This window comes from Amycolatopsis sp. WAC 04182 (genome assembly GCF_003947465.1).
Classification (GTDB): Bacteria; Actinomycetota; Actinomycetes; order Mycobacteriales; family Pseudonocardiaceae; genus Amycolatopsis.
Genome location: NZ_QHJJ01000003.1, coordinates 628048 through 684854 on the forward strand (window position 1 = coordinate 628048; position 56807 = coordinate 684854).

The 56807-nt window shown below is 68.6% G+C and carries 49 protein-coding genes and 3 pseudogenes (2 of these 52 only partly in view); 18 read left to right on the forward strand and 34 right to left on the reverse strand.

Going from position 1 to position 56807, the window contains the following annotated elements:
- The 3 genes from DMH01_RS16680 to DMH01_RS16690 all read left to right on the forward strand — a co-directional run.
- A protein-coding gene (locus tag DMH01_RS16680; protein WP_125677758.1) for an MFS transporter crosses the window boundary here: on the forward strand, window positions 1-863 show its 3' portion. It extends 538 nt beyond the left edge of the window; the window shows 863 of its 1401 coding nt (coding positions 539-1401); the start codon falls outside the window, past its left edge; the stop codon is at window positions 861-863.
- Window positions 864-893: 30 nt separating this feature from the next.
- Entirely contained in the window at window positions 894-1652 is a 759-nt protein-coding gene (locus DMH01_RS16685) for a thymidine kinase (protein ID WP_125677760.1), read from the forward strand.
- 226 nt (window positions 1653-1878) lie between these two features.
- A complete protein-coding gene (locus DMH01_RS16690) occupies window positions 1879-2226 on the forward strand; it encodes an RNA polymerase-binding protein RbpA (protein WP_005151365.1) in 348 nt (115 codons plus the stop codon).
- 484 nt (window positions 2227-2710) lie between these two features.
- Here the strand turns inward: DMH01_RS16690 and dapA are convergent, their stop codons facing one another.
- Window positions 2711-3622, reverse strand: coding sequence for a 4-hydroxy-tetrahydrodipicolinate synthase (gene dapA, locus DMH01_RS16695; RefSeq protein ID WP_125677762.1), 912 nt, complete (start codon window positions 3620-3622; stop codon window positions 2711-2713).
- Between the two features lie 73 nt (window positions 3623-3695).
- Here dapA and DMH01_RS16700 point away from each other — a divergent pair, with 73 nt between their 5' ends.
- Window positions 3696-4688: a LysR family transcriptional regulator gene (locus tag DMH01_RS16700; protein ID WP_125677764.1), complete on the forward strand. Its 993-nt coding sequence runs from the start codon at window positions 3696-3698 to the stop codon at window positions 4686-4688.
- Here DMH01_RS16700 and DMH01_RS16705 read toward each other — a convergent pair.
- The 3 genes from DMH01_RS16705 to DMH01_RS16715 all read right to left on the reverse strand — a co-directional run bounded on the left by DMH01_RS16705 (window position 4581) and on the right by DMH01_RS16715 (window position 7123).
- Complete coding sequence (locus DMH01_RS16705) at window positions 4581-5366, reverse strand: SDR family NAD(P)-dependent oxidoreductase (RefSeq protein ID WP_125677766.1); 786 nt, start codon at window positions 5364-5366, stop codon at window positions 4581-4583. The two genes, DMH01_RS16700 and DMH01_RS16705, sit on opposite strands and share 108 nt — an antisense overlap.
- Before the next feature lie 69 nt (window positions 5367-5435).
- Window positions 5436-6704 (reverse strand): sigma-70 family RNA polymerase sigma factor, encoded by a 1269-nt coding sequence (locus tag DMH01_RS16710; RefSeq protein WP_125677768.1) that lies wholly within the window; start codon window positions 6702-6704, stop codon window positions 5436-5438.
- Between the two features lie 44 nt (window positions 6705-6748).
- A complete protein-coding gene (locus DMH01_RS16715) occupies window positions 6749-7123 on the reverse strand; it encodes a DUF4406 domain-containing protein (protein WP_233621557.1) in 375 nt (124 codons plus the stop codon).
- 51 nt (window positions 7124-7174) lie between these two features.
- Here DMH01_RS16715 and DMH01_RS16720 point away from each other — a divergent pair, with 51 nt between their 5' ends.
- Window positions 7175-7972 carry a DeoR/GlpR family DNA-binding transcription regulator gene (locus DMH01_RS16720; RefSeq protein ID WP_125678788.1) on the forward strand — a complete coding sequence of 266 codons (798 nt, stop codon included), beginning with the start codon at window positions 7175-7177 and terminating at the stop codon, window positions 7970-7972.
- Here the strand turns inward: DMH01_RS16720 and DMH01_RS16725 are convergent.
- The 3 genes from DMH01_RS16725 to DMH01_RS16735 are packed head-to-tail and all read right to left on the reverse strand — an operon-like array spanning window position 7926 to window position 11932.
- A complete protein-coding gene (locus DMH01_RS16725) occupies window positions 7926-8693 on the reverse strand; it encodes a polyprenol monophosphomannose synthase (RefSeq protein ID WP_125677770.1) in 768 nt (255 codons plus the stop codon). The genes DMH01_RS16720 and DMH01_RS16725 overlap by 47 nt on opposite strands.
- Before the next feature lie 26 nt (window positions 8694-8719).
- The gene (gene lnt / locus DMH01_RS16730) at window positions 8720-10312 is read right to left on the reverse strand and encodes an apolipoprotein N-acyltransferase (RefSeq protein ID WP_125677772.1); all 1593 of its coding nucleotides are present in this window, start codon (window positions 10310-10312) and stop codon (window positions 8720-8722) included.
- Between the two features lie 9 nt (window positions 10313-10321).
- Window positions 10322-11932, reverse strand: coding sequence for an amidohydrolase (locus tag DMH01_RS16735; protein WP_125677774.1), 1611 nt, complete (start codon window positions 11930-11932; stop codon window positions 10322-10324).
- A 142-nt stretch (window positions 11933-12074) separates the two neighbouring features.
- Between DMH01_RS16735 and DMH01_RS16740 the strand changes: the two genes are divergently transcribed.
- Complete coding sequence (locus tag DMH01_RS16740; RefSeq protein ID WP_125677777.1) at window positions 12075-13463, forward strand: KamA family radical SAM protein; 1389 nt, start codon at window positions 12075-12077, stop codon at window positions 13461-13463.
- A 512-nt stretch (window positions 13464-13975) separates the two neighbouring features.
- On the opposite strand, the pseudogene DMH01_RS16745 reads toward DMH01_RS16740, so the two are convergent.
- Window positions 13976-15152: pseudogene (locus tag DMH01_RS16745) on the reverse strand (globin domain-containing protein).
- A gap of 249 nt (window positions 15153-15401) precedes the next feature.
- Between DMH01_RS16745 and DMH01_RS16750 the strand changes: the two are divergent.
- From DMH01_RS16750 to DMH01_RS16765, 4 genes are all read left to right on the forward strand, one after another.
- Window positions 15402-16286 (forward strand): universal stress protein, encoded by an 885-nt coding sequence (locus tag DMH01_RS16750; protein WP_125677779.1) that lies wholly within the window; start codon window positions 15402-15404, stop codon window positions 16284-16286.
- An 11-nt stretch (window positions 16287-16297) separates the two neighbouring features.
- Window positions 16298-19048: a cation-transporting P-type ATPase gene (locus DMH01_RS16755; RefSeq protein WP_233621558.1), complete on the forward strand. Its 2751-nt coding sequence runs from the start codon at window positions 16298-16300 to the stop codon at window positions 19046-19048.
- A gap of 120 nt (window positions 19049-19168) precedes the next feature.
- Window positions 19169-19648 (forward strand): DUF6069 family protein, encoded by a 480-nt coding sequence (locus DMH01_RS16760; RefSeq protein ID WP_125677781.1) that lies wholly within the window; start codon window positions 19169-19171, stop codon window positions 19646-19648.
- A 69-nt stretch (window positions 19649-19717) separates the two neighbouring features.
- Window positions 19718-20071, forward strand: a complete 354-nt coding sequence (locus DMH01_RS16765; protein ID WP_370323380.1) for a hypothetical protein — start codon at window positions 19718-19720, stop codon at window positions 20069-20071.
- 8 nt (window positions 20072-20079) lie between these two features.
- Here the strand turns inward: DMH01_RS16765 and DMH01_RS16770 are convergent, their stop codons facing one another.
- The 5 genes from DMH01_RS16770 to DMH01_RS16790 form a co-directional block, all read right to left on the reverse strand.
- Window positions 20080-20502 carry a pyridoxamine 5'-phosphate oxidase family protein gene (locus tag DMH01_RS16770; protein ID WP_233621559.1) on the reverse strand — a complete coding sequence of 141 codons (423 nt, stop codon included), beginning with the start codon at window positions 20500-20502 and terminating at the stop codon, window positions 20080-20082.
- Window positions 20503-20645: 143 nt separating this feature from the next.
- A complete protein-coding gene (locus DMH01_RS16775) occupies window positions 20646-21803 on the reverse strand; it encodes an ABC transporter permease (RefSeq protein WP_125677786.1) in 1158 nt (385 codons plus the stop codon).
- On the reverse strand, window positions 21800-22951 hold the full coding sequence (locus DMH01_RS16780; protein WP_125677788.1) for an ABC transporter permease: 1152 nt from the start codon (window positions 22949-22951) through the stop codon (window positions 21800-21802). The genes DMH01_RS16775 and DMH01_RS16780 overlap by 4 nt, the downstream gene beginning before the upstream one ends.
- Window positions 22952-22961: 10 nt before the next feature.
- Window positions 22962-23921 (reverse strand): ABC transporter ATP-binding protein, encoded by a 960-nt coding sequence (locus DMH01_RS16785; protein WP_125677790.1) that lies wholly within the window; start codon window positions 23919-23921, stop codon window positions 22962-22964.
- Window positions 23922-23933: 12 nt separating this feature from the next.
- Window positions 23934-24737 carry an HPF/RaiA family ribosome-associated protein gene (locus DMH01_RS16790; protein ID WP_125677792.1) on the reverse strand — a complete coding sequence of 268 codons (804 nt, stop codon included), beginning with the start codon at window positions 24735-24737 and terminating at the stop codon, window positions 23934-23936.
- A 130-nt stretch (window positions 24738-24867) separates the two neighbouring features.
- Between DMH01_RS16790 and DMH01_RS16795 the strand changes: the two genes are divergently transcribed.
- Complete coding sequence (locus DMH01_RS16795) at window positions 24868-25341, forward strand: GyrI-like domain-containing protein (protein WP_125677794.1); 474 nt, start codon at window positions 24868-24870, stop codon at window positions 25339-25341.
- Here DMH01_RS16795 and DMH01_RS16800 read toward each other — a convergent pair.
- Window positions 25327-26217, reverse strand: a complete 891-nt coding sequence (locus DMH01_RS16800; RefSeq protein WP_125677796.1) for a universal stress protein — start codon at window positions 26215-26217, stop codon at window positions 25327-25329. The two genes, DMH01_RS16795 and DMH01_RS16800, sit on opposite strands and share 15 nt — an antisense overlap.
- A gap of 172 nt (window positions 26218-26389) precedes the next feature.
- Here DMH01_RS16800 and DMH01_RS16805 point away from each other — a divergent pair, with 172 nt between their 5' ends.
- Window positions 26390-27430 carry a zinc-dependent alcohol dehydrogenase family protein gene (locus DMH01_RS16805; RefSeq protein ID WP_125677798.1) on the forward strand — a complete coding sequence of 347 codons (1041 nt, stop codon included), beginning with the start codon at window positions 26390-26392 and terminating at the stop codon, window positions 27428-27430.
- Between the two features lie 54 nt (window positions 27431-27484).
- Here the strand turns inward: DMH01_RS16805 and DMH01_RS16810 are convergent, their stop codons facing one another.
- The 10 genes from DMH01_RS16810 to DMH01_RS16855 form a co-directional block, all read right to left on the reverse strand.
- Complete coding sequence (locus DMH01_RS16810; RefSeq protein ID WP_125677800.1) at window positions 27485-28180, reverse strand: CBS domain-containing protein; 696 nt, start codon at window positions 28178-28180, stop codon at window positions 27485-27487.
- A gap of 22 nt (window positions 28181-28202) precedes the next feature.
- A complete protein-coding gene (locus DMH01_RS16815; RefSeq protein WP_233621560.1) occupies window positions 28203-29327 on the reverse strand; it encodes an ABC transporter permease in 1125 nt (374 codons plus the stop codon).
- 336 nt (window positions 29328-29663) lie between these two features.
- On the reverse strand, window positions 29664-30560 hold the full coding sequence (locus tag DMH01_RS16820; protein WP_125677802.1) for an ABC transporter ATP-binding protein: 897 nt from the start codon (window positions 30558-30560) through the stop codon (window positions 29664-29666).
- A complete protein-coding gene (ppsA, locus tag DMH01_RS16825; RefSeq protein WP_125677804.1) occupies window positions 30557-32797 on the reverse strand; it encodes a phosphoenolpyruvate synthase in 2241 nt (746 codons plus the stop codon). Before ppsA ends, DMH01_RS16820 begins: the two co-directional genes overlap by 4 nt.
- A gap of 120 nt (window positions 32798-32917) precedes the next feature.
- Window positions 32918-33184, reverse strand: coding sequence for a DUF1876 domain-containing protein (locus tag DMH01_RS16830; RefSeq protein WP_125677806.1), 267 nt, complete (start codon window positions 33182-33184; stop codon window positions 32918-32920).
- A 169-nt stretch (window positions 33185-33353) separates the two neighbouring features.
- Window positions 33354-35555, reverse strand: coding sequence for a heavy metal translocating P-type ATPase (locus DMH01_RS16835; protein WP_199745553.1), 2202 nt, complete (start codon window positions 35553-35555; stop codon window positions 33354-33356).
- Window positions 35556-35611: 56 nt separating this feature from the next.
- Complete coding sequence (locus tag DMH01_RS16840) at window positions 35612-36268, reverse strand: CBS domain-containing protein (RefSeq protein WP_125677810.1); 657 nt, start codon at window positions 36266-36268, stop codon at window positions 35612-35614.
- The gene (locus DMH01_RS16845) at window positions 36265-37374 is read right to left on the reverse strand and encodes a universal stress protein (RefSeq protein ID WP_233621561.1); all 1110 of its coding nucleotides are present in this window, start codon (window positions 37372-37374) and stop codon (window positions 36265-36267) included. The genes DMH01_RS16840 and DMH01_RS16845 overlap by 4 nt, the downstream gene beginning before the upstream one ends.
- A gap of 259 nt (window positions 37375-37633) precedes the next feature.
- Window positions 37634-37906 carry a DUF1918 domain-containing protein gene (locus DMH01_RS16850; protein WP_125677812.1) on the reverse strand — a complete coding sequence of 91 codons (273 nt, stop codon included), beginning with the start codon at window positions 37904-37906 and terminating at the stop codon, window positions 37634-37636.
- A gap of 219 nt (window positions 37907-38125) precedes the next feature.
- A complete protein-coding gene (locus DMH01_RS16855; protein WP_125677814.1) occupies window positions 38126-39553 on the reverse strand; it encodes a hypothetical protein in 1428 nt (475 codons plus the stop codon).
- A gap of 35 nt (window positions 39554-39588) precedes the next feature.
- Between DMH01_RS16855 and DMH01_RS16860 the strand changes: the two genes are divergently transcribed.
- Window positions 39589-40209 carry a MarR family transcriptional regulator gene (locus tag DMH01_RS16860; RefSeq protein ID WP_233621562.1) on the forward strand — a complete coding sequence of 207 codons (621 nt, stop codon included), beginning with the start codon at window positions 39589-39591 and terminating at the stop codon, window positions 40207-40209.
- Between the two features lie 199 nt (window positions 40210-40408).
- Here the strand turns inward: DMH01_RS16860 and DMH01_RS16865 are convergent, their stop codons facing one another.
- Complete coding sequence (locus DMH01_RS16865) at window positions 40409-41467, reverse strand: acyltransferase family protein (RefSeq protein WP_233621563.1); 1059 nt, start codon at window positions 41465-41467, stop codon at window positions 40409-40411.
- A 57-nt stretch (window positions 41468-41524) separates the two neighbouring features.
- On the opposite strand from DMH01_RS16865, the gene DMH01_RS16870 reads away from it, so the two are divergent.
- Entirely contained in the window at window positions 41525-42190 is a 666-nt protein-coding gene (locus DMH01_RS16870; RefSeq protein WP_125677818.1) for a type II CAAX prenyl endopeptidase Rce1 family protein, read from the forward strand.
- A 3-nt stretch (window positions 42191-42193) separates the two neighbouring features.
- Here DMH01_RS16870 and DMH01_RS16875 read toward each other — a convergent pair whose 3' ends face one another.
- Window positions 42194-42718, reverse strand: coding sequence for a flavodoxin family protein (locus DMH01_RS16875; protein ID WP_125677819.1), 525 nt, complete (start codon window positions 42716-42718; stop codon window positions 42194-42196).
- Window positions 42718-44109 (reverse strand): DUF4389 domain-containing protein, encoded by a 1392-nt coding sequence (locus DMH01_RS16880; protein ID WP_125677821.1) that lies wholly within the window; start codon window positions 44107-44109, stop codon window positions 42718-42720. The genes DMH01_RS16875 and DMH01_RS16880 overlap by 1 nt, the downstream gene beginning before the upstream one ends.
- Window positions 44110-44278: 169 nt before the next feature.
- Here DMH01_RS16880 and DMH01_RS16885 point away from each other — a divergent pair.
- The 3 genes and pseudogenes from DMH01_RS16885 to DMH01_RS16895 form a co-directional block, all read left to right on the forward strand.
- Window positions 44279-45299 (forward strand): annotated as a pseudogene (locus DMH01_RS16885) (NAD(P)H nitroreductase).
- Between the two features lie 16 nt (window positions 45300-45315).
- Complete coding sequence (locus DMH01_RS16890) at window positions 45316-45546, forward strand: SHOCT domain-containing protein (protein WP_125677823.1); 231 nt, start codon at window positions 45316-45318, stop codon at window positions 45544-45546.
- Window positions 45547-45605: 59 nt separating this feature from the next.
- Window positions 45606-46949 (forward strand): annotated as a pseudogene (locus tag DMH01_RS16895) (wax ester/triacylglycerol synthase family O-acyltransferase); the annotation flags it as partial.
- A 21-nt stretch (window positions 46950-46970) separates the two neighbouring features.
- Here DMH01_RS16895 and DMH01_RS16900 read toward each other — a convergent pair.
- The 5 genes from DMH01_RS16900 to DMH01_RS16920 all read right to left on the reverse strand — a co-directional run bounded on the left by DMH01_RS16900 (window position 46971) and on the right by DMH01_RS16920 (window position 53586).
- A complete protein-coding gene (locus DMH01_RS16900; protein WP_125677826.1) occupies window positions 46971-49511 on the reverse strand; it encodes a cation-transporting P-type ATPase in 2541 nt (846 codons plus the stop codon).
- Window positions 49508-50410, reverse strand: a complete 903-nt coding sequence (locus tag DMH01_RS16905; RefSeq protein WP_125677828.1) for a universal stress protein — start codon at window positions 50408-50410, stop codon at window positions 49508-49510. Before DMH01_RS16905 ends, DMH01_RS16900 begins: the two co-directional genes overlap by 4 nt.
- Before the next feature lie 104 nt (window positions 50411-50514).
- Window positions 50515-51030: a GNAT family N-acetyltransferase gene (locus DMH01_RS16910; RefSeq protein WP_125677830.1), complete on the reverse strand. Its 516-nt coding sequence runs from the start codon at window positions 51028-51030 to the stop codon at window positions 50515-50517.
- Window positions 51031-51208: 178 nt separating this feature from the next.
- Window positions 51209-52582 carry an MBL fold metallo-hydrolase RNA specificity domain-containing protein gene (locus DMH01_RS16915; RefSeq protein ID WP_125677832.1) on the reverse strand — a complete coding sequence of 458 codons (1374 nt, stop codon included), beginning with the start codon at window positions 52580-52582 and terminating at the stop codon, window positions 51209-51211.
- Window positions 52583-52605: 23 nt separating this feature from the next.
- Complete coding sequence (locus DMH01_RS16920) at window positions 52606-53586, reverse strand: nitroreductase family protein (RefSeq protein WP_125677834.1); 981 nt, start codon at window positions 53584-53586, stop codon at window positions 52606-52608.
- 218 nt (window positions 53587-53804) lie between these two features.
- On the opposite strand from DMH01_RS16920, the gene DMH01_RS16925 reads away from it, so the two are divergent.
- Window positions 53805-54467, forward strand: coding sequence for a response regulator transcription factor (locus DMH01_RS16925; protein ID WP_125677835.1), 663 nt, complete (start codon window positions 53805-53807; stop codon window positions 54465-54467).
- Here the strand turns inward: DMH01_RS16925 and DMH01_RS16930 are convergent.
- On the reverse strand, window positions 54461-56185 hold the full coding sequence (locus tag DMH01_RS16930; RefSeq protein ID WP_125677838.1) for a GAF domain-containing protein: 1725 nt from the start codon (window positions 56183-56185) through the stop codon (window positions 54461-54463). The genes DMH01_RS16925 and DMH01_RS16930 overlap by 7 nt on opposite strands.
- A 98-nt stretch (window positions 56186-56283) precedes the next feature.
- Window positions 56284-56807, reverse strand: partial view of a nitroreductase family protein gene (locus tag DMH01_RS16935; protein WP_125677840.1) — the 3' portion only. The gene runs 406 nt beyond the window's last position; 524 of the gene's 930 nt are visible here — the last part of the coding sequence; its start codon lies beyond the right edge, outside the window — the gene reads right to left on this strand; its stop codon occupies window positions 56284-56286.

The window sequence follows — 56807 nt, forward strand, 5'->3', positions numbered from 1 at the left end:
CGAAGGGCTGGGCTTTCGGGTATCTCGGTGGTGGTCTGGCGCTGGCGCTGCAGCTCGGGTTCTTCATGGGGCACGAGTTCTTCGGGGTGAGCGAGTCGCTCGCCGTCCGGATCTGCTTCCTGACCTCGGGGATCTGGTGGGCGGTGTTCACGTTCCCGGCGGTGCGCGCACTCCCCCAGACCCATGTGCCGAAGTCGTCCGAGCGTGGTCTGTCGGTGCTGACGGCCGGGTTCAAGGAGCTGAAGCGGACGATCAAGGACGCGCGGGCCTATCCCCTGACGCTGGCGTTCCTCGGCAGCTACCTGGTCTTCACCGACGGGATCACGACGGTGGTGGCGGTGTCGGCGCAGTACGGCAAGGACGAGCTGAAGTACAGCACGCAGGTGCTCATCGTCACGATCCTGGTGATCCAGTTCCTGGCGTACGCCGGGGCGATGATCCACGGTGCGATCGCGGCGCGGATCGGGGCGAAGAAGACGATCCTCGGCAGCCTGGTGGCCTGGGTGGTCGTGTTGTGCTTCGCGTTCTTCATCGAGGCCGGTCAGCCGTTGCAGTTCTACGCGGTGGCGGTCGGGATCGGGTTGGTGCTGGGCGGCACGAACGCGTTGTCGCGGTCGTTGTTCGGGCAGATGATCCCGGAGGGGAAGGACGCGCAGTACTTCTCGCTGTACGTGGTCGGCGAGCGGGGGACGTCGTGGCTCGGTCCGCTGTTGTTCGCGGCGGTCGGGCAGATCACCGGCTCGTTCCGGTACGCGATCATCGCTTTGGTGATCTTCTTCGTGCTCGGTTTCGTGTTCGTGTGGCTGGTGCCGGTGCGCCGGGCGATCGAAGCGGCGGGTAACCGACCACCGGCGGTGCTGTGAGGGCGGAGCGTGCCGATAGGGTCGGGCGTCGTGACCGTACTGAAGGAGAGTGGCCCGGATCCCACGGACGCGTTGTCGTCGGTGCCGGTGGCGGGTTCACGGCGGGGTGTGCCGGTCGTCGGGAAGCTGAAGTTCTGTTACGGGCCGATGGACTGCGGGAAGTCGACGCTGGCGTTGCAGATCGACCACAACCACGCGCGGCAGGGTCGTCGCGGGATGGTGCTGGTGCGGCATGACCGGTCCGGGGAGCCGCAGATCACGAGCCGGATCGGGTTGACGCGCAAGGCGACCGAGGTGGGGAACGAGACCGATCTGCGGTTGCTGGTGCGTGAGCAGTGGGCGGCCGGGCGGCATGTGGATTACCTGATCGTCGACGAGGCGCAGTTCTTGTCGCCCGATCAGGTGGATCAGCTGGCTGAACTGGCCGATGACGTCCAGATCGACGTGTACTGCTTCGGGATCGCGACGGATTTCCGGAGTGTGTTGTTCCCGGGTGCGGCGCGGTTGTTCGAGCTGGCGGACGAGCTGCAGCCGGTTCAGGTCGAGGTGCTGTGCTGGTGCGGGCAGACGGGGCGGTTCAACGCGCGGGTGTCCGACGGAGAAGTGCTGCGGGCCGGGGACACCGTGGTGGTGGCGGATACCGAGCAGATGGTCGTTGAAACTTCATCGGCATCACGTTCTGAGGGCGAGCCGAACACGGTCCGTTATCAGGTATTGTGCCGACGCCACTTTCGACTGGGCGACCTGGGGCCCACCTCGGCCCAACACGGTCAGTTACGGTTGACGTGACAGGCGTACTACTAGCCCATCTGGGGGATATCCGCACCAAGATGGCCGTATTGACGTCACGCCAGAGCGCGAAACCACTCCTACTAGGAGAAGCTGTTGCCACCGGGTGACACAGCTCATCGTGAGCAAGGACATGCTGTCCAGGGAATCCTCTGGCCTTCAATGTCGTTGCATAGGGTGAGCATCACCCTGGCTCCACCCGGAGCTGACTGAAAGGACCCCCATCATGGCCGACCGTGTTCTCCGTGGAAGCCGGCTGGGAGCGGTCAGCTACGAGACCGACCGCAACCACGACCTCGCGCCCCGCCGCACCGTGCGCTACGCCTGCCCCAAGAACCACGAGTTCGAGGTGCCCTTCTCCGACGACGCCGAGATCCCCTCGGTGTGGGAGTGCAGGCTGCACGGCAGCGAGTCCGAGATCGTGGACGGCGGGCAGCCGGAGCAGAAGAAGGTCAAGCCCCCGAGGACGCACTGGGACATGCTCCTGGAGCGTCGTTCGATCCCGGAGCTCGAAGATCTGCTCAACGAACGTCTCGCCGAGCTGAAGGGACGCAGGACCACCAGGTCCGCCTGACGCACGGCCAAGTAGCTAGCCCCACCACGAATCGGCGAAGCCCCCGCGACCTCCCTCCGCGGGGGCTTCGCCGTGTCCGGGGACCGGTGGGAACAGGTCGTGGGTCCGTGAAGGCCTCCTTGCCTACCCTGAAGGTAGTGAAGGAGGCCTTCACGGACCCACGATCGCCACTCGCGGCCTCAGCAACACCACCAGCCCCAGCGGTCACGGCGGCTGCGCATGAAGGACCCCTTCCCTCGGCTCAGCCGAAGAAACTCGACCTTCACACCTTCCCCAGTACATGAAGGACCCCTTCCTTGCGCCTAGGTACAGGAAGGTGGCCTTCATGTACTGCAGGAGCGAGCAAGGCGGCGGTGACTCCTGGTGCTTATGGGGCGAACGTGATGATCGTCGAGTCCGTGAAGGCCTCCTTGAGAGACCCAGAGTCCCTCAAGGAGGCCTTCACGGACTTGGCAAGGGAGCCAACCTAGGGCGCCCGCTGGTCCTATCGGCCCGAACCACCCACGAGAGCCCCGGTGCCGAGAGGCGCCATGGCGTCGCGAAGCCGCAGCAGGTGCTCGGGTGGCGATTCGAGCAGCGGGAGCCGGACCGTGGCGTGCGGGATGACGCCGAGATCGGCCAGGGCGGCCTTGGCCATGATCGCTCCCTGCGAGGTGCGCATGACAGCGTCGGCCAGGGGAAGCATCGCGGCGTTGAGGGTCCACGCGGTGTCGAGGTCTCCCCCGCGTACGGCGGCGATGAGTTCGGCGTTTCGGTCGGCGAAGGCGTTGCCCACGACGCTGACCAGGCCGGTGGCGCCCGCGGCCAGGTACGGCAGGTTGAGTTCGTCGATGCCGCAGTAGTAGGCCAGCCGGGTGCGCGCCATGACGGTCATCGCTTCGAACAGGTCGCCCTTGGCGTCCTTCACGGCTCGGATCCTGGGGTGACGGGCGAGTTCGATCAGGGTCGCCGCTTCCAGGGCCGTTCCGGTGCGGGCCGGGACGTCGTAGAGCATCACGGGGAGTTCGGTGGCGTCGGCCACGGCCTGGCAGTGCGCCACGATCCCGGCCTGCGTCGGCTTGGAGTAGTAGGGGCAGACGAGCAGGAGCGCGTCGGCGCCGGCCGCCTCGGCTTCCTTCGCGCGCCGGATGCAGGCGACGGTGTCGTAGGTGCCGACGCCGGCGATCACGCGTGCCCGGTTCCCGGCGCGGGTTGCCACGGTGCGGACGATCCGTGCGGCTTCGGTGTCGGTCAGGGTGGGTGATTCGCCGGTGGTCCCGCCGACGACGATGCCGTCGCAGCCGGTGTTCAGCAGGTGGTCGACCAGGCCGGTGAGGCCGGGTTCGCTGAGTGCGCCGCCGGGTTCCATCGGGGTGACCATGGCGACGAGGTTGGAGCCGAAGAGGGTCTCGGTCATGCGATCGATCCTGTCCGCGCCGATACCTGCGGTCCAGCGATGGTTTTTGGCCGGTATTGCGTAGCCTGGCTTCATGATCGAGGTCGGAGCCCTGCGGGCACTGCGGTCGGTGGCCGCACTGGGGACGTTGGCGCGGGCGGCGGACGAGCTGGGGTTCACGGCGTCGGCGGTGTCACAGCAGATCAAGCGCCTGGAGCGCCAGATCGGCATGCCCGTACTCGCACCGGCGGGACGTGGGGTCGTGCTCACTCCGGCAGGTCAGGCGGTGGTCGACTCCTCCCTGGAGGTGTTCCAGGCGCTCGAGCGCTGTGCGGAGGCCGCCCAGTCCGTGGCGGAGGGCGCGCCGCGCGGCGTATTGCGGGTGGCCGCGTTCTCGACGGGTATCCGCGGGCTCCTCGCCCCTGTGCACCCGCGACTGCTGGAGCGCTATCCCGATCTCCGGCTGCACATCACCGAGCAGGATCCCGACCAGGCGTTGCACAGCGTCGAGGCAGGAACCGCCGACCTCGCGCTCCTCCATGACGCCGACGGCCTGCCCGTCCCCCTCTCCCCTGCGCTGTCCCGGCGTCTGGTGCACACCGACCTCGGCGATGTCGTCATGGCCGGGACCCATCCGCTGGCACGAACCGAGCCGCCCCTGGACGGCGCGGACCTGGCCGGGCAGGCGTGGGTCACCAGCCCGCCGGGCACGGTCTGCCACCAGTGGTTCCGGCGTCTGTTCGCCGGCCTGCCGGACGAGCCCGACGTCCGGCATCTGGTGGACGACTTCTCCACGCAGTTGTCGCTGGTCGCCTCCGGCGAGGTCCTCGCGTTGATCCCGAGGCTGGCGCGCCCGCCCTTGGCCGAAGAGCTCGTCGTCCGGCCGCTGCGGCGCCCGCCGACGCGCGAGGTGCACGCGGCGTGGCGCCGCAGCGCCGAGGCGAGCCCGGCGATCCGCGCCGTCCTCGCCGAACTCCGGTCAGCTGGGGAACATGCTGGTCACGTTGACGAAGGTGCCGGTGATGCCCATGGCGTCGTCGGAGGCGAGGAACGCCAGCGTGCGGGCGACCTCGGCGAGCCGCGGTGAACGCTTGGTCATCCGGGCCTCCTTGAGTCCGTTGAGGACGTTCTCCACCATTTCCGGGCTCGCGGGCAGCTGGTTGTTCACGGCGGAGAGCTTCTCGGGGGTGAAGGTCTCCGGGATGCCCGCGATCCAGATGCCGAGCGCGCGGACGCCGTGCGGTCCGATCTCGACCGCGAGATTGCGGATGTAGGTGTCGAGCGCGGCGTCGATCGAGCCGGTCGCGCCCATCATCGGGCTGCCCTGTGCGGAGCCGCTGTCGAGGGCGAGGATGACGCCGGAGCCCTGCGCGACCATGTGCCGGGCGGCCGCGCGGGCGGTGATGAAGTTGGTCGTGATGCCGGTGGTGATCGGGCGGACGTAGTCCTCGACCGACATCTCCACGAGCGGGATTCCTTGGATGTCGCCGCGCGGGACGAGGTTGAGGGAGATGTCGATGCCGCCCGCCTCGGCCACGACGGACGCCGCGTGCGCGTCGACCGCGGTTTCGTCGAGGCCGTCGACGACGGCGACTTCGGCCAGTCCCCCGGTCTCCTTGATCTCGTCGGCGAGCTTCGTCAGCGCCGGTTCGTGGCGGCCGGTGAGGAAGACGCGGGCGCCGCGCGCGGCGAATTCCTTGGCGACACCGCAGCCGATCGATCCGCCGGCGCCGTAGATGACCGCGTTCTTGTTCTGGAGGCTCATGAGGGTGTTCCTTCCGCTTGGTCGGGTTCGACCGTTGAGACGCGGAAGGCACGTGGATCTCATCGGTCCTCAGGTGATCGTCAGCGGCAAGCCGAACGCGGGGAACAAATGCGGTTCGAAAGCGGTGATCTCCGCGACCTTCCCGTCTTCGATCCGCAGCACGTCGAGCACCTGTGCGCGGTAGATCCGGGTGCCGGGCCTGCGGACGTATCCGGCTGCGGCGGGGAGCCGGTTGGCGCTGGTCGGAAGGTGTTTCCACTCGCCGAAGTAGGCCGGGGACGCGGGGTCGAACGACTGGGCGACGAAGCCGAGGAAGACGTCGCGGCCGGAGAACCACAGCGGGTTCGGCGGCATCGTGACCAGCACGTCTTCTCGCAGCAGTTCGGCCATGACCCGGCTGTCGCCGTTGCCGGTGGCGGCGGCCATGTAGCGCCGCAGGATCGCTTGCTCCTCCTCGGTGGGCTGGGCCGTCCGAGCCCAGTCGGTGCGGCGTTCCGGCAGACGTTCGCGCAGGGTGGGACGGGCGCGCTGCAGTGCGCTGGTGACCGACGCGACGGAGGTTTCCAGCAGGTCGGCGGTCTCCGCGGCCTTCCAGCCGAGGACGTCGTTGAGGATCACCACGGCCCGTTGCCTCGGCGGGAGGTGCTGGATCGCGGCCAGGAAGACGAGTTCCAGCGTTTCCCTGGTCTCGGCGATCTCGGCGGCGTCGTCCGGGAAGGGCTGCAACCAGGGCATGAACTGCGGCGGTTCGCCCAGCTGTTCGACGTCGGGCAGTGGGTCGTAGGGGCGCGGGACTCTCTTGTTGCGCCGCAGGAAATCGAGACAGGTGTTGGTGGCGATCCGGTAGAGCCAGGCACGGAAGCTCGACCTGCCCGCGAAGCCTTCGCGGCCGCGCCAAGCTCGCAGGAACGTCTCCTGGACCAGGTCTTCCGCGTCGTCGTAGGAGCCGACCATGCGGTAGCAGTGCACGCGCAGTTCTCGTTGGTGCTGCTCGATCCTCCCGGCGAAGTCGACCTCGTCCACGGTTTCCGTCACGGGCGCGGGCGTGACGTTTTCGGCTTCGGTCCGCAGCGCCAGTTGAGCGATGCGCCGCAGCCTGCCCACGTCGGAGGTGAGCGAGGTGAGATCCGTGAGGAGCGCTTCCGCCGGCCGGGGTGCCAGCCGGTTCGCGACGCGGCCGACCTCGGCGATGAGGGTGTCCACGTCGGGGGCGGGGTCACGCCGTGACCGGTAGGCCCGCTGGCGGCATGCGGCCGAACAGTAGACGGCCGTGCGCCCGCGCGAACCCGCCTTCGACGGCAGCGGGCCTTCGCATATCCCGCAGACCTGACCGGTCACGGTTCACCTTCCCCCAGAAACGTCACACGCGGTCGAGTTACGCATTATGCGGCCTGATAGCCCGGGATGTCCTCGACACGGTGATACACCGCAAGACCGCGCGCGAGCGCGATGGCGACGTCCTGGTCGGCGCCGGTGGATTCGCCGGGCAGGCGCAGGACGGCGTCACAGTGGTGCAGCAGTCTGTCGGCCGTCGGGTACATGACCTCCTTGGCGATCGGGTCGGCGACGGTCTTCCCGCCCGCGCCGCGCAGCACCGGGAGCGCGACCCACTCGCCGATCATCGGCACGTGCCCGCTGCGGAAGATCGGCCACGCGGCCTCTTCGAGCCGGGCGAGGTTGCGGGCGAGGAGTTCGGGGTCGTCACCGGTTCCGGAGCGGAACGGACCGGCGATGAGGATCATCAGAGGTTTGCTCATGAGCCGGAGCATAATGTGCAACAATCGGCAGGAACAAGGAGGAACGTGCACATGTTGGCTGCGCAGCGACGAGACCTGCTGATGGAACGACTCAAGACCGAAGGCCGCATCGTGGCCAAGGACCTCGCCGCCGAACTCGGCATATCGGAAGACAGTATCCGCCGTGACCTGCGAGAACTCGCGGACGCCGGGCTCTGTCAGCGGGTCTACGGCGGAGCTCTGCCGGTCTCCCCGGCCACCGCGGACTACGCGACGCGCATGGCGGTCAGCGTCGCGGGCAAGGAACGGATCGCGAAACGTGCAGCAGCGTTGATCCGGCTCGGCTCTACCGTCATCCTCGACGGCGGGACGACCGCGCTCGCGCTGGCGAAGGCGCTCCCCGTCGACCTCGAAGCGACGATCGTCACGCACAGCCCGACGGTCGCGGCCGCACTCGTCACGCATCCGAAGGTCGAGGTGTTCCTCATCGGAGGACGGCTTTTCAAGCACTCCGCAGTCACCTGCGGGGCGGCCGCGGCCGAGGCGGCCGAAGGCATCAACGCCGACCTGTTCTTCCTCGGCGTCACCGGAGTGCATCCCGAGACCGGGCTCACCACCGGCGACTCCGACGAGGCCGCGATGAAACGCACCCTCGCCAAACGGGCCGCCGACACCTACGTGCTGGCCAGTTCGGAGAAGATCGGCGCGGCCTCGCCGTTCACCGTGCTCCCCCTGTCCGACGTCGCGGGCGTGATCACCGATGCGGCACCGGACGAACCGACGGTGCGGGAACTGGGAAAGCTCGGGGTGAGCGTGCTGGGGGTCAGCCCTTCATGGCCAGCCCGCGAAGCTGCTGCCAGCGACGCTTGAGCCCCCACAGACCGACCAGGACGATCGCCTCGCGCACGACCGAACCGCTCATCTTCGACTGACCGACCTCGCGTTCGGTGAAGGTGATCGGCACCTCGACCACCTCGAACCCGGCGAGCGCCGTGCGGAACGCCAGGTCGATCTGGAAGCAGTAGCCGCGCGAGGCGATCTCGTCGAGCGGGAGCTTCTCCAGCACCGTGCGGCGGTACGCCCGGAAACCGGCGGTGATGTCCTTGATCTTCGTGCCGAGCGCGATCCTCGCGTAGAGGTTCGCCACCCAGGACAGCGCCTTGCGCTGGAACGGCCAGTTCACCGTGCTGCCACCGGGAACGTACCGGGAGCCGATGGACAGATCCGCGTCCTCGAGCGCCGCCAGCACCCGTGGCAGATCCTCCGGCGCGTGCGAGCCGTCGGCGTCCATCTCGACGATGGTGGCGTAGTCACGGGCGAGACCCCAGCGGAAACCCGCGACGTACGCGGCGCCCAAACCGGCCTTCTCGGTCCGGTGCATGACGTGGATCCGCTCGTCGGCCTTCGCGAGCTCGTCGGCGACGTCGCCGGTCCCGTCCGGGCTGCCGTCGTCCACGACGAGGGCGTTGACCTCCGGGAGTGCTTCGAGCAGGCGTTCCAGGATCGGGCCGATGTTCTCCCGCTCGTTGTACGTCGGGACCACCACCAGCACCGGGTCGATTCCCTGGGCCCCCCGTGGCGCCTGCGCCATCCGCTTTTCCTCCGTGTTCCGGCGGGTCAGCCCGCCGCTTCCCTCGTTGCCTTGGCGGCGCTCGCGCGCCGGGTGCGGAAACGCAGCACGTACCCGCCGGTAACCCCGGCGATCGCCAGGGCGAGCAGCCCGTACTCCGTCGTTACACCGAGTAGATCCGACAGCGTAGTCTGCTGCCTCAGCGGTACGCGCCCCACCAGGGAGTCTGCGGTGAACAGGCTGGTAGAGGCCGTGATCGAACCGTCCGGCGCGACGATCGCGCTGACTCCGCTGGTGGCGGAAACGATCACCGAACGCCCATGCTCGACCGCCCGCAGCCGCGACATCGCCAGCTGCTGGTAGCTCATCTCCCCCGGCCCGTACCAGGCGTTGTTGGTGGGCACGACGAGCAGTTCCGCGCCGTCGGCAACCGACTCCCGCGCCGGGTAGTCGAACGCCGTCTCGTAGCAGATGAAGACGCCGACCTTGGTGCCCGCGACCGACAAGGCGGCGTTGGCTCCGTCGCCCGGTGTCATGTTCGCCACGCTGTCGACGAACGGCGTCACCAGCTTCGCGAGCTCACGCGCGGGGACGTACTCCCCGAACGGGACGAGCTGCTGTTTGGCGTAGCGCTGGCCCGGGCCGGTGACCGGATCCCAGACGAGCGCCGAATTCTGCGCGCTTCCGTCGGGCAGCCGGACCAGCGCGCCGATGATCGCCTGTACGCCGTAGTCGCGGACCATCTGATCGACGCCGGCGTCACCGGTGCGCATGGCCATCGCGGTCTCGGGCCACACGAGCAGATCGACCTTGGTGTTGCTCGCCTTGAGCTTGTCCAGCAGGCGGGCACTCTCGGCGAGGTGGTTGTTCCGGAGTTCGTCGCGGCGGCCTTCCAGCGCCAGGCCGATGTCCGGGGCGTTGCCCTGCACGGTGGCGACGGTGAGTTCGCCGTCCTGGGCTTCGGTGCCGATCGTCGGCCACACCGCGAGCCCCGCCACCACCGGCACCAAGGTCAGCGCCGACGCCGCCACCAGGGAACGCCGGGGGTCGGTGCCCTTCAGCCGCAGGCACAGTGCCGCGAGACCGAAACCGGTCGCCACGACGGCGAGACCGACCAACGGCGCGCCGCCGATGGAGGCCAGTGAAACGAAGGCGCCTTCAGGCTGGCTGAACGCGACGCGACCCCACGGGAAGCCACCGAAGGGGAACCAGGTGCGCGGTGTCTCCAGCGCGATGATCACCAGTGCCGCCCACAGCGGCCCGAGCGGCAGCCTCCACACCACGGTGGCGAAAGCCCCGCCGAAACCCAGGTACACAGACAGCGCCATCGCCAGCCCGAGCCACGGCCACGGCCCGAAGCCCGGACCGAGGAAGTCCAGCAGCCACGTCAGCAGCGGGAGGAAGAACCCCATCCCGAACACGAACCCGTAACCGAACGCGCCCCGGAACCTCCGGCCGTGCACCACCAGGGCGAAGCCGGCGAACGCCAGCGGCGCGAGCCACCACAGCGGACGCGGAGCGAAACTGAGGTACAGCGTGAATCCCGACGCCGCGGCGACGAGGAAACGCACGAGCCAGGCGCGGGAGAAGCGCTTCCGGGGCGCCGCTTCGGGGTCCGGGTCGGTCACGGTCGAGGACACCCCTGAACCCTAGGCCGTGCGGGTGAACAGATCGTGGATGACCTGGCCACCGCGGACCGTGCGCAGGCAACGGGGCAATGTCGCACCCTCCGCGAGGTTCGGCAGCGGGGGAACACCCGCGCGCGGGTCGGTCGACCAGCGCTGAACGCGCGAGTCCGGGGTCGCGACGACGAGGTCTTCGGCGTCCCAGATGGCGTAGTGCGCAGGAGCACCCGGGACCAGGCTGCCGGTGACGCCGTCGTTGACGCCGGCGGCGCGATGTCCCGCACGGGTGTGGGCGGTGAAGGACGCGCGGGCGGACAAGCCCGAGCCCGGCGTGCGGTGGTAGGTCCCGGCGCGGACGGTGGCCCACGGGTCGACCGGCGTGACAGGCGCGTCGGAGCCGAAGGCGAGCAGAAGCCCTTCGGCGGCCATCGCGGCGAAGGGATTGAGCTTCGCGGCTCGTTCCACGCCGAGGCGGTCGGTGTACATGCCGTGCTCGCCGCCCCATTCCGCGTCGAACTGCGGCTGGACCGAAGCGACCACACCCCAGCCCGCCAGCGCCTTCGCCTGGTCGACGTCGATCATCTCGACGTGTTCGAGCCGGTGGTGGCGGGCGGCCAGCGCTCGACGTCCGACGGTCTTCTCCGCGAGCCGGAACCCTTCGACGACCTCGGCGACAGCAGCGTCACCGATGACGTGGAAACCAGCCTGGAGTTCGGCCTCGGTGCAGGCGCTGATGTGCTCGGCGATGGCGAGGGCGTCGAGGTAGAGCGTCCCGGAGGTGCCGTGCGCGTCGGCGTACGGCTCGTGCAGGGCGGCGGTGCGGGAGCCGAGCGCGCCGTCGACGAACAGGTCGCCCGCGACGCCCCTGGCGCCGAGCGCGCGGGCGGTGTCGACGCCGCCGCGTTCGCCCCAGTAGCCGACGACCTCCGGCAGTCCCGGTTCGGAGGCGAGCGCGAGCAGGTCGGTGAGGTCTTCGGCGCCGGAGATGTCCGGGCCCGCGCATTCGTGGACGCTGATGACTCCGCGCGCGGCGGCTTCAGCGAGAAACGCGCGCTGGGCTTCGCGGCGCTGCTGCGGCGTGATCGCCTCGCGCATCGCGGCGCGCACGAGGTGATGGGCGTCGCGGGTCAGCGGTCCGTCGGCCGACCAGCCCGGCGCCTCGTGCACGCCCGCGGCGAGCGCGACCAGCGCGCTGGAGACGAGCGCCGAGTGGACGTCGACCCGGCTCAAGTACACCGGGGCCCCGTTCGAGGCCTCGTCGATCTCCGCGCGGCTGGGCAGCCTGCCGTCGGTCCACCGCGATTCGTCCCACCCGTGCGCGACGAGCACCTGGCCGGGGTGGACGGCGTCGCGGACCGCGGCGAGCAGCTCACCGGCGCCGCGGATGTTCGCGAGGTTCAGCCCGGTGAGGTGCAGGCCGGTCGCGGTGGCGTGGACATGCGCGTCGACGAAGGCCGGGGCGACGAACGCGCCGTCCAGGTCGACCACCTCGGCGTCGGGATGCAGGGCCTTGGCCGGTCCGTCCTGTCCCACCCAGACGACGATGCCGTCGGTGACCGCCATGGCGGTGGCGTCGGGGGCCGAGAGGCTGTAGATGCGCCCGCCGAGCAGGAGCGTGGTTCGCGCGTTCGTCACGCTCCCGAGTTTGCAGCGTGCGGACGACCAGGTGACCGGCGGGTCGGTGAGATTTCGACACACCACGCAAGACAGGAATATTTACGTCTTCCGAACGATGTGACAGGATATTTTCACGCGTTTCCGACGACGAGGAGTACAAGTGACTGCGATCCAGGAACCGACCTCGCCGGTGGCCGCCTACGATCAGCCCTACGACTACACCCGAGTCGAGCTGACCGAACCCGACTGGCGCCGCTTCCCCGGCTGGCACGACGTGACCGAGGCAGAGTGGCGTGACGCGCAGTGGCAGCGAGTGCACTGCATCCGCAACGCCAAGCAACTGCGCGCCCTCATGGGCGACCTGCTCGAGGAGCGCTTCTACGAGGACATGCTCGCCGACCAGCGCGAGATGGCCACGATGTCGATGCTGCTGCCTCCGCAGATGATCAACACCATGGCGCCCAACGCGGGCACCGACCCGGCGAAGGTGACGGAGGCCTGGTACGCCGACCCGATCCGCCGCTACATGCTCCCGGTGCGCAGCGACCGCGACACCGAATGGCCGAGCCACCCGCACTCCGAACGGGACTCGCTGCACGAGGCGGAGATGTGGGTCGTCGAGGGGCTGACGCACCGCTACCCCACCAAGGTCCTCGCCGAGATGATCTCCACCTGCCCCCAGTACTGCGGGCACTGCACCCGGATGGACCTGGTCGGCAACTCCACCGAGCAGATCGAGAAGCACAAGCTCTCGCTCAAACCGGTCGACCGCCAGGACGCGATGATCGAGTACCTGAAGAAGACCCCCGGCGTGCGTGACGTCGTGGTCTCCGGCGGTGACGTCGCCAACGTGCCGTGGCCGCAGCTCGAGTCGTTCCTGATGCGACTGATGGACATCGACACCGTCCGCGACATCCGGCTCGCCACCAAGGCGCTCGCCGCCCTGCCGCAGCACTGGATCCAGCCGAAGGTCGTTGAAGGTCTCGAGCGCGTCGCCGGCACCGCGCAGCGCCGCGGCGTCAACCTCGCGATCCACACCCACGTCAACCACGCCCAGTCGGTGACCCCGCTGGTCGCGGAAGCCGCCAGGACCGCCCTCGACGTCGGCGTCCGCGACGTGCGCAACCAGGGCGTGCTGATGAAGGGTGTCAACGCGACCCCCGCCGAACTGCTGGACCTGTGCTTCGCGCTGCAAGGCGAGGCGAACATCCTGCCGTACTACTTCTACATGTGCGACATGATCCCCAACGCCGAACACTGGCGGGTCTCCGTGCACGAGGCGCAGGAACTCCAGCACGCGATCATGGGGTATCTGCCGGGGTATGCGACGCCGCGGATCGTCTGCGATGTTCCCTACGTCGGGAAGCGCTGGGTGCACCAGCTCGCCGAATATGACCGTGAGCTGGGTATTTCCTACTGGACCAAGAACTACCGCACCGGGATCGAGCACGAGGATCCCGAGGCCTTGCAGCGCCGCTACCCCTACTACGACCCGATCTCCACGCTGCCGGAAGCCGGCCAGCGCTGGTGGCGCGACCAGCCGCGCTAACTACTACAAGTACGCAATGATTCACTGGTCCGGAAAGTCCAGTTCAGGAGACTGGTTAGGACCGATTGAGACCGGAAGCGACTGGTTCTGAAACGGCCCGGGAGCGGCCCAGGGATAGGACCCTGAGCCGCCCTGGCCGCACCTCGGCGTGCCGACTGACAGTCTGAAGTCGCCCGCCGCCAGGGTCATTCAGTTCGCATTTAGGTGCACCTAGCCGTATTCGATCGCCCAATCCGTTCCTGAAAAATTGTAGTAGCTTTTGGGGTGTGATCGAATCCGTTGTGCATGCGGAAAGCGCATTTACGGCGCCCCAAAAGTGCCCTGTGAAAATGAATAATCTGTTGTTACTACGAATGGTCAGTACTCCGCGCTAGCATGACCCATCGTTCGAGTAGCTGATCCGCCCGGCGTAGCTATCGATGACCAGGTATCAGTACTCGTCGTAAGGATGTCCAGGGTGAGAGGAGCCGATTTCGCCCTCGTTCCACACCAAGCCGGCGTAGTCGTCCCGGTCAAAGCATTCCGGGGCCGAACACCTCGTAACGAATGCGCTCGGCGGCCAGGCCGCGCCGGAGCAGGCCGGCGCGGATCCCGTGCATGAACGGCAAGGGCCCGCACAGGTAGGCGGTAGTGCCCGGAGGTAGCGGGAGCGCGTCGACGTCCATGAGACCGGGCCGCGAGCTGTCATCGTGGTCGTTCTCGTACCAGTACAACTCCTCGGCCCCGCCCAAACCCATTGCGGTCTGGGCACATTCGCGGCGAAACGCGTGCTGGGCGGGTGAGCGATCGGCGTGGGCGAGGATGATCCGCCGCGTCGGCTGGGTACGGGCGAGGTGATCCAGCATCGCGGCCATCGGCGTGGTCCCGATACCGGCGCTGACCAGGAGCACCGGTCCGTCGCCGGTATCAAGGGTCGTCTCGCCCGCAGGTGGTCCGAGCAGCAGGGTGTCGTCTTCGGTCACGTGGTCGTGCAGGTGGTTGGACACCGCGCCGTCCGGGGCGCCGTCATGGCCGCGAACCCGGCGGACGGTGTTCCGCAGCGAGCCCCTTCCAGGACTGTGCGACAGTGAGTACTGGCGCGGCTGACGACGTCCGGCAGGGAGGTCGACCGCGACCGAAACGTATTGGCTGGGAAGGAAGTCCGGGACAGCCGCGCCGTCATCGGGCACCAGCGTGAACGACACCACGTCGACGGCCTCATCGAGTCGCTTGGCCACACGCCAGCGACGCCAGAGATCGGCGGGTCGAGGTCGCCACGTTCGTAGAGGCGGGCTTCAGCGGCGATCAGCCGGCAGGCGAGCAGCCAGTAGACCTCGTGCCACGCCGCGGAGACTTCAGGAGTGACCGCGGCACCGAGGACCGTGCCGACGGCGGTGAGCAAATAGTGACCGACGAGCGGATACTACTCGGCCCGGATGCCCACCGACACGTGCTTGTGCGCGATCCGCTCGGCGATTCGCTCGAACGGCGCGTCGTCGTCGGCGTGCAGGTGCTCGGCGAAGGCGGCGACGGCCGACGCCAGTGCGAGCTTCTGGCGGCCGTCGGCCTGGTTGCCCTGGTTGAACAGGTCGGGCAGTTCCGGATGCGCGGCGAACATCGACGAGTAGAACTCACCGGTGATTGCCCGTCGTGCGCGCGCACGACGGGCAAGGTGGCGCGAACCACCGCGGCGGATGCTGGGGACAGCAAGGAATTCTCCTTCTTCGGGGAGTAGGACCAAGCCTCGCAAGGCGCCGATGCGGCCACGACCGGTCTCTTTCCCGATCCTGCCGGGATCGGGGTGCGGCACCTAGGGATCTTCGACGTACTCGGCCGGGGACCTTGGTCCCTACGGAACTCGGCCGATGGCACTGGGGTCGGAATCCGTGGAACGGCAGGCTGGGTGACTGATCAGCTCCGCCCAAGGGGCGGGGACATACTCCCGATTCGAGGACACGGATGACCGCACCAGACGTGCGACCGGTAGTGGTGGGTGTGGACGGCTCTTCTTCGGCCCTCCAAGCGGCGCGCTGGGCCGCGACCGAGGCGGCAAGGCGGAAGGCGCCGTTGTCGATCACGCATGCCTGCATGCTCATCCCGGTCCAGCTGCCGCCCGGGGTCGAGTTGCCGAGGCCGTACGCCGACGCGCTGACCGAACAAGGACGTGAAGTGCTCGCGGCTGCCGCGGAGGCGGCCAGGGAAGCCGCCCCCGAGGTCGACGTGACCACCGAGCTGCGCGGCGGAGCCGCGGCCGAGCACCTCATCGGGCGATCGGCCTCGGCGGAGTTGATCGTGCTGGGCTCTCGCGGCCTGGGCGGTTTCACCGGGCTGCTGGTCGGCTCGATCGCGGTCGCGGTGGCGACGCACGGACACTGTCCGGTCATCGTCGTCCGGGGAACGGATCAGCCGCACGGCGCACCGGTCGTCGTCGGCGTGGACGGTTCGCCGACGAGTGACGCGGCTTTGTCTTTCGCCTTCGACGCCGCCGCGGCGCGGGGCACGCGACTGGTCGCCGTGCGCGCGTGGTCGGACTTCGCCGTGGACACCGCCTGGAAGTTCGTCGCCGCCCTGGACTGGGAGAGCATCCATTCAGTGGAGACGCGGCTGGTGGACCAGCAACTCGACGCCTATCGAAGCAGGTATCCCGACGTTCCCGTCCAGGGTGTCGTCGTTCGCGACCGGCCGGCGCACACGTTGCTCGAACACTCGGAGAACGCCCAACTCGTCGTTGTCGGTTCTCGAGGCCGAGGCGGTTTCCGCGGCCTGCTCCTGGGCTCCACCAGTCAGGCGCTGATCCACCACTCCGCCTCTCCGGTGGCCGTCGCCCCGCCCGCCCGGCAGTGAAAACCGCACCGATGAACGGACGCTGGACCCGCCAGGTGCCGGATGTCTCCGATCCCTGGTCCGTGGAGACCGCGGAACTGGCGTCCCGTCTCGACGTCGATCCGGAGCGTGGGCTGGAATCCTCGGACGCGAGCGAGCGGCTCGAAGTGACCGGCCCCAACCTGCTCGCCGAGGCTCCGTCCAGGCCGTGGTGGCGGGTGCTGGTGGCGCAGGTGGCCAGTCCGCTGAACCTCGTGCTCGTGGTGGCGGCCGCGTTGGCGGGCGTGGTGGAGCGGTCGTATCGGGAAGCACTCGTCATCGGACTGGTCCTCGGCCTGAACGGCGTCCTGGGTTTCGTGCAGGAACGACGGGCTGATCAGGCGGTCGCCGCGCTGAAGAGCCTGCTCAGCCCGTCGGCCCGGGTCCGCCGTGACGGCAGGGTGACCGAGGTGCCCGCGGCCGAGCTCGTGCCGGGTGACGTCGTCCTGGTGGAAGCCGGTGACCGAGTGCCCGCGGACGGCCGGGTGCTGTCGACGGTGAACCTGGAAACCGATGAATCCGGGTTGACCGGCGAATCCGCGCCGGTACCCAAATCCGCAGCACCGCGGCAGGGCGAGCCGGCGCTGCCCGATCGGACGTCCATGGCCCATATGACGAGCATCGTCACCAGGGGCCGTGGCGAGCTGCTGGTCACGAGCACCGGCATGCGCACGGAGATCGGCAAGGTCGCCGGCCTGCTGGAGCGCACCGATTCGACGCGGACCCCGTTGCAACGGCAACTGGACAAGCTCGGCGTCCGCCTGGCCTACCTCGCCGGCGTGGCGGTCCTGCTCGTGGCGATCCTGCAATTCGCCGCCGGCGGCGGTATCGGCGAGGTGATCACGCTGGCCGTCGCGCTCGGCGTGGCCGCCATCCCCGAGGGACTGCCCGCGGTCGTCACGGTGACACTGGCGCTGGGAATGCGCCGGATGGCGCGTCAGCGCGCGATCGTCAAACGGCTCCCCGCGGTGGAAACCCTGGGCGCGACGACGGTCATCTGTACCGACAAGACCGGCACGCTCACGCTGAACCAGATGACCGCGCGGTCGCTGTGGTACGCCGGTCGCCGCTACCTGGTGTCGGGTGAAGGCTACGGCTTCGAAGGCTCGATCACCGCCGAAGACGGCGGCGAGGTCCCCGATCTCGGTGAGCTAATGACCACCGCGGCGCTGTGCAACGACGCCGCGGTCCAGGACGCCACTCTCGTCGGCGATCCGACCGAGGGCGCGCTGGCGACGTTGGCGGGCAAAGCGGGGCTGGACGTCGCGGCGCTGCGCGATGCCACTCCCCGCGTCTCCGAGATCCCCTTCGACTCCGCCCTGAAGTACATGGCGACGTTTCACCGGCACGGGCGAGCGCTCCGTGCGCACGTGAAGGGCGCGGCGGACGTCCTGGTCCAGCTGGCCACCCATGTGCGCCGCGACCACGGCGATGTCCCGCTCGACGACGACGAACGCCGCCGGCTGCTCGCGGAACTCGATCAGCTCGCCGGACGAGGTCAGCGCGTCCTGGCCGTCGCCCACGGCGACACGGACGCCGGGGCGCCCGCGCTGCCGCGCCGACTGGTCCTGATCGGGCTGATCGGCCTGCTCGATCCGCCACGGCCGGAAGCCCGCACCGCGGTCGCCGAATGCCACGCCGCCGGAATCGACGTGAAGATGATCACCGGTGATCACCTGGCCACCGCGACCTCCATCGCCCGTGCCGTCGGCATCGAAGGTGACGGCATGTCGGGACCGGACATCGACCGGCTCGACGACCGTGCCCTCGCACACGCCGCGACCACCACCGGCGTGTTCGCGCGGGTGGCGCCGGAGCACAAGATCCGCATCGTCGACACGCTCAAGCGGCGAGGTGACGTCGTCGCCATGACCGGTGACGGCGTGAACGACGCACCGGCGCTCAAAGCCGCCCACATCGGTGTGGCCATGGGGATCACCGGCTCCGACGTGTCCAAGGAAGCCGCCGCGATGATCCTCACCGACGACAATTTCGCGACCATCGTCCGGGCCGTCCGCGCCGGCCGCACGATCTACGACAACATCGTCAAGTACGTCCGCTTCCAGGTCGGCACCAATGTGGCCGCGATCCTCACCATGGTGCTCGGCTCGCTGTTGTTCAGCACCGGAACCAGCGTTCTGACACCGCTGATGTTGTTATGGGTCAACGTGATCGCCGACGGTCCCCCGGCACTGGCGCTCGGCCTGGAACCACCGCGGCGATCGGTCATGGAGGAGCCGCCACGACGCCCGGGAGCTCAGATCCTCAGCGCGGGACGCCTGACGCGGATCCTGTTGTCCGGACTCGTGATGGTGGCCGGGACCCTCTACGCGTTCGCCCACGGCCTGAACCGCGGCATCGAAGTGGCGCACACCCTCGCCTTCGTGACCTTCGTGGTGTTCCAGTTGTTCAACATCCTCAACGTCCGCGACGAACGCGCCTCGGCCTTCGGCAGGCTCTTGTTCCGCAACGGGCGGCTCTGGGCCGCGCTGGGTGCGGTGCTCGCCCTGCAGATCTGCGCCGTGTACGTACCCGCCGCACAATCCCTCTTCGGTACGACCTCCTTGACCGTGCTCGACTGGCTCGTCACCACCGCGATCGCGTCTTCCGTCCTGTGGGCCGAAGAACTGCGCAAAGCGGTGTCACGCCGACAGTCGTATGCCCAGCGCGCGGAGTCTTTCGACACTGGGACCGGCAATGAAGAGGTTGGTCTACGACAGTCCGGGACAGCGTCGACGGTCTGAAACCCCGGCCCCTTCCTGGTCCTGCTGGATGTCCGAGCGAGGAATGCACAGGCCGTTGGTCCCGCCATCGGGGTTCCTCGTCCCCTTCTGCACGACGGAGCCGGCGAGCAAGGTTTCACCATGGACAACGACTTCGAGGAACAGGATCGACCTGCTGTCAACGGAGCACGGCTATGGGCGGGCGGGGCCGCGACGGCGGTGACCGCCGCCCTGACCGCGCTCGTCGGGATCCTGATCGCGCGCGGCCTGGTCAAAGTCGCCGTGCTGGCACCCAGCCGTGAAGGTGCGTGGGGCGGCGCGAGCAGCCTCACCTACTCCCTCGCGTCAGCGGCCATCGCACTCGCGGCGACCGCACTGCTGCATCTTCTTCTGCTCACGGCACCGAAGCCCCGGACGTTCTTCGGCTGGATCATGGTGCTGTTCACCGCGATCGCCGTCGTGATCCCGCTCAGCCTGGGTGCCACGCTGGACTCACGACTCGCGACGGCGATCATCAACCTGGCCATCGGGCTGGCCATCACGATCACGCTGTCCGGCGTCGCGGGTTCGGCCATCCGCGCCCGGCGGGCGACCGGATCGTTCGAGCACGAATCACCCTGACCCACGTTCGGCGGCCGATCCGCGTTTCGTGACAGGAGGCGCGGCCTTCACCGGAGAAGGAGAAACACCATGACAGTGCGCGAAACAATGAGCGGCCGTCCCGAGGTCGCGGACGTCGGCGTCCTGGCTGCCGAACTGCTCCAGCAGGCCCGCGAACACCACTCACGGCGTGCCGCCAGGACCCTGGTGGCGGGCAACTTCCAACGGGTCACCCTCATCGCGCTGGCCGAGGGCGCCGAACTGGCGGAGCACGACTCGCCCCCGGCCGCCACACTCCACGTCATCACCGGACAGGTTCGCCTGAGCACCCACGACCACGACCGGCTCCTCGACCGCGGTCAGCTCACCGCCATCCCGCCCGAACGGCACAGCCTGACGGCGTTCCTCGACAGCGCCGTCCTGCTCACCGTCGCGCTCCACTGAGAATCCGGTCAGGCGGTGGGGGTCACCGGCGTGTGCAGACGTCGTCCGGTCACCTTCTCCACCTCGATCCGGACGAAATGGTCGCGGCGGCCGTCGACCCAAGACTTCAGCCATGTTCCGGACACGTCCACGAGTTCGGTGACGTCCGTGATCAGGTTCGCGTGGCCGACGACGGTCACACTCCATCCCGCCCGCAGCTCGGGGTCGAGTTCGTCGGCTTGGAAGGCCAGCACGGTGTCGCCGGCCGCGGTGGCCAGTTTCGCCCCGCCGGCGCCCCGGATCACGACGTGGTCCCGTTTCACCCGGAAATTGACCGGCTGCACCGCCGGCAAGGCGTCTTCGACGAAGACCAGCCGCCCCACCTGCACTGTCCGCAGAAGGCCAAGGCACTGCTCGCGGTCCAGGACCTCGAGCTGTTGTCGATCTACCACGATGTCTCCTGAAGCCGATGAAGGACAAGCACTTTCGAGCATGACCGCCGGTTCTCACCACTGGTCAGAGCCGGAGGTCCCCGTCCGCGAGGTCCATCGGCGCGGCGCGGGCAGCCGATCTCGGCGCCCGAGCGCCGCCGGGCTCAAGCGGTCAAAGACCGCCGCAACCGGAAAGTGGCCGCGCCCAGGAAGAGGGCCGCGAAGGCACCGAGCACCGCCAAGGGTCCCAAGATGTCGACGATTCCGCCGCCCCGCGACAGGATCGTGGTCCAGGCGTCGACCGCCCAAGCGTGCGGCGTGACGTGTCCCGCAGCACGTACGGCGGGCGGAACGATTTCCAACGGCCAGGTGCAGCCGCCGAGCATGCCCGCCCCGATGCCGACCGCGGGACCGATGGCCGACGCCTGCTCAGGGGTGCGGAACAGCGCGCCGCTCAGCATCCCCGCGCCGGCACCGACGAGACCCCACATGAAGGTCAAGGTCACAGCCGCGAGCGGGTCGCCCCAGTCCACCCCGAAGAGCAGGCCACCCACCCCGATGATCAGACCGGATTGGAGCAAGGTCAGCGCGAGGTAGCAGAGCGTTTCACCGAGCATGACCTCACGCGGGCGGACCGGCCCGGCGAGGATCCGGGCATGGATACCGAGCCGCCTGGTCTGGATCAAGGCCGCACCACCGGCGAGCGCGTTGATGAAGACGAAGAACACGAGCATGGTCGGCGCGCTGTAGCTGAATCCCGGGGGCAGTACGTCGCCTGTGCTTCCCACCGTTTCGGCTCGCACGGCGACCTGGGGCACCGCCGGGTCGAGCGCGCGGGCCAGCGGCAACAACTCGTCGAAGGAAGCAGAGGTCCGGCTCGCGGCGAAGGTGGCGGCCTGAACGGTCGCCGCCTGGTGCGCGACCACGGACGCGACCGCCGACCAGGCCCCCTGCCCTGCACTGGAATCGGCGGTGGTGAGCAAGGGGAGTTCGACCGGCGCGCCAGCTGTCAGAGTCTCGTCCATTCCGGCGGGAATGAGCAGAACCGCGTCGACTTCGTTGCGCCGCAGGGCGTCTCTCGCCGCCGACTCATCGGTGAACGGACTGGTGACCAGCGTTCCCGCGGCGGCGAGACTCTGGGTCAGCTCGACGGCGAAACGCCCTTCCCCTGCCACGACGGCGACCCTGAACCCGTTCTGACCACGCATCACCGCGCCGATCACCAGTATCACGACGACCGGCAGCAATACGATGAAGAACAAGGCGATCCGGTCTCGCGCCAGCCTCCGGAGCGACACCAACGCGATGGTCACCACGTTCATCTGAATCTCCTCCGGTAGATCGGCACCGTGATGGCCGAAATGACCACGCAGAACAACAAGATCGCCAAGACCGGCTGGACGACGCTGAGCCAGCCCGCTCCCCCGGCGAGATCCGTGAAGGCCCGCAACGCCCACCCGTTCGGCGTCAGCAAAGCGAGCTTTCGCATGATCTCCGGTGCACCACCGAGCATGATGAAGTTGCCGCCGAGCAGGACCAGCCCGAAGATCACGAGTGAAGCGATGCCATCGGCCTGCCGGTCGCTGCCGGCCACCGCGATCACGAAGGCGGTCAGGCAGACCAACGTCAGTGCCAGCGCGACGATCACCATGCCGACGGCGAGTGGCGGTCCCCACCCCTGGCCGAGGACCAGGCCGGTGATCAGCGCGACCGACGACAGGCTGGCGACGCCGTAGACGAAGGTGGCCAGCGACTTTCCGAGAAGCAGCGCACCGGCGCCGACCGGGGCGACGGCGATCCGGTCGAGGGTGCCGTTCGCGCGTTCCTCGAAGTATCCGCGCGCACCGAAACCGATCGCGAAGAACATGAAGAAGATCCCCATCGCGGGGCCGTAGTACCCGGCCGCGGTGAGCTGCTCGGTCCCGGCCGCCTTGGGCACGACCTGCTCGGGGAGCCGCAAGCCGGCGGTCTCCGATGGATCCACGGGTTCGGCTCCGGCGGCCAGCGCCGTCGCCATCGAAAGGCGGTCGGCGTTCAGCTGAGCCACGAAAGACTCGCCGATGGATCGGGCGACCGTTCCGGCGAGCGGCGAATCGATTCCGGAAAGCACGGTCATCGGCTCGGCTGCTCCACCGTGCGCGGCGGCGGTGAAGCCCTGAGGAATCAGGAAGACCGCACCGAGTTCCCCCTCGTTGATCAAGGCGCGGGCGTCGGCTTCACTCGTCACGGGGACCACGTCGAGTACGGAGTCCAGCTGTGGTCCGGCGAGAAGAGCCGTGAACGCCGTCGCCAACGCCCCGCCGTCCTGGTCGACGACGGCCACCTTGGTGTGGAAGTGCTCACCTCCTTGGAAGGCGAAGCTCATCAGCAAGGCCACGGCCACCGGCGCGAGGAATCCGAGCACCCACGCCGACCGGTCCCGCAGACGCTGACGGAGGTCCTTGGCCGCCACGACGAACGCCGCATGCATCTTCCGCTCCTCAGTCTCGGAGTGCGGTGCCGGTGAGGTGGAGGAAGACCGCCTCGAGGTCGGGTTCGGTCACTTCGACGGAGCGCACTCCGACCTCGGACCGCTCGGCCGCGTCGAGGACCGCGGGCAGCATGCGACGGCCCTCGCGCACGATCAGGTGGAGTTCGTCGCCCGCGGAATCGACTTTCTCGATACCCGTGACAGAACCGAGCCGGTCTACCAGCCGGGCCGGGTCCCCGTCGGTGGCGAGCGTGATGCGGTCATGCTCGCCGAGCCGGTCTATCAGCTCGCGGCGGGTGCCTTCGGCGATCAGGCGGCCGCGGTCGATGATGCCGACCCGGTCGCACAGGCGTTCGGCCTCTTCCATGTAGTGCGTGGTGTACAGGACGGCCATCCCGCTCGTGCCGAGCGAGCGCACGTTCTCCATGATCGCGTGCCTGCTCTGCGGATCGACCCCGACCGTCGGCTCGTCGAGGATCAGCAGTGTCGGCCGGTGCATCAAGCCGGCCCCGATGTTGAGCCGGCGGCGCATCCCACCGGAGAAGGACTCGACCCGGTCCCCGGCGCGGTCGGTGAGGCCGATCAACTCCAGCACTTCGTCGACCCGCCGGTCCAGCGCCTTGCCGCGCAGCCGGTACAGCCGGGCGAAGAACCGCAGATTCTCCCGTGCGGTGAGATCCGGATACAGCGCGACATCCTGAGGGACATAGCCGATCCGTTCCCGGGACGCCACGGCCCCGCCGTCGGCGGCACCCGCGACCGTGATGCTGCCCGCGTCCGCACGCAGCAAGCCGCACACCAACCGGATGATGGTCGACTTCCCGGCGCCGTTCGGGCCCAGCAGGCCATAGGTCTCGCCGGCGCCGATGGAGAACGCGACATCGTCGACGGCGACCCGTTCGCCGAAGCGCTTGGTCAGCCCCGTCACCGCCAGTACTTCGGCCTGCCCGGCGCGCGGCGACTCGGTCATGGGGAGAGTCATCTAGGCCGCCGGGGTGATCAGGCCGTAGTGCCCGTCGTAGCGGTGGTACAGCACACTGCCCCGGCCCCGTTCGGCGTCGAGGTAGAACAGGAACGGCAAGCCGGTCAGGCCGAGCCGCTCCACGGCCTCCACTGTGGACAGAAACGGCGCCGGTCGCCTGCTGATCGTGAGAGGAAGCTTGAAGGGGCTCAGGTCGTGCGGGCCCGGTGGGACGATCTGAGCGAGCCGATGCATGGTCGGCCCGGCGTGATAGAGCACGCTGTCCTGCCCGGTACCGGCCTCGGTGAACAGATGGAAGTCATAGTCGAGGAGGTGCATGTCGACGAACGCCTCGTCGACCGTCGACCGGGCAAGCGAGTAGGACTTGTGCCGCACGATCTCTCGTTCCTGCTCCGGCCTCGGGAACCAGGGCTCGTGCGCGGCGGGAACCGACTCGTGGCGCCATTCGCCGGGATCCGGAACAGGACGCCCTCCTCTCCGGGCTTCCCAGTGCAGGGCACTTTTCTCCAGTTGTCTCCGGAGTTTCGCGTCCATCCGATCGATCGCCTCGTCCACTGACGGCGCCGCCGCCTGCGCGCGTACCGGCCTGCCGCTCACGTCCAGGGACGCCTGCGCCGTCACCGACCGCTCCCGTGCGGGGTCTCCGTACTTGGTCAATCGCACCGACGCCGCCAGTACCGGCCGATGGGCGAGCCTCATCAGGCGCGAGACCCTGGCGGCCGCACGGCTCGCGGAAGCCGGCTCGACATCGCCGCGTACCGCCACCCGCACTTCGGGCATCGTCCTGGTTTCCTTCGTCCGCATCGATCGTCCTTCCCAAGTCGGTGCCCTAATCGGTACGCCGGTCGACCGGCGTGTCACCAGGGACCTAGGACGCCGCGGGAAGGGACCTTGGGGTCTCTGCCGCGGTCGCCCGGCGGCTGATGCTCGTGTCATGACCTATGCAGTGGAACTCACCGAACTCGACTCCATCGACGCCGCACATCTGCGACGCCACACCACGACGGCCGACATCGGCGAGTGCGTGGGGATGGGACTCGACGCGTTGTACACCTTCGTCTCCGAAGCAGGTACCACTCCGAACGGCCCTCCCCAAGCGGCCTATCCGGGAGATTTCCAACCGGGCGAAGAACTCGATCTCGACCTCTACCTGCCCATCCCCGGGGGCCTCCCGTCACAGGGCGATATCGACATCGTCACCCTCGACGGCGGACCTGCCGCCCGCACCTCGCATCACGGGCCCTACGACAAGATCGGTGCGGCGTATGAAGCCGTGTACGAATGGGTTCGTGAAAGCGGCCGCCAACCCGCTGGAGCTCCACGGGAGTTGTACCTGTGCGGACCGGAAAGCACGCCGGACCCCGCCGACTACGTCACCGACGTGGTCTTGCCGTTACGGAACGGGTGAGCGCCTCTCTCGGACGATCATGACCGGGCACTTCGCGTGATGGATCAGGGCGTGACTCGTCGACCCGACGGCCAGAGCGTCGAAACCACCTCGCCCGCGGCTGCCCACGACCAGCAGCTGAGCCTTCTCGCTCAGCTCGAGCAGGCGGTGCCGAGGCTTGTCCCGGACGACGACTTGGTCGACGGGCACCTGCGGATACTTCTTGCGCCAACCCGCGAGCCGCTGCCCCAGAACGCGATTCTCGGTCTCCCGCACCGATTCGCCGGGGAAGGGCAAAGCGCCTTCACCGGTGAAAAGTCCCGCTATGTCACCGTCGTGCCACGCGTGCAAGGCGACCAAGGGGACCTTCCGGTTGGCAGCTTCCTCGAAGGCCCAGGCGAGTGCTTCCTCACTCAACGGACTGCCGTCCACCCCGACCACGACCGGCCCGGCGTCACCCGGTCCTCGGACGACCACGACCGGGCAGGCGGCACCCGATGACAGGCGGGACGCGGACACCCCGGCGAACAGACCGGCGATCTCTCCGGCGGGAGCTCCGATCGCCAGAAGCCGCGCCATGGCCGAGGTTTCGGTCAGCGCGGAGATCGGACCCGTGTCGACGGCCGCGGTGGTCACTTTCACCTCGGGAACCGCCGATTCGCAACCGTCGCGGAACTCCCGCAGCACTTCTTCGGTGATGGCTTCCTTCGCTTTCAGCCAGGTATCCGGCGGAAACGACCGATTTCCGAAGGGAGCGCCATCGACACCGTAGGCCATCAGAAGCAGCAACCCCGTCTTGCACAGCAACGCTTCTTCCGCCGCCCACAACGCGGCCGCCATGGAATGAGCCGAGCCGTTCACCGCCGCGACGACCGGCGGGGAACCGGATGTCGTCATGGAGCACTCCTTCAGTCGATCGCTTCGGACACCGACTCCGTCGACGCTAGGCACCTCGTCGTGACGGTGATGCGGTCGTACGTCGCGACCCGCAGGGGCTTTGGGCTCTGTGTCGAGCGGCCGCCTGGAGACACGCTCGAACCGGCAACCCCTCCGCGAACAAGGAGAGAACATGAAGGCACTCGTTTACGACGGACCGGGGCGGCGGGCTTGGACCGACCGGCCGCAGCCTGAGCTCGCCGCGGCGACCGACGCGATCGTCCGCGTCGACGCGGTCACCATCTGCGGCACCGATCTGCACATCCTCAGGGGTGACGTGCCCGCCGTGGAACCGGGCACGATCCTGGGCCATGAAGCGGTCGGCACGATCGTGGAAGTCGGCAAGGCGGTGACGACCTTGAAGCCGGGCGATCGGGTGCTGGTCTCCTGTATCACCGCGTGCGGACGCTGCGAATACTGCCGGAAAGCCGTCTACGGGCAATGCCTCGGCGGTGGCGGTTGGATCCTGGGGCACCGGATCGACGGCGTGCAGGCCGAGTTCGTACGCGTTCCGTTCGCCGAGACCTCGACCTACGTGCTGCCGAACGGTGTCGCGGACGAGTCCGCGTTGATGCTGGCCGACATCCTGCCGACCTCCTACGAGGTCGGCGCCCGAAACGGCCGGGTCCAGCCCGGCAACTGCGTCGCGATCGTCGGGGCGGGGCCGATCGGGCTCGCCGCGATCACCACGGCGCAGCTGTTCGGCCCGAGTTCCATCGTGGTGATCGACAAGGAACCCAGCAGGCTCGCCGCCGCGAAGACCTTCGGCGCGGACGTCCTCCTCCAGCCCGGCGAGAACCCGGCCGCCGCCATCGCGGAGCTCACCGGCGGCCTCGGCGCGGACGTCGCGATCGAGGCGGTCGGCGTGCCGGAGACCTTCGAACTGTGCACGAAACTGGTCCGTCCCGGCGGCCACGTCGCGAACGTCGGTGTCCACGGCGCGCCCGCGACGCTGCACCTGGAGGAGCTCTGGATCCGCGACATCACCATCACCACCGGCCTGGTCGACACGTCGAGTACCTCGATGCTGCTGCGGATGCTCGCCGCCGGCAGGCTCGACACGACCCGGTTCATCACGCACCGGTTCGGACTCGACGAGATGGACGAGGCCTACGACGTCTTCGCCCGGCCCCAAGAAAGCGACGCCCTCAAGGTCGCCCTCTTCCGAGGCTGAACACGTCGACGCCCCGCTTCCGTCCACCAGGGACGGAAGCGGGGCCGCGCTCGGTCACGAATGACGCTTCAACGCCTCGATGACACCGGTCCCGACCGGTTCCTCGATCGGCAAGTGGCTGTCGTCCAGCTCGGCGGTGAGGTGTTCGCGGACGTCCACCACGCCGTCGAGCCGCCGGATCAACGCCACGATCACCGGGATCATGCCCGTACGTTCGACCTGACCGCGCACCGCGACGACGCCGTTGTGCACGGAGATCGACAGGGTGTCCGGATCGATCGCCATCGCCCGCCTGACGACCTCGGTACGAACCTCTTCGCGTAAATCCTTGTCGGAACGCAGAAAGCCGCGCAGAAGGTCCGCTCTCCCGACGATGCCCACCAGTTTCGCGTCGTCGTCGAGAACCGGCAGCCGATGCACCCGATGGTTCTCCCTCAGCCGGATCGCTTCGTCCACCCCGGCATCCTGTGCCACCGTGATCGCGGGCCCGGTCATCAACTCGTCGGTTCGGCTTCCCTCCACCTTGCGCCGTAACCGGGGCCGGAACCGCAGCAGGCGGTGCTGGATCTCCCGTTCCAGCAGATCACGCTGGGAGACGACGCCGACGACCCTGCCTTCGTCGTCCACCACGGGCGCGCCGCCCACTCCCCACGACGTGAGCAGGACGGTGATCGCCTTGAACGGGGTCTCCGGCCGCACGGTGAGCACCTGGCCGCGCATCACCTCACGCACTCGACGGCGTTTGCTCATCTCGATCTCCTTTCCGAAAGTGTCAAGCAGCGATGTCCCGGCGCCTGAAGCCCGCCACACCGGCCGCGAGCAACGCGCAGGCGACCAAGACGAGCCAGGGAAGGGACGTCATGCCCTCCGTCGAACCCGGCAGGTTCGGCAGGTGGGTGAACGGCGAGAGGTTCAGGACCACTTGAGGGACGCCGAAGAGCACACCGAACTCGCCGACGACGACGATCGCCACGAGCACCACCCAGATCAGGCCGAGCCTGCGCGGAAACAGTCCGAACAAGGCGCAGGCCAGCCCGGCCAGTACCCACACCGCGGGGAGCTGCACCAGCGCGGCGGCCGTCAGCCTGCTGATCTCGGCGCCGGGGCGCCCGGTCTGCAGGCCGGCGGCGAGTCCCGCGCCCAGGCCCGCCGCGAGCATCGGGACCACGCTTCCGGCGATCGCGAGAACCAGGTAGCCGGTCAACAACCGGGTTCGCGAGACCGACGCGGTGAGGAGCGGCTCGACGCGGAGCGCCTCTTCTTCGGTGTGCAAGCGGGTGAGCGCGGACATCGCGTAGATCGCGGCGACGACGCCTGCGACGCTGAACTCCAGGGCGAAGAACGCGTCCGACAGGGCCTTCTCTCCACCAAGCGCGAGAATCAGTTGCTCGGCCCGGGGATTGTCGAGGAACTTGCCGATACCGTTGGCCAGATTGCCGATGACAAGGCCCAACACCAGGTAGACCGCCGTCCAGGCGAGCAGACCGGCGCGGTTGAGCCGCCAGAGCAGACCACCGCTGCTGCGCAGGCCACGACCGGCGCGGGCGGGGCCGGCGCGGTCGGCCAGCAGGCCGGCACCGACGTCACGACGATCGCTCAGCCTGACCGCGATCAGCACCAGCACGGCGGCGAACGCGACAGGAAGCGCCATGACCCACCAACGGTCCCCGGCGAACGGCCGGATCTGCTGCGCCCAGCCGATCGGGGACAGCCAGGACAGCCATTCCGGTCCGGAGTCCCCGATGGCACGCAGGAGATAGGCGAGCCCGAGGACCGAACCGGCGATACCGGTCGCCAGCCGCGTGGACCGGCACAACTGCGCCGTCACCGCCGCGATGGCACCGAAGGCCCAGCCCGCCGTCATCCAGCCGGCCCCCAACGCCACCGAACCCGCCATGGGCAACCCCGCGGCGACGAGTCCACCGGCGGTCAGGATCGCGACGGCCAGTCCGGTGACGGCGGTGACCGCGAACGCCGCGGCGAGTGGCGCGTGCCTGCCAAGAACGCCGGAGCCGAGTGGGGTCGTAAATGCGGCCGTAGAAGGCGACCAGTGCGGGCACCGCGTTGACCGCCTCGGCGAGGACGGTCAGTTCCCGTTGCGAGGGATAGAGGTCCGCCGTCGCCGCGGCCGCGCCCGCGGTGGTCACCGCGCAGGCCAGTGTCCACAAAGGAACACGCAGGCGCTCACGGCGCAGCGCGAGACGGAACAGGACACCGGTCCCGGTCATGGTACTCATCGGGACTCCAGGACCGGCTCGCGATAGTGGCGCAGGAAAAGCTCTTCGAGCGTGGGGGCCTGACTCGTCAGTTCCAGCACTCCGAGGCGGCTGAGCGCGGCGAGGACCGCACCGAGTTCGGAGTTGTCGACGGTCAGCCGGAACCTGTCCCGGTCGTGGCCGAACTCGTGGACGCCCGGCAAGGCCGCGAGTCCGTCCGGCGGCCCGGCCAGCCGCACGGTGAGCGACGTCCGCGTCAGGTGCCGGAGTTCGTCGAGGCTCCCGGTGTCGACCACGCGCCCGCCCCGGATGATGCTGACGCGGTCGGACAACGCCTCGGCCTCGGAGAGGATGTGGCTGGACAACAGGACGGTCCGGCCGCGGTCGCGTTCCTCCCGGATGCAGCCCCGGAAGGCGTCCTCCATCAACGGGTCGAGCCCGGCGGTCGGTTCGTCGAGCAGGAGCAGTTCGGCGTCGGAGGCCAACGCCGCCACGACGGCCACCTTCTGGCGATTCCCCTTGGAGTAGGTGCGCCCCTTGCGGGTCGGGTCGAGGTCGAACAGGTCCAGATAGCGATCTCGCCGTCGTTCGTCGATGCCACCGCGAAGCCTGCCGAGCAGGTCGATCACCTCTCCCCCGGTGAGCGTCGGCCAGAGCGACACCTCACCGGGCACATAGGCGAGCCGCCGGTGAAGCGATACGGCATCACGCCAAGGGTCCCCGTCCAGCAGCCGCATCTCGCCGGCGTCAGCCCGCAGCAGTCCCAGCAGGAGACGCAAAGTCGTCGTCTTGCCCGCGCCGTTCGGCCCCAGAAACCCATGGACTTCGCCAGTGCGGACGGTCAGGTCCAGTCCGTCCAACGCCTTGGTGCGACCGAAACTCTTCCGCAGGCCGCGGATCTCGATCGCGTTCATCGGGCGGCGTCCAGCAGGACGCGGCGTTCGGCGGCCGCGATCGCGCTCCGGGACGCGTCGACCGCGTCGGGGTTGACGGAGATCGACGTGATCCCGAACCGCACGAGATGCTCCGCGAAGCCCGGCTTCGCCGAAGGCGCCTGCCCGCACAGCGAAGAGGTGATTCCGGCGTCTCGTGCCGCGCCGACGATACGTCCGATGGTGTCGAGCACGGCGGGGTCGGCTTCGTCGAACAATTCCGCGCAGACTGCCGAGTCCCGGTCCACCCCGAGAACCAGCTGGGTGAGGTCGTTGCTGCCGATGGACACACCGTCGATGCCCATCCCGGCGTACTCGGGAAGCCAGTGCACCACGGACGGGACCTCCGCCATGATCCAGCGATGCAGTCCACGCTGCCGTCCGAGCGGGCTCGCGTCGATCAGCTCGAGGCATGCCTCCAGCTCCCACTTCGTGCGGACGAACGGGATCATGAGATGCAGGTTCGGCGTCTGCTCGCGGACCCGCGCGAGCGTGCGGAGTTCGAGGTCGAACAGGTCCTTCTCCCGCACGTAGCGGAAGCAGCCGCGATAGCCGATCATCGGATTGCTCTCGACGGCTTCGTAGGCCTCGCCCCCGGCGAGACCGCGGAACTCGTTGCTGCGCAGGTCGGTCGTCCGGTAGATGACCGGGCGCGTGCCGAAGGGGCGCGTGATCCGCAGCAGCGACTCGGCCATCGAATCCACAAAGGACTCCTGTTCGCCCTTGGCGATGAGGTCACGGGGATGACGCCCGCCGAGCGCCTCGGTCAGCAGGAACTCCGCCCGAAGCAGGCCGACACCGTCGATCTGCCGCGCGGCGACCTCTTCGGGGTGTTCGGGCATGGCGAGGTTGACGTACAGTCTGGTCCCGATCGCCTCCGGCACGGCAGGCGCCACCGCGGGCTCGGTACGCGCCGGCGGCCGGACATAGCCGGACCGCACCTCGCCGGTCGTGCCGTCGACCGTGACGGGGCCTCGTCCCGCGAGAACCCGTGTCGCGTCGCCGGTGCCGACCACGCAGGGAACCCGGAGCTCCCGCGCGACGACCGCGGCGTGACAGGTCATCCCGCCTCCGTCGGTCACCAGCGCCGAAGCTCGCCGGATGGCGGGTACCCAGTCGGGATTGGTCATCGGGGCGACCAGTACCTCGCCGTCCCGCAACTGTCCGCCCTCGGCCGGATCCCGCAGCACCCGTACCGCTCCACCGCCGATACCCGGTGACGCGGCCAGCCCGGTGACGAGAACGTCCGGTGCCGGTTCGCGCCCTGGCGGAAGAGTCGTGACCGGCCGGGACTGGACGACCCAGATTTCCTTGCCCGTCATGGCGAACTCGATGTCCTGGGGCGTTTCGTAATGGTCTTCGATCCTGGTCGCGAGCCGCGCCAGCTCGAGGACGGTCGCGTCGTCGAGGACCCGGCGGCCCGCCGTCTGCGCGGGAAGCTCGACCTTGACGTCTCCCCCGCCCACCTCGGCGATGATCTTGTGTGACTTGCTGCCGACCCGGGCCGAAACCAGCCGCAGATCGTCCTTGGCCACCAGATAGGTATCCGGTTCGACCGCCCCGGAGACGATCGCTTCGCCTTGACCGAAGACCGCCTCGATCACCAAGCGATCCCGATCGCCGGAACGCGGATCCGCGGTGAAGATGCCCCCGGAACGATCGGCGGTGATCATCCTCTGCACCACCACGGCGATGGCGGGTTCCCCGGTGAAGCCACGGCCGGCCCGGTACCCGATCACCCGGGGCGAGAACAGGGACGCCCAGCAGTCGACGATCCGCTCCCGGACGGCGTTGTCCCCCCACACGTTGGTGAAACTGGCGTTCATCCCGGCGAACGAGGCTTCCGCGCCGTCTTCCCCCGTCGCCGAGGAGCGGACCGCGATGGGCGTCGACTGCCCGATCTCGTGATAGGCGTCGATCACGTCTGTCAGGACACCGGCCGTCATCCCCGCTTGGTGGACCAGAACGCGCAACTGGTCGCACAGGCCGGACAGCTGCTCCGGCGCGTCCGCGGACGCGAGCGCCTTCTCGTGCAGCTCCGCGATCTCACCGCGTACAACCGCTTCGTCGAGCGAAGTGAGGTATGCCTCGCGAAGTACGACGAACCCTGGAGGGACGGAGAACCCGGCGGTGATCAGCTCACCGAGATTCGCGCCTTTGCCGCCCGCCGATTCGGCGTCGGCGAGGCTGACCGTCGACAAGTCGCGTACGTAGCTCATCGCTTTCCCTCCGGACGTTGGCCTTCCATGGAATCCATGCTCACCGGAGTCGCGGTCGCCGCTCTGCTGTCCAAGGTCCCGGCGCGCCGGGACTTCGTCCCCACGCCGGGCCTCGGCGGGTCAGCGGCCGAGATGAACGGGTTTCTCGGTGACGCCCTCGATATCAGCCGCGGCCGCGTCGAGCAATCGGTGCGCGAGCTCGCTCAACGCACGGGAAGCGGCCAGTTCGTCACCGATCTCGGGCACATTCGCGTCGACCGGATTGAGTCGCGCGATCCCCACGCCCGTCAAGCCGGTGTCATCCCGGTTCACCAATCGCGCGGTCGCGCGCGTCCGCGCTTCGTGCTCGTCGATGAAGATCTCCACGGTCCAGCGTTTCTCCTGCATGAAAGCCTCCTTGGTCGAAGTCCGTCCGAGGGATCCACCGTGTTCTGACGGCGGCACCGGTCGAAAGGGCCGAAGGTCCCGGCTCGGCGGACGGCCCCGCGGCGGACATCGCTGCCCCAGCCTCGAAGCCTGATGTCACGCTGCGTCCTAGTTCTCAGGAGGCGGTCGCTCAAAGCGTGAAGTAAGCCTCTTCCTCCTGAGCGAAGTGAAGAGTGAGAATCGCGTCGAGGCCGTAGAGGGTCGCCCTGAGGTCATCGACCTGATCCGATCGGATGCCGTCCGGCGCTTCGTCGAGATGCCTGCGCAACCGACGGATCAACCGCTCGATCTCGGCATGCTCCCGGCTCATCGTGATGGTGCTGTCCGGACCTCCCAGCACGTCGGCCAGCGCCGGATACAGCTGTTCCTCCTCGGCCCGTTCATGCGGCAGAAGCCGCTCCGTGAGCAGCTTGCCGGCGTGCCGGACAGCGTCGTCGGCGTCCTGCCCCGCTCCCTCGGCCAGTGCGTCGGCGGCCAGGCGCACCGCGGCACGGACCGGCAGCAAGGTTTCGTGCTCGTCCGCGAATCGCCGGACCAATCCTTCCGGCGCGCGCCGCCGAGACGCTCGCGGAGCGAGAAGAGCCCGGAGTGAATTCCCGATGACGGCGATGTCGATTCCCTCCTGCACCAACGCCCCCAGCACGGGTGCCAGCCACCCGCCCGCCGCCGCGAGCATGGCGAGCACCGACAAGCCGGTGCCGATCCCGGCGCTCTCCACCGCGAGCCGTCTCGCCCGGCGCGCGATGTCCACCGCATCGGCCAGCCGGTCGATGCGGTCGTCCAAGATCACCGCGTCGGCGGCCTGGACCGCGGCCGTCGAACCGCGCGAGCCCAGCGCGATGCCGACACCCGCGGCGGCGAGTGCGGGCGCGTCGTTGATCCCGTCCCCGGCCATGGCGGTGACCGCGCGTTCGCTTTCCCCGCGCACGAACGAGATCTTGTCCTCCGGGGAGCATTCGGCGTGCAGGTCGTCGAGTCCGAGCTGCGCCGCCACCTCCTCGGCGTTGCCGACTCGATCGCCGGTGAGCAGGACGATCCGCGTAAGTCCCGCCGAACGCAGACGGCTCAGCGTCCGGGCCGCGTCCGGCCGGAGCCGGTCCCGCACCAGGAGCGCGGCGACCGGCTTCTCGTCTTCCTCGACCCAGATCACGGAGGCCAGGTCGAGCCTCCCTCTCCGTTCCACGCCGAGCGCCCACCCGGGAAGCAGGCTCCCGGACCGCTTGCCCGCCCGGACCCTCTTCCCGTTCACCGTCCCCTCGACCCCGCGCCCGGGTGTCTCGGACACGGCCGCGGCGGCCGGCACCGCGACTCCGGCGGTTCTCGCCGCCCGCAGGACACATCCGGCGAGCACATGCGGTGAGAACCCCTCCACCGCCGCGGCGATCCCGAGAACGCGATCGGCCGAGTCGTCCGGCGCGCAGACCACGGCGGTGATCTCCGGACGGCCCGCGGTCACCGTGCCGGTCTTGTCCATCGCGAGGGTGCGGACCCGGCCGAGCAGTTCGAGCGCGGCACCGTCCTTGACGACCACCCCCGACCGTGCCATCCGGGACATTCCGCCGGTCACCGCGACCGGTACGGCGAGCAGCAGCGGGCAGGGCGTGGCGGTGACGAGCACCGCGACCGCGCGCGCCGGATCCTCGGTGAGCGCCCAGGCCAGGGCGGCGATGACGAGTGCCGCCGGCAGGAACCAGACCGCCACCCGATCCGCCAGCCGTGCGATCGGCGCGGTGGCCGAAGCGGCCTGCTCGGCGAGCCGGACGACTCCGGCGTAGGTGCTGGCGTCGGCGGTCGCGGAGGCCGATATCTCGGCGACGGCGCCGGCGTTGACGACACCACTGCGGACCTCTTCCCCCGAGCGGTCGGCAGGCTCCGCTTCTCCGGTCAGGGCGGACTCGTCGAAGATCCCTTCTCCACGGACCAGCCCGTCCACCGGGACGACCTCGCCGGGCAGGACGACGACCACGTCGCCCGGCAACACGGAAGCGGCCGGTACAACCTCGACGAGGTCGCCACGGCGCACATGGGCAGTGGTCGGCGCCCGTGCCAGCAGCGCGGACAGGTCGCGCCCGGCGCGACGACGTGCGGCCGCTTCGAGCACCCGGCCGGTCGCGACCATCGTCGCGATGATCGCCCCGGCGAGGTACTCCCCGACCGCGACGGTGCCGCCCAGCGCGAGCACCGCGAGCACGTCGGCTCCCCACCTGCCCGCCCGCAGGTCGGCGAGTACCCAGAGCGTGGCCGGGACGAGCATCACCACAGTGGCGCCCGCCCAGAGCACCGAAGCCGTCGCCGGGCTCCCGAAGCGGGCGATACCGCCCGCGGCGAGCATCGTCAGCACTCCGGCCAGGAGAAGCGTTTCGAGAGACGGAGGCCATCGGGGCTTCGTCACCCGGTCGGCCTGTTCGCCTCGTCGTCCCACCCGAACCGGACCCGATCGACGACATCGACGACGCCGGCGATCCGGCGCACCAGCGCCGACAGCACGACGGCCTGGCTCCGTCGTTCGACCTCACCCCGCAGGGTCACGATCCCGTTTTCCACGCCCACCCGCACATCACCCCGCGACGGACGCCGGATCTGTTCCGAGACGTCCCGCAGGACCTCGTCCCGGATCTCCTCGTCCGTCCGGACGAAGGCGTGCACGAGGTCTGCCCGGCTGACGATCCCGGTCAGCTTCCCGTAGCGGTCGACCACCGGCAGCCGCTTGACCCGATGGCCCACCATCAACCGGGCCGCCTCCGCGACCGGAAGGTCGGCTTCGACGGTGATCGCGGGGGTGCTCATCACGTCCGCCGCCGTCCGTGCGTGCGATTTGGAGCGGATCCCCGGCACCCTCGGACGCGGGGCGCTGACCGACTCGACCTGTTTGAGCAACAGGTCGGCCTCCGAGACGACACCGACGACATCGCGGTCGTCGTCCACGACGGGAACGGCGCTGATCCCCCGGCCCGCGAGGATTCCGGCGATGTCCGCGATCAGGGTGCCCTTCCGCACCGAGTAGACCTCCCGGGTCATGACGTCGCGGATGGCCTTCCCGGTCATGACGGACGCTCTTCGTCCTCTTCGGACGGTTCCTCGCGCTTCCGCGCGCGATAGGACTCCGCGGCGAAGTATCTCCGCATCGCCGCCTCCGCCAACTCACCCGAAGAACGGGACGAGCCGGATCCGGCGGCGATCGCGTCCCGTGCTTCCTTGGCCGCACGCGCGTTCTCGACGTCGTTCATGTTCTGCTTCCTTCCTTTGGAGTGCGAATTCCGAATCCCGGTGTCCGCACGGACGACGGCGACCGGACACGATGTCCGGCCTGCCAGTCCTTGGCTCACCGAGCCGAGCAGCATCCCGGCGAATCCGCTCCTGCCGCGGGTTCCGACCACGATCAGACCCGCTCGTTCGCCGTATTCCCGGAGGACCTTGCCCGCTCGTCCTCGGACCACGACACAACCGAAGGGGACATCCGGATACTCGTGTGCCACCGAGGACACCTCGGCGGTCAAGGCACGCCGTGCGGAGTCGTGGACGGCTCTCGAACCGCCGAGACGCCACATGCCCGGCTCGACGGGGCCCAGTTCGCTCCACGTCCTGAGCGCGGTCACCGAGGTTCCCAGCTCCGACGCCTCCTGGAAGGCGAATCGCACGGCGGACGCCGAGGCGGGCCAGCCGTCGACACCGACCAGTACCGGACCGGGACGCGCGGCGCCGTCCCGGACGACCACCAACGGGCACTGTCCGTGGGCCGCCAACGCGATTCCCGAAGAGCCCAGCAGGAACTTGCCGACACTTCCGAGCCCGTGGGAGCCGAGGACCATCAGGGCGGCCCGGCGCGATTCCTCGACGAGTACCTCCCTCGCGTCCCCCTCCACGATCTCGGTTGTGACGTCCAGACCGGGCACGGCCCCGGAGGCGGTCTTCCCGGCGACGCTCAAACGCCGGATCCCGGTTTCCCGCATGGCTTCACGCACCTCCGCCGCGGTGACCTCCAGGGTGGGATAGTCACGTCCGGCCGATTCGTACGCGTACACGAGCCGCAACGGAAGCCCGCGTCGGCCGGCCTCCCCGGCGGCCCATCGCGCCGCTTCCACCGCGGACCGAGAACCGTCGATCCCGGCCACCACCGGCTTCGACCGGCTGTCGTCGAATCCTTCCGCCATCTCCCGACCACCTTCCGCGAAGTGCTACGGCCAAGCCTGCCTCCATCGCGGCCGGAAGGTCAGTGCCTGGCGCCCCGATGCACCGGGCCGTTGGCCCGCCCGATGCGGGACGTTCTGCCCTAAGCCCCGGATGGCTTCTGCTTTTCTGAGAAGAGGCTTCGAGATGGCCTCGGCGGAACGCACAGTCGCCGCGCACACGGGCACTCTGGTCGATTCGTCAGCGCGGCATATTCCCTGCTGATGGGCGACGCGACGTCGGTCAGCGAGACGACCGCTGCCCTGTGACGATGGCCTTTTGTAAGGCGGCAAGCCGGGCGCGTTCGGCTTCGTCTGCGGCACTCTGCTCCGCCTCGGTGATGATGACAGCGTCGGGGCCGGGAAAGACCATGGACACATGGTCGTCCTGCAGCCAGCGCACGACATACGGCGGTGTTCCATCCGAGGAGTGGACCTCGATGATCAGGCCCCGCTGGTCCGGTTTTCCGAGGGTCGATCCCTTGATGACGAGCCAGTCACCTCGCTGCGCGCGCACGGCGCCACCTCTCGCATCGGCCTAGGGGGAACGCACTGGCCTGGTTCTGCACAACGAAGACCGACTGGGCCGGATGCAACCCTCCGGGCTCGCTCACGGCACGGTCTTTTCGCGCATCCTCAAACATGCTCTCCACAGTCGCTTACTCGGCGTCCGCGAAGGAGAGCCGAAGGTCCCGATGTCAAGCTCTGAGCACTCGCTGATAACCAGGGAGCACGACTACCAGTCGGCCACTCGTGGTGTCATGGCGTCTTCGGCTGCCGTCTGCCGCTTGGCATCGGCATTACCGTGTTCCTGAACCATGTCCTCGGTCGTCAGGTATTCGTCAGGCCTGCCCAGCGGGCCAGTGATGGTCAGCAGGGTGGTCGCCGGATACTCGACCTCCGAAAAGCTGCTCACAGCGGACTTCGGCTCCTTGTAGAACCGTGTGATCGCGAGTCCGTTGCTGACCGCAGCTTTCGCTCCGAGTTGCACAGTCAGCACTTGACCGGCGACCGCTTGCCAACCCCCTCGCCACATCGGAGCCGCGAGAACCGGGACGAGAAGATGAGTTGCTCCGACCGCGATGACCGGATGATGGCGCAGAGGACGGGTGAAGTCTTCGCAGACCTGGACAGCGAATCGTCCAACGCGAGACTCGAGCACGGTAATCAGGGGATCATGCGAGATACGTTCGTCACGCTTGACTCCGCCCAACTCGACCTCGTACTCCTTCTGTTTTTCCACTGTGAAGCAGAACCCTGCCATCTTGTCCTGAGTGAGCAACGGATCGAGCCAGCCGTTGCGGTGCACGAGCACCGCACGGTTCGGAGGACGATTACTGGTCGGACGCGGGCCTGCGCTCGTGACCGGGCCAGTACCCAGAAGCAGCCACGTGAGCGAGCTTTCATCCGGCCGCGGCGTAGCCCGGAGCTGCTCGCGCCATCGTTCGAGAAGGCTGTCGTCGAGGCAACCTTCGGGAAGGACAGCCAGCACTGCTCCACTCTGGTCGAGGACATTCAACGCCTCCGCGATCCGGTCGGCGAGTCGCGCACTGTCTGGCTCGACGGTGTAGAAGCCGCCGTCAGGACGATCCAGCTTCCACCGAAGGTCGTCCGGTTCGGCCAGGAAAGGCAGCTGCGCGATCCGAATCGGCCGTGCCGTCGCGAGTCCGTCGGAAAGACCATGCGTATCCAACTGCGGTATGTCATGAACGGCGGCGACTTTGGAGACCTGCAAGTTCGTACTGATGTATGCCGGGATGCGGTGCAATGCGAGGAAGTCATCGAGGTGTTCGGGGTCCTCGTTCGGCCGGCACGGAGACGTGCGACGTGGCAGCAGAAGTCCTCCCGTCGCCTCGTTGAGCCGGCCATTCATATCCAGCCGGACTTGTAGGTAATCCAGTGCCCTGAAGCCAAGATCGGACGTGTCGGTGCTGGCGTCGAGAAGCGCGAAATTCAGTCCCAGCAAGACACCGAACAGGATTTCCCGATCATCCGACCAGGCAGAAAGCCACTGTTCGGACAAGAATCCAGTCGTCCGCACCTCATCACATACCTCTTCCCTGGTGACTTGCACCCGCTCAAGGTCCGACCAGTCACTCAGAGCGTCCCCGGGGATGTCCTTGAGTTCGTCGTAGAGGTTGACGAACGCGTCAGCGGGATCCATACTTAACACTTCCTTGATTATGGAGGTGGGGAGCCATGTCCTCGACCGCGATAGCCGCCACGCTGAACGCGAGAGCGACCGGTGCGACTTCCGCGCACGGCAGCGCGGCCGAAGGCCTGTCGCGGGGTCTCGAAGTCTGGGCTGCCAAGCTGCGAGAAGAGACTGGCGAGGGGAAGGTGCTCGGCGACCATGTAGCGGTCGACCGCTGGACGGCAGCCGTCGGCAGATGGCTGGTCGATGCCTCCCTGCTGGCGGACATTCCATCACTACGGGCGGCGCTACGCGCGTTCCAATCCGCCGGCACACGATTGCAGCCAGGCGGCCAGGCGGCGCGCCTCGAAGCCGTTGTCACGGCATTCGCCGAGGTGACCCAAGCGGCGCTGGACCGAGCCGAACAGGCGACACTGGCCGATACCTTGGACCCGAAGTCGTGGGCGGCCAAGATGCTCGTATTGGTATGCCACGAGGCGCACATCACCAGCTCCGACATCTGCGATCGGCTCGACGTCCACGAGGCGCAGATCAGCCGCAGCGGAAAGATGCTCCTGGAACGGGGTCTGGTCATCAAGACCCGACTTGGCCGGTCGAAGGGCTGGTATGCCACTCCTCGAGGCGAAGCCACTGCCAGGCAGCTTGCGGAACGCGAGAGCGAATAGTCACGTTCCGAGGAGCACGCCGATTGTCTCGTATCGATGTCGAAAATTTCGATCTCATGCGTCCTCCGGTCGTCGTTCCTGCACTAGTCGTCGGCAACCGGATAATGGTTACGTAAAGCGACATCTATGAGACGTGTTGTACCCCGGTTTGTGATCTCGGTTAGACCATAAGTGAGGACGAGAAGCGCCGCAGTGGCGTTCATCGCGTCAATACGTCGGCAACTCTCGAAGACGGCTGCCTTCTTCCGAAAAGCAGCAAGAACGGGAGCGTGCACAACAACGAACCGAGTACCGCGATCGGCCGTTGCAGCCACCAGATCAGATCAGGGAGCCGGTCGTCGGAGAGGCCATTCCCGAAGATGAAGTGGACGCAGGCCTTCGCCAGCGCCATCCCGGTGGTGTGAAAGAGGAACAGCGGCAGCGCGTAGTGGTCGAGCAGAGCGATGAACCGGCGCCAGCGTGGCCTCGCGAGCCGTCGTTCGAAGAACGGGCGGGTCACCTCGGCGAAGCCGATCTGGAACGTCAGCAGCGCGACGATCACGAACGTCGGCGGCCCCATGTTCGACAACCGGTCCCCGGGGACACCGACCATCGAACCCGGATACAGACCGGAGAACACCAATCCCGCCAGACCGAACAGACCTGTCCAGAGCAACGCGTGCCCCCAGCGCCGCGGTGCGTCGACGAGCCGTCGATGGAAGAAACCGGCCTGATGGGCGAGCCCCCAGACCGCGATCATGTTCACCCACCCCGCCTGATCCACGTCGTAGCGGAATCGCACCACGTCGGCGCCGAGGGCGGCACCGCCCAGCCAGACCAGGACCACGACGTCGAACTTTCGGTGCAGCCACAGGCTCAACGGCAGCACCGCCAAGAGGACGACGTACACCACGAGAAACCACAGCGGGCTGATGATCAACAGTGCCGCACCGCGAATCCAGCGTAGATTGAACACCGACGCCGCCGTCACACCGAACGCGGTCCAGATCAGCACCAAGGCTCCGGCCGGCACGACGAGGCGCCTGATCTGGTGCAGTACGTAGCGCGCGAGCGGATCCCCGCGTGCTCTCGCCCGTCGCCAGGACACCAGGTGTACGTAACCCCCGACATAGAAGAACATCGGCATCACCTGCAGAAGCCAGGTGAAGATCCACAAACCGGAGAAGAACCCGAGCGGGCTCGTGGGCATCGGCCCGTCCGGTGACCATCGCAGAATGGTGAACGCCCAGTGCCAGACCACCACGACGAGCAGGCTCACCGAGCGCAACCAGTCGACATACGGCTCCCTCGTAGGGTTCTCGCCGTCATCGTCTCGGTGCTGCTGCTCGCGACGGCCACGGTGCTCGCGAACCGCGTGCTGCCCGGCTGGGCGTATCCCATATGCGGTGCCGTGACGGCGGCCGTGTTGATCGCCGTCGCCAGATTCTCCGGCCTCCTGCTCGCGTCGATCGGGCTCGGCAGGCACACCCTCGGTCGCGCCACCGTCATCGGCCTCGCGGGTGCCGGGCTGGTCGGCCTCGTGTTCGCGGTGGCGCTGGCCGTGCCCGGGCTCCGGACCGTCTTCGAAGACGGCAGGGTCGGGACGCCGGGGATCGGTCAGCTGGTGTGGCTCGCCCTGCTCCGCATTCCCCTCGGCACCGTTCTCCTCGAGGAAGTGGCCTTCCGCGGCGTTCTCCCCGCGCTTCTCGGTGCCGGCGAGCGCTGGCGCTGGGCACCGGTCCTCGGCGCCGCCGCCCTGTTCGGTCTGTGGCATTTGCTGCCCTCGCTCGCCTTGGTCCGCAACGCCGCGGTCAACGCCACCGTCGGCGGTCTCCCGCTTCCGCTGATCTCGGTGCTGGCGATGGTCGCGGCGGCCGGCGCCGGCGTCTTCCTTTACTGGTGGCGGCACTGGGGAAAGGGCGTACTGGCGCCGGCGCTCCTGCACTGCGCGACCAATTCGGGTGGTCTGCTCGTCGCCTGGTGGGTGCTTTCTCACCCGTGAGCGTCAGCCGGCCGCGGTCTCCAGAAGCCTCGCCGCGAGCCGGATACCCCAGGCTTCAGCACGTTCCTGCTCCCCATCGGACAGGATCGTGGCGTTCTTGCCGACGTCCACGAAGAAGCTCTCCGGTGGCAGCAAAGGAACACCGCGGCGCTTCTGCAGCAGCTTCCGCGCGCCGGTCGCGGCGGAACCGGTGAGCCACCGAGCTCGGCGGAGCCTCGTGTCGAAGACCGCGAACGGCACACGTCGTGATGCCGTCGGCAAAGCGCCGAGCCATTCCCGGACACCGGTCGCCGAGCGGACTCCGCCCTCGACCTCCTGTCGCGCGCTCGTGCGGGTACCGGGCCGGGTCATGCCGTGGGCATGGGTGGGGCCTCCGACGACGAGCAGGCCGAGGCCGTCCCACTGTGCCGGGGCGTCGTCGACGTTGACGACGTCGACCTCGCACGAGGCGGCCAGGCCCTTGCCGATCGCCCTGGCGACGATCTCGGTGTTGCCGAACATCGACTCGAACACCACGAGTACCTGCATCACGATCCTCCTTGGCTGACCGGTGAAAGTTCGTTCGAGACACGGGTGACGGCGACCGCGGCCAACGCCACCCCCGCGGCGAGCAGCAGCAGGCCGGCGACCAGCAGAGTCCAGGACAGCCAGCCGAGTATCGGTACGGTCGCACCCGCCTCCGCGCGCACGTCCACCCCGGCCGAGCCGTCGGCGTTCATCACCACGAGGGTCCAGTCACCGGCCTGGTCCGGCCAGGTGATCGTCTGCGTGCCAGGGCCGACCGCCGAAACCGTCCAGATACCCACTTCCCACGGGAGCACCGGCGACTCCGGAGAACGGTGTACGGCCAGTTCGCCCGAAGTGAGATCGATGATCGTCGCGTGGTCGGTCCCCCTCAGGTAGCGTTCCGCCACCGGGGCCGGCGCGACACCGACGAAAACGTCCTTCTGGTCGAGAGCGGTCACCCGTACGCGGATGTCACCGAGCGCACGCGTGACGGGTACATCGCCGGCGGCGGTGTCGGCGAACGTGAACCGTTCGCTCGCCAGGGCAGCGGTATCGGTGCTGTAGGTACTCGAAACCGTCAGGTATCCGTCGTCGTCGCGGTCAGCCCGGTCCAACCACAGGGACGCGGCACCTCCGCTGATCAGACCGGTCGACAGGACGGCGAGGGCCACTCCGATCACGACGGACACGACTCGACCGGGCGTCCACCCCGCCGTACCCGGACGGTGCCGTGCCGGTTCGGAGGAGCGGTCGGCCGGCGGGCCGGGTTCGCTGCCGCCCGAGTCGAGCCGGAACGGTGGGTACTCGTCGGTCATGAGAGCGGCGTACGCGCCCACCCGGATGACCCACCGGTCCATCCCGATCACGAAGTCGAAGATCGGCTTCGGGTATTCACCCCGCGCCAGCAGGATGACGCCCGCGATGAGCACCAGGATCCCGATGAGCCCGCCCGCTCCCCACTGGAAGCCCTCGTCGGAGCTGTTCCACAGCCAAAGCCCGCCTCCGGCGAAGAGACCGACGACGAGGTAGTGCGGGATGGCGAGCAGCCACCACTTCACCAGCACGAGGCCGCGGGAAAGCCGCTCCGGGTAGTCGATCTCGAGCCGGGCGGGATAGTCGGGAACGTGGGCCAGGGTGAACGGCGGATATCGATCCGTGCCCAACGCGGCGTAGGCGTAGTAGTGCACCCGCCACGCCCACCGGAGAACCCCGACGTTGAACTCGAAGATCGCCCGCGGATACCGCCCGGTGAACAGGATGGCGAAGAACGCCACCGCCGTCAGCGGGACGAACGCGAGCCACAGCACCGCGAGCACGAGATAGTGCGGGATCGCGAGCAGCCATTTCACCAGCCACAGCCAGCGGGACAGATCAGGATCGAGCGAAGCCTCGACGCGGACAGCGGAACTCATGGGACGCCTCCTTGCGGGGAGCGGATCCTTTCGACGATCCCGCGCGACCGGGCGGGAGAACAGAAACGAACGGCCCGGCGAACCGGGCCCTCCGGCCCTCCACGCCCCGCGGCCTCAGGAGAACGATGAAACGCGGCCCCTTCACCCACTGAACAGAGGCAGGTTTCCGATGGACCACGGCCTTCCCGACGACTACACGGTCGAAACCGCGGTGGCCCTGGCCTGCCGCGCCCCTTCGGTGCACAACTCCCAGCCCTGGCAATGGCGTGTCGGAGATCGCACCGTCCACCTGTACGCCGACCGGGCCCGGCAGCTGGCCGGTACCGATCCGGACGGCCGGGACCTGATGCTCGGCTGCGGGGAGGCGCTGCACCATCTCCGGGTCGGCTTCGCGGCCTTGGGCTGGCGGGCCGAGGTGCACCGGTTGCCCAATCCGGCGGAACCGGACCATCTGGCGTCCATCGAACTGCATCGGCACGAGCCGACCCAGGAGGACATCGCGCTAGCCGCGGCCATTCCCCGGCGCCGGACCGACCGGCGCAGGCACAGCTCTTGGACCGTCCCCACCGGGCACCTCGAAACCCTCGCCCGGCACGCGGCGGACGAAGGCGCCATCCTGCGCCCCGCTCTCGACGCCGCCCGCTACCACCTCGCGCGCGCCATCTCCGAAGCCGCCGAGGTCCACGCGGCGGACCCGGCGTACCGCACCGAACTCGCCGCCTGGAGCGGCAGGCACACCGCTCCCGACGGCGTCCCGTCGGCGAACGCACCCGCACAGGACGACACCCCCGGCGCCCTGCCGGCGCGTGCGTTCGCCGACCCTTTTGCTCGGCCAGCCCGAAGGAGCGGCCGGTGAAGCGGACGAGACCGCGCTCCTCGTGCTGAGCACGGCTTCGGACGACGCCATGTCGCGCCTCCGCGCGGGCGAGGCCACCAGCGCGGTCCTGCTCGCCGCGACCAGCCTGGGCCTGGCCACCTCTCCGCTCACCGAACCGCTGGAAGTCGCGGACACCAGGACGAAGGTGCGGGACCTGGTCACCGGCGGCACCTTCCCGCAGATGGTGCTGCGGACCGGCTGGGCACCGGTCAACGCCGATCCCCTGGCCGCGACCCCGCGCCGGAACCTCGACGAGGTCCTCGCGCCACTCGGGACGCCGGTGACCCGCGAAGTGCGCTACCAGAGCCACTGAGTCGAAAGGAATGATCATGCATTACTGGCAATACTCCAACGGCGGCTGGGTCAGCATGCTGCTCATGCTGATCACCGTGCTCATCCTGGTCGGCGGCCTCATCACCGTCTCGGTGATCCTGTTGCGCCGCACCACCAAGACCTCGACCGGCCACGACGACGCGGTCAGGATCCTGAACGAACGGTTCGCGCGTGGGGAGATCGACAAGGACGAGTTCGAGACACGGCGTGCCGTGCTTCGCGGATGAGAGAACGAAGAACAACCGAAGCCAGCGATCTCGCGTCCTGAATGAACCGGGAGGCACCGATGGACCATCTGAGCCCGCTCGACGCGGCGTTCCTGGAGCTGGAAGACGGGGATCCCAACGCCTCCCTGTCCATCGCTTCGGTGGCGGTGATCGAAGGCCCACCGCCCTCGCACGCGGACTTCGTCCGGTCGATCACCTCCCGGTTGCCGCTGATCCCGCGCTACCGGCAGAAGATCCACCGTGTGCCGCTCGATCTGGGTCCACCGGTGTGGGTCGACGACGACCGTTTCGACGCGGCCCGGCACTTCCACCGGATCGCCGTTCCGGCGCCCGGCGAGGAGCGAGAGTTGTGCGAACTCGTCGCCCTGCTGATGGGGGAACGCCTCGACCGGGATCATCCGCTGTGGGAATTCTGGGTCATGGAGGGACTTTCCGGCGGCCGTTGGGCGGTGTTGTCGAAACTGCATCACTGCGTCGCGGATGGCGTCACTGGTAACGAGCTGCTGAAGGTGCTCTTCACCGACGTACCCCCGGACGCCGCGACGGCCGAGCCGGTCCCCGACCTCGGCACCGCGGACCTGCTCAAGGACGCCGCACGCAGGATCCTGCTGACTCCCGCCGAACTGCTTCGCTCGGTGGTACGGCTGGCGCTCTCACCTTCACGGGCGGTGCGCGGTATCGCGGATGCCGTCTCGGGCCTGACGGCGTTCGCCTCCGCGCTCGTCCCCGCGGCCCGATCGTCGCTCTCCGGCCCCATCGGCCCGGACCGGCGCTACGAGGTGGCACATACCTCCCTCGACGACGTGCACGATGTCTGCCGGGCCTTCGAGGTCACCGTGAACGACGTGGCACTCGCGGCCGTCACGGGCGCGTTCCGGGCCCTTTTGCGCCGAAGAGGCGAGAAGCCGGTGCCGGACGCGATACGCGCGCTCGTGCCGGTCTCCGTCCGCGGAAACCACGACAGCGTCGACAACGAAGTCTCGCTGATGCTGCCCTTGCTCCCCGTCGACGTCCCCGATCCCGCGGGACGGCTGGTCGCGGTTCATCGGCGCTCGGCCACCTTGAAGGCGAGCAAAGAGGCGGAGGCCGGCGCCGCGTTGACCGGTGTCGCGGCCTCCGTCCCGTTCGCACCGGTCGCGTGGGCCGTCCGGCTCGCCGCCGGCCTCCCCCAGCACAACGTGGTCTCGGTGGTCACGAATGTCCCGGGGCCGCGGACGCCGCTGCGGTTGCTCGGACGCGAGGTGGCGGACCTCTACCCCTATGTCCCGGTCGCCTTGCGGCTGCGGACCGGCGTGGCCGCTTTCTCCTATCGCGACAAGCTCAATTTCGGGATCACCCTGGACCTCGCGAGTGCGCCGGACGCCGGTTTCCTCGCCAAGGCCATCGAAACCGAGGTCACCGCCTTGGCGAGGATCGCGCGCCGGTCACGACCGGGCACGGACGGCCTTGTGGACGGTGTCGGCGAGCAGGACGACCGGGACGGTGGCGAAGGCCAGCGCCCAGCCGAGCGGGCTCGGCACGGTACCGCCGAGGAGCCCGGGCAGGGGCGGCATCACGAGGAACGCGGCCAGCATCGCGAGTTCGAAGACGATCGCGAACCACAGCAGGGGATTTCCCCGCAAGCCGATCCTGCCGACCCAGCGTGACTCGCTCCGGCAGGCGAAGGCGTTCGCGAGCTGGCCGAACACGATCGCCGCGAAGGCCGTACCGGACGCGGTCGCGAGCAGCGCAGTGCCCGGCACCTCGCCGAACCACCACCCGCCACCCAGCAGCACCACCAGGAACGCCGTCATGGACGCCAGTGCCTCGGCTGGGCCGAGCACTCCGAAGGCACGGCGCACCAGCCTTCCGTCGATCAGGGAACCGCCCTTCGCGGGCCCTTCCATCGTGCGGCGGTTCGGCGGCTCCGCGCCGAGCGCGACCGCCGGAAGGAGGTCGGTGCCGATGTCGAGCGCCAGTACCTGCAGGACGGTGATGGCCAGCGGGATCTGCCCGCCCGCGAGCGCCCACACGACGAACGGCGTGAGCTCGGCGACGTTGTCGGTCAGGTGATAGGTGAGAAAGCGCCGGATGTTCACGAACGTCGCGCGCCCGAGTTCGACGGCGGCCACGATGGTGCCGAAATGATCGTCGAGGAGGACCAGGTCGGCCGCCTCCCTGGCGACGTCACTGCCCAATGCCCCCATCGCGACACCGATGTCGGCCGTGCGCAAGGCCGGCCCGTCGTTGACGCCGTCTCCGGTCATCGCCACGACGTGCCCGCGAGCCTGGAGGACCTTGGCGATCCGAAGCTTCTCCTCCGGGGCGACCCTGGCGACCACCACACCGTCGACATCGAGCAGCCTGCCGAGCGCCTCGTCGTCGGCCGGCAGGTCCTTGCCTTCCAGCACGAGCCGGTCCGGCCCGAGCAGCCCGACTTCCGCGGCGATGGCCGCGGCCGTCCCCGGATGGTCGCCGGTCACCATCGCCAGCCGGATCCCGGCGCGACGGCAGGAGGCGATCGCGGCGCCGACGTCGGGCCGGGGCGGATCCTCCAGCCCTACAAGGCCGAGCAGCGTCAGCCCGCCCTGCTCCTCCTGTGCGGCCGATTTGGCGTGGCGCGCCACCGCGAGCACCCGCAGACCCGCTCTGCTGAACGCGGCGATCGCTTCGTCCGCGCCGGAAACCTCGGCGCACAGTGGCAGGACGGTGTCCGGTGCGCCCGAAACATGGAGGCCATCGCCGTCCACGACCGAGGACCGGCGCCGGCGCGGATCGAACGGCCGCCGTCGGACCGGCGGCGGAGCGGCGGCGACTCCGGCACGTGCGGCGAGGACGTGCAGCGCCACCTCCATCGGGTCGCCGACCGGCCGCCACCCGTTCGCCCCTTCGACGGCGTGGGCGTCCGGAGAGCACCGTGCCGCGGAATCCGCGAGCGTCGCCGCCGCCCGCACCGCCGCCGGAGAGCCGGTGAGCTCGCCGACCGGCCGGTATCCCGTACCGTCGACCTCGACGGTCCCGGACGGCGTCCACACCCGGACGACGGACATTTCGTTGCGGGTCAGCGTGCCGGTCTTGTCGGTGCAGATGAACGTGGTCGCCCCCAGCGTCTCCACGGATTCGAGCCGTCGTACCAGGGCGTTGCGGCCCGCCATCTTCTGCGCCGCCCGCGCCAGCGACAGCGTCACGGTCGGCAGCAGCCCCTCCGGGACGAGCGCGACCGTCACGCCGATCGCGAGCAGGAAGCTTTCCGTTCCCGCGCGGCCGAGGCCGAGGGCGGCGGCGAAGAACACGCAGCCGACCGCGACCGCCATCAGGGCCACGATCCGCACCACGCGGTGCAACTGCGTGGCCAATGGACTCCTCGGCCGCACCGCGCTCGCGGTCACCGCCGAGATTCCGGCGAGGCGGGAGCGGGCGCCGGTGGCCGTCACGATCGCGACGCCGTGCCCTTCGGTGACATACGTACCGGCGAAAACGGATCCGCCCACCTCCGGCCGCACCGGTCTGCTCTCGCCGGTCAGCATGGACTCGTCCACCGAGAGCAGGCCGCATTCGGCGAGTTCCCCGTCCGCGCACACGCGGTCCCCCGCCTCGAGCAGGACCACGTCGCCCACGACCAGGTCCGCCGCGTCCACGACGACCGCCCGTCCATCCCGGCGCACCGTCGCGCGCACCGGCAGCAGATCGCGCAACCGCTCCGCGGCACGGTCCGCGCGGTACTCCTGGGCGAACGAGAACGCACCGTTGAGCACCACGACCACGACGATCGCGATCGACAGCGCCGGCATCCCGGCGAGCAACGCCAGCCCCGCCGCCGCCCAGAGCATCAACGCGAAGAAGTGGACCATCTGCCCAGCCAGCGTCAGCAACGGATTCCGCTGTTTCGCGGCGGGAAGGGTATTCGGTCCGTCCCGGCGAAGCGCGGTCGCCGCTTCGTCTGCCGTGAGGCCCGCCGTTTCCCGGACCATGGCCGAGCCGGTCACCGGTCCGCTGCCTCGCGGGCCACGATCACCGGGCACAGCGCGTAGGACATCACCGCTTGACTGGTCGAACCGAGAAGCATCCCGGCGACGCCGCCGCGGCCGCGACTGCCCACGACCAGCAGTTGCGCCCGGTCGGCGTGCCCGAGCAGTTTGTCGGCGGGACGACCTCGCACGACCTCCCGGTGCACACGCACGTCGGGGTACTTCTCCCGCCAGCCCGCGAGCCGTTCGGCGAGGACTTCGTTCGCGCTTTCCTCGATCTCGGACCGCTCCAGGCTCCAGTGCGTCTCCTCGAAGACCGCCGAAAGGAATGCGTCGTCCCAGCAATGCAGGGCGATCAGGTCGGTCTGCCGCCAGGACGCTTCTTCGAAGGCGAGTGCGAGGGCGGCTTCGCTGGTCCTTGTCCCATCGACGCCGACGACGACCGGTCCGTCCTGCGGTGCGTCGGTTTCCGCGACGTGCGGGCGGATCAGCGCGACGGGGCACGCCGCACGTGCCGCCAGCGCGATGGAGACCGATCCGACCAGCACCCGGCCCAGGGGACGTAACCCCTCGGTCCCCAGCACGAGCAGGTCCGCATTTTCGGCGGCGTCTTTCAGTGCCTGCGCCGGGCGCTCGTGCCGCAACAGGAGTGAGACGTGGAGATCCGGGGCGATCTCCCTGGCGGCATCACGGGCTTGCCGCAGGAGGCGATGTCCGCGCATCCTGATCATTTCCGCGAGGTTTTCCCGGGTCGGCATCGGCCTCGGATGATTCAGCGACTCGTCGTCGATCGCGTGCACCAGCGCGAGTTCCGCGTGGCGGCGTCGCGCCTGATCCGCCGCCCAGCGGACGGCCTTGATCGCGGACTCCGAGCCGTCGACACCGACGACGACCCTGTGCCCCGAATTCTCCGGCATAACGGTTCACCCCATCCTGATTTCGGCAACTGCCTTGGACGTTAGGAACTGACGCGTCAGGAAGGCAGCGGCGTTCGTAACCAGAGGACGGGACCTTCGACCTATCAGTCTATTGTGGACGGAGGAGCCGGCAGCCGCACCACCGCGTCCGCGAGACCGTCCGTGATCACCCGTCGAGCCCCCGCCGAGTCGAGGAGGTCGGCGACGGCGCGGTTGTCGGCGAGATAGGTGGCGGTGAACTCGCTGAACCCGTGCCGCGACGCCGCTTCCGCCAGCTTCGCGACCAAGGCCGATGCCAGCCCGATCCGGCGCCAACCGGGCTTCACCACGACCGCGATTTCCGCGACCCCAGGCTGGGGCGTCGCCTCGTACCGCGCGATCGCCACGCCCTTCCCTGCCTCGTCATGGGCGACAATCGCGTAACGGCGATCGAAATCGAGCTCGGTCAGGCGCGCCAGCAAGCGCGGTGTCACCTTCGGAGGCGGCCCGCAGAACCGGCGGTACAGCGTCTCCCGATCCGCTTCGACGAGCGCCTCACCGAGTTCTTCGGCGTCGGCCGGACTCACACGGGTCACGAAGACGGTCCGGCCATCACGCAGGTGCACCGGCTGTCCGTCCATCGGCTCAGCGTAGGACCGCGGACTTTCGCGGCGATACGGCCGAAGAGGTTGTGCCACCGGGACGAATGTCCCTTTTCCCCAAGTACATGAAGGCCCCCTTCCTGTACCTAGGCGCAAGGAAGGAGGCCATCATGTACTTCGAGAGAGAGCTCGCGGGCTGGCCACGCACGCGTAGCCGTCAGATCAGCACCCGCTCCCGATCACGAGGAACGACAGCCTGCCAGTCATGCTCGGTACGAAGCCGTTCGGCGACCGCCGCCGAACCCTCGGGTTCGCCGTGCACGAGATAGGTGGTCTTCGGCGGCGCTCCCGCGGTGGCCCACCGCACCAGCTCGTCCGCGTCGGCATGGGCGCTGAAGGCGTCGAGCTGGGCCACGTCGGCGCGGACCGTGGTGTAGCGGCCGTGGATCTTGATCTGCCTCGCGCCGTTCGCGAGGCTGCGCGCGCGGGTGCCAGGAGCGGCGTAGCCGACGATGAGCACGGTGTGCCGGTGATCGGGCAGCATGTGTTCGAGGTGATGGAGTACCCGACCTCCGCTCGCCATTCCCGACGCGGAGATGATGATCGAAGGCATCCTCGGCGCGTTGACCCGCATGGATTCCTCCACGGTCCGCAGCTCGGTCAACGAAGGCGGGGTCAGCGGATCGTGCCCGGCCAGTTCGGGCCGGATCTCCGGCCAGTGGTCGCGGAACGCCTCGCGGTACACCCGCAGTGCCGCCAAGGCCATCGGGCTGTCCACGTACACCGGCAGGTCGGGGATGGTACGCGACCGCATCAGTTTCGCGAGTGCGGCCAGCACCACTTCGGTCCGGTCGACGGCGAACGCCGGGATGAGGACACTTCCGCCACGCCTGGCCGTCCGCCTGATGACTTCGCCGAGTCGGTCCATGGCATCGGTGTCGTGGTGGACGCGGGAGCCGTAGGTCGATTCGAGTACCAGCGCGTCGCAGGGAGGCCGCGGCGACGGCGGGCGCAGGAGACTGTGCGCCGGACGGCCGAGATCGCCGCTGAACACGACGTCGCGCCCGTCGGACCGCAACTGTGCCCAGGCGGAGCCGAGGATGTGGCCGGCCTGCCCGAAACGCAGCGTCATGTCCTTGCCCACCGTAGTCTCGGCGCCGTACTCGAGTTCTTCGAGAAGACCGATCGCTTTCCGCGCGTCGCCCGCGTCGTAAAGGGGCAAGGCCGGCCGGTGCTTGGACCAGCCGTATTTGTTGGCGTGCGCGGCCTCCTCGGTCATGAGATGGGCGCTGTCCTCCAGCACGATCGGCACGAGAGCCGCGGTGCCCGGCGTCGCGTACACCGGTCCGCGCCAGCCGGATCGCACCAGGACCGGCAGGTACCCGCAGTGGTCCAGATGGGCGTGGGTGATCACCACGGCGTCGACGTCGGTCAAGGCACGCGGCAACGGTGCCCAGTTCCGACGGCGCAGATCGGCGAGGCCCTGGAAGAGCCCGCAGTCGACCAGGACGCGGGAACCGGGTGTTTCCAGCAGGTACTTGCTGCCGGTGACGGTTCCGGCTCCGCCATGGAAGGTCAGCGCGATGGTCACGATGACACCTTTCTCGTGGGAGCTCAGAATCCGGTTCCGAGGATTTCGTCGACGGCGCGGCGCGGGCTCGGCGGTACCAGTCCGGTGGGATAACCGAAGCGCATGACGGCTTGCGGAAACCCGGGAAGTTCCAGATCCTCGGCCAACGCGGAACGGACTTCGGGCAGGTGCAGCGGCTGGGTCAGGACCGAACCGGCCAGGCCGTCGTCGACCGCTTCGAGCCAGGTGTCCTGGAGCGCGTGTCCCGCGTGCAGGTGGTCATACCGGCCGTCGTCGACGGTGAGGAAGACGAGCAAGGTCTCGCCGGCGAGGCGACGCTGAAGAACCCGGCGATCAGGGAGAGCCGTCCCTGGACGGACCAGTCCCGCCCAGGGAAGTGATCCGGTGGGAAGCGTGCTCGCGGCCAGTCCGACGCCATGACGGTGATACTGCTCGTCGTGGATGGTCCACAGGGCCAGTTCTCGCTGGTACGCCAGGTCGTGCTGATACGCCTCGGCGGCGAATTCGAGCAGATCCGCGACCCGGGAGAGTTCCAGCTCGTCGTGGATCGGCCTCGCTTCGACGCCGCTCTCGGTCGCGGCGGCGATCAGGTCGCCGATCTTCTCCCGCGAGACTCGCCGGCCGGAGAACGGGTGGCGGTAGCTTCCTCGCCGGGCTATCGCCGAGTACCGGTGCAGGTCGACATCGGACGGCGCCGAACGCCCCGCGGTCTCGATCGCGGCGACGAGGTCCGGCTCGCCGTCCTCCGGCAACATCCGCGTGGTCAGGTCGTAGCCGAGAACCCGGACAGCCAGCTCCACATTGGCGAGCGCGGCACCGCACGAGATGAGCCGGTCACGGCCTCGGGTGTCGTGCTCGGGCAAGTGCAGGTCGTGACGCTCACGCAGGAGAAGCCGGTCTCCGTCGAATTCGAGCCGCCACGGCTGGATGTTGTGCACCGAAGGCGCCCGCAGCAACGTCCTCGCCAGTACCTCGGTCTCGGCCCTCGTCCACCCGTTCGCCATGTGTCCCGTCCTCGGTCGTCACTCGATCGAGTTCCACGGTGCACCCGTCCCGCGTGCGGGAAGCAGGTACCGAGGGCACCGATCGGCGGGACCAAATACCCGGTGCGGAGCCTGCTAGGGCCCAAGGTCCCGGTTCGTTGGGACGTCTAGGTGGCTGTGTCGGCCGAACTACACGGGTACCGTCGGTCGAGATGCCGGGACCCCGCAGGAGGGACGAGATGGCGATCAAGGTTTTCCTCGTGGACGACCACGAAATTGTCCGGCGAGGGCTGGCGGATCTGCTCGGGAACGAACCCGACATCGAAATCGCCGGCGAAGCCGCGTCCGTCGCCGAAGCACTCGCCCGCATCCCGCAAAGCGACGCGGACATCGCCGTGCTCGACGTGCGGCTCCCCGACGGAACCGGCATCGAACTCTGCCGGGATCTGCTGTCCACCGAGCCGGAGCTACGGTGCTTGATGCTCACCTCGTACGCCGACGACGAGGCACTTTTCACCGCCATCATGGCGGGCGCGTCGGGATTCGTCCTCAAGCAGGTTCTCGGGAACGACCTCGTCTCGGCGATCCGCACGATCGCGGGTGGCGGTTCGCTGCTCGACAGCCGGACCACCGCCGCGCTGATGAACCGCATCCGGCGCGAGCGCGACCAGAACGACCCGACCGCCACCCTCTCCGAGCAGGAACGCACCGTGTTCGACCTGATCGGCGAGGGCCTGACCAACCGCGAGATCGGCGAGCGGATGTTCCTCGCCGAGAAGACCGTGAAGAATTACGTCTCCCGGATCCTGGCCAAGCTCGGCATCCAGCGCCGGACGCAGGCGGCGGTCCTCGCGACCGAACTCAAGAAGACCGCGGCGCCCCCGCTGTTCGGCGATCAGTGATTCAGCGGGACGCTCCAGACCACTCGCGCACCGCCACCGTCAAAGTCGCCGAACTCGGCTTCGCCGCCACACTTCTCCGCTCGGTCGGCGAGGTTCGCCAGACCGCTTCGCCTGCCCGCTCGCGGGATACCGATGCCGTTGTCGGTGACCTCGATGATCAGCTCACGGTCGGCCTCGACACTGATCGTGATCTCGTCGGCGCCGGAATGCCGGACGGCGTTACTCAGGGCCTCGCGAACCACCGCCTCGGCATGTTCGTGCAGCGTCTGCGGCACTAGCGTGTCGACAGCGCCGGCGATCCGGACCGAAGGGGTGAGCGTGCTCTCGGTCGTCAACTCCGTGACGGCGTCGAGCAGCCGGCGGCGCAGGCTCTTCGAGGCATCAGAGCCCGAGGTGTGCAGGTCGAAGATGGACGTCCGGATCTCGCGTACCGTGCGATCCAGCTGTTCCACCGCCTGCGTCACCCTGTCCCGGGCCAACGTGTCGGGTACCCGGGGCACGATGCTCTGCAAGCTCATGCCGGTCGCGAACATCCGCTGGATGACGTGGTCGTGCAGGTCCTGCGCGATCCGGTCCCGATCGGCGAGGACGTCCAGCAGCCGCTGATTACGCTGCTTCTCGCCGAACTCCAGCGCGACCGCCGCCTGATCGGCGAACGACGACAGCATCGGGAGCTGATCGGCCTTGTACTGGGCGGAGCCCTTGTCCCTCCCCGCGATGAGGACCCCTCCGACACCGGAAGTGCTGTTCAACGGAATCACGGCGGCCGGTCCGAGACCGTCGAAAGCGGGCTCGGCCTGACCGGAGGAGACCGTACCCAGGTCGGGGACGAGACTGGGCTGACCGGAACCGAGCACCTGATCGATGGCCGGATGCCCGCCCGCCATCGACGTACCCTCCAGAGCGGTCATCCGCTCCCCCGCGAAGACGCTCACCGTCAACGGCTGCCCGACTTCCGTGGCGAGCAGGATCAGCACCTGGTCGGCCGCGGCGAGTTCGCGAACCCTGGCGGCGATCAGGTTCAGCGTGTCGGTGACCGAAGCGCCTCCGAGGAGTTCCCCGTTGACCTCCGCGACCGCTTCGAGCCAGCGTTCCCTCGTCCGTGAGCGTTCGAACAGCCGCGCGTTGTCGATGGCGACACCGGCGGCCGCCGCGAGTGCCTGCAGGACAACCTCGTCATCGGCGGTGAATTCGGCGGCGCCCCGCTTCTCCGTCATGTACAGATTGCCGAAGACCTCGTCCCGGACACGGACCGGGACACCCAGAAAACTGTGCATCGGCGGGTGGTTCGCCGGGAACCCGACCGAAGCCGGGTGCAGGCTCAGATCCGGGACCCGGACAGGATGCGGCTCCGCGATGAGCAACCCGAGCAGGCCCCGGCCTTCCGGCAAATGGCCCATATGAGACCGGGTTTCCGCGTCGATGCCCACGTGAACGAACTCCGACAGCCCTTCTTCGTCGCCGAGCACGCCAAGCGCCCCGTACCGGGCGTCGACCAGCTCGACCGCCGCCTCCACGATTCTCTGCAGGGTCGAGTCGAGCTCCAGCCCGGTGGCCACGGCCAGGACCGCGTCGAGCAGGCCTTGGAGCCGATCGCGGGTCTTGACGATTTCCGACAGCCGTTCTTGGACCTCATGCAGCAGTTCGTCCAGCCGTAGCCCGGTCAAGACCGCCGCGCTCGGTGGCGTCTCGTCGGCCGAACCTTGCTCCGGCGGCATTTTATTGCTCCTCAGGGATCGGCACAGTGGCGAGTCTCAGTCGTCCCGAACGCCTTCAGCGTTTCACCATGGGGCGCTCCTGCCAAGACACGCGGCCGTCACGAAGAGCGATGATCGTCCGGATAGCCGAGCCGCATGATGAGCTGAGGGTGCCCCGGTAGGTTCAGTTCCGCGGTCATCCGCTTCCGGACGGGTTCCTCGTGCAGCAGCCGGGTCAGCACCGACGCGGCCAGACCACCGTCGACGGCCGCGAGCCACGAGCGTTGCACGGCCACTCCCGTGGCGAGGTGGCCGGCACGACCGTCATCCTCCGCGCAGAAGATCAAGACGCTCTCCGCGTCCAGCCTGCGCGCGAGGGTCCGGACGTTTGGGGTCGGACTGGTCCGGCGGATCAGTCCCGCCCACGGAAGGCTCGCCTTGTCATAGCCGGGCAGGCCCAGACCGGCGCCGAGGGACCGCCGGTCCCCCATCCAATCCTCAAGCTCTCGCTGGAGGCCGTCGCGGCTCTGAATCGTTTTGGAAGCCTGATCGAGCAGTTCCGCGAGGACATCTTTGTCGCCGGCGCTCAACACCCGGCAGCCGACTCCGCGCGGCAGTTGTCCGATGACCGATGCGAGCATCG

What these genes read in the sequence shown, in the direction of transcription:
- DMH01_RS16705 (WP_125677766.1), bottom strand. Translation starts at nt 5,366, where the DNA reads ATGAGCCTCCAGAACAAGAACGCGGTCATCTACGGCGCCGGCGGATCG.
- DMH01_RS16840 (WP_125677810.1), bottom strand. Translation starts at nt 36,268, where the DNA reads ATGACCGGGAAGGCCATCCGCGACGTCATGACCCGGGAGGTCTACTCG.
- DMH01_RS16690 (WP_005151365.1), top strand. Translation starts at nt 1,879, where the DNA reads ATGGCCGACCGTGTTCTCCGTGGAAGCCGGCTGGGAGCGGTCAGCTAC.
- DMH01_RS16930 (WP_125677838.1), bottom strand. Translation starts at nt 56,185, where the DNA reads ATGCCGCCGGAGCAAGGTTCGGCCGACGAGACGCCACCGAGCGCGGCG.
- DMH01_RS16925 (WP_125677835.1), top strand. Translation starts at nt 53,805, where the DNA reads ATGGCGATCAAGGTTTTCCTCGTGGACGACCACGAAATTGTCCGGCGA.
- DMH01_RS16830 (WP_125677806.1), bottom strand. Translation starts at nt 33,184, where the DNA reads ATGCAGGAGAAACGCTGGACCGTGGAGATCTTCATCGACGAGCACGAA.
- DMH01_RS16910 (WP_125677830.1), bottom strand. Translation starts at nt 51,030, where the DNA reads ATGGACGGACAGCCGGTGCACCTGCGTGATGGCCGGACCGTCTTCGTG.
- DMH01_RS16820 (WP_125677802.1), bottom strand. Translation starts at nt 30,560, where the DNA reads ATGAACGCGATCGAGATCCGCGGCCTGCGGAAGAGTTTCGGTCGCACC.
- DMH01_RS16755 (WP_233621558.1), top strand. Translation starts at nt 16,298, where the DNA reads ATGAACGGACGCTGGACCCGCCAGGTGCCGGATGTCTCCGATCCCTGG.
- DMH01_RS16800 (WP_125677796.1), bottom strand. Translation starts at nt 26,217, where the DNA reads ATGACGACATCCGGTTCCCCGCCGGTCGTCGCGGCGGTGAACGGCTCG.
- DMH01_RS16845 (WP_233621561.1), bottom strand. Translation starts at nt 37,374, where the DNA reads ATGGCGGAAGGATTCGACGACAGCCGGTCGAAGCCGGTGGTGGCCGGG.
- DMH01_RS16855 (WP_125677814.1), bottom strand. Translation starts at nt 39,553, where the DNA reads ATGGATCCCGCTGACGCGTTCGTCAACCTCTACGACGAACTCAAGGAC.
- DMH01_RS16725 (WP_125677770.1), bottom strand. Translation starts at nt 8,693, where the DNA reads ATGGCGCAGGCGCCACGGGGGGCCCAGGGAATCGACCCGGTGCTGGTG.
- ppsA (WP_125677804.1), bottom strand. Translation starts at nt 32,797, where the DNA reads ATGAGCTACGTACGCGACTTGTCGACGGTCAGCCTCGCCGACGCCGAA.
- DMH01_RS16775 (WP_125677786.1), bottom strand. Translation starts at nt 21,803, where the DNA reads ATGAACGTGGTGACCATCGCGTTGGTGTCGCTCCGGAGGCTGGCGCGA.
- DMH01_RS16835 (WP_199745553.1), bottom strand. Translation starts at nt 35,555, where the DNA reads ATGCTCGCCGCGGGCGGTATCGCCCGCTTCGGGAGCCCGGCGACGGCT.
- DMH01_RS16780 (WP_125677788.1), bottom strand. Translation starts at nt 22,951, where the DNA reads ATGCATGCGGCGTTCGTCGTGGCGGCCAAGGACCTCCGTCAGCGTCTG.
- DMH01_RS16890 (WP_125677823.1), top strand. Translation starts at nt 45,316, where the DNA reads ATGCATTACTGGCAATACTCCAACGGCGGCTGGGTCAGCATGCTGCTC.
- DMH01_RS16795 (WP_125677794.1), top strand. Translation starts at nt 24,868, where the DNA reads ATGACCTATGCAGTGGAACTCACCGAACTCGACTCCATCGACGCCGCA.
- DMH01_RS16815 (WP_233621560.1), bottom strand. Translation starts at nt 29,327, where the DNA reads ATGGCGGGTTCGGTGGCGTTGGGGGCCGGCTGGATGACGGCGGGCTGG.
- DMH01_RS16700 (WP_125677764.1), top strand. Translation starts at nt 3,696, where the DNA reads ATGATCGAGGTCGGAGCCCTGCGGGCACTGCGGTCGGTGGCCGCACTG.
- DMH01_RS16750 (WP_125677779.1), top strand. Translation starts at nt 15,402, where the DNA reads ATGACCGCACCAGACGTGCGACCGGTAGTGGTGGGTGTGGACGGCTCT.
- DMH01_RS16905 (WP_125677828.1), bottom strand. Translation starts at nt 50,410, where the DNA reads ATGCCGGAGAATTCGGGGCACAGGGTCGTCGTCGGTGTCGACGGCTCG.
- dapA (WP_125677762.1), bottom strand. Translation starts at nt 3,622, where the DNA reads ATGACCGAGACCCTCTTCGGCTCCAACCTCGTCGCCATGGTCACCCCG.
- DMH01_RS16765 (WP_370323380.1), top strand. Translation starts at nt 19,718, where the DNA reads ATGACAGTGCGCGAAACAATGAGCGGCCGTCCCGAGGTCGCGGACGTC.
- DMH01_RS16785 (WP_125677790.1), bottom strand. Translation starts at nt 23,921, where the DNA reads ATGACCGAGTCGCCGCGCGCCGGGCAGGCCGAAGTACTGGCGGTGACG.
- DMH01_RS16810 (WP_125677800.1), bottom strand. Translation starts at nt 28,180, where the DNA reads ATGAGCAAACGCCGTCGAGTGCGTGAGGTGATGCGCGGCCAGGTGCTC.
- DMH01_RS16920 (WP_125677834.1), bottom strand. Translation starts at nt 53,586, where the DNA reads ATGGCGAACGGGTGGACGAGGGCCGAGACCGAGGTACTGGCGAGGACG.
- DMH01_RS16860 (WP_233621562.1), top strand. Translation starts at nt 39,589, where the DNA reads ATGTCCTCGACCGCGATAGCCGCCACGCTGAACGCGAGAGCGACCGGT.
- DMH01_RS16790 (WP_125677792.1), bottom strand. Translation starts at nt 24,737, where the DNA reads ATGCGGACGAAGGAAACCAGGACGATGCCCGAAGTGCGGGTGGCGGTA.
- DMH01_RS16880 (WP_125677821.1), bottom strand. Translation starts at nt 44,109, where the DNA reads ATGAGTTCCGCTGTCCGCGTCGAGGCTTCGCTCGATCCTGATCTGTCC.
- DMH01_RS16720 (WP_125678788.1), top strand. Translation starts at nt 7,175, where the DNA reads ATGTTGGCTGCGCAGCGACGAGACCTGCTGATGGAACGACTCAAGACC.
- DMH01_RS16875 (WP_125677819.1), bottom strand. Translation starts at nt 42,718, where the DNA reads ATGCAGGTACTCGTGGTGTTCGAGTCGATGTTCGGCAACACCGAGATC.
- DMH01_RS16715 (WP_233621557.1), bottom strand. Translation starts at nt 7,123, where the DNA reads ATGAGCAAACCTCTGATGATCCTCATCGCCGGTCCGTTCCGCTCCGGA.
- DMH01_RS16760 (WP_125677781.1), top strand. Translation starts at nt 19,169, where the DNA reads ATGGACAACGACTTCGAGGAACAGGATCGACCTGCTGTCAACGGAGCA.
- DMH01_RS16805 (WP_125677798.1), top strand. Translation starts at nt 26,390, where the DNA reads ATGAAGGCACTCGTTTACGACGGACCGGGGCGGCGGGCTTGGACCGAC.